The 55135-nt window shown below is 62.8% G+C and carries 59 protein-coding genes and 1 pseudogene (1 of these 60 cut by a window edge); 24 read left to right on the forward strand and 36 right to left on the reverse strand.

The genetic code is table 11. The features are described from left to right. Positions 1–345: 345 nt before the first annotated feature. Entirely contained in the window at positions 346–528 is a 183-nt protein-coding gene (locus tag EP237_RS13045; protein WP_206052293.1) for a hypothetical protein, read from the reverse strand. Here EP237_RS13045 and EP237_RS23500 point away from each other — a divergent pair. Continuing rightward, positions 505–651 (forward strand): annotated as a pseudogene (locus EP237_RS23500) (methyltetrahydrofolate cobalamin methyltransferase); the annotation flags it as partial. The gene EP237_RS13045 and the pseudogene EP237_RS23500 sit on opposite strands and share 24 nt — an antisense overlap. 286 nt (positions 652–937) lie before the next feature. Here EP237_RS23500 and EP237_RS13055 read toward each other — a convergent pair. Genes EP237_RS13055 through EP237_RS13095 form a run of 9 tightly spaced genes read right to left on the reverse strand, consistent with a single transcriptional unit; the run spans position 938 to position 7970 of the window. Further along, entirely contained in the window at positions 938–2143 is a 1206-nt protein-coding gene (locus EP237_RS13055) for an NnrS family protein (protein ID WP_127561347.1), read from the reverse strand. Beyond that, positions 2140–3333 (reverse strand): NnrS family protein, encoded by a 1194-nt coding sequence (locus EP237_RS13060; protein WP_127561348.1) that lies wholly within the window; start codon positions 3331–3333, stop codon positions 2140–2142. The genes EP237_RS13055 and EP237_RS13060 overlap by 4 nt, the downstream gene beginning before the upstream one ends. 17 nt (positions 3334–3350) lie before the next feature. Beyond that, positions 3351–4262, reverse strand: coding sequence for a ubiquinone anaerobic biosynthesis protein UbiV (gene ubiV / locus EP237_RS13065; protein WP_240661625.1), 912 nt, complete (start codon positions 4260–4262; stop codon positions 3351–3353). A 5-nt stretch (positions 4263–4267) separates the two neighbouring features. Then, positions 4268–5266, reverse strand: a complete 999-nt coding sequence (gene ubiU / locus EP237_RS13070) for a ubiquinone anaerobic biosynthesis protein UbiU (RefSeq protein ID WP_127561350.1) — start codon at positions 5264–5266, stop codon at positions 4268–4270. Next, positions 5263–5790: a ubiquinone anaerobic biosynthesis accessory factor UbiT gene (gene ubiT, locus EP237_RS13075; protein WP_127561351.1), complete on the reverse strand. Its 528-nt coding sequence runs from the start codon at positions 5788–5790 to the stop codon at positions 5263–5265. Before ubiT ends, ubiU begins: the two co-directional genes overlap by 4 nt. Next, positions 5787–6473, reverse strand: coding sequence for a 5-formyltetrahydrofolate cyclo-ligase (locus EP237_RS13080; RefSeq protein WP_240661626.1), 687 nt, complete (start codon positions 6471–6473; stop codon positions 5787–5789). Before EP237_RS13080 ends, ubiT begins: the two co-directional genes overlap by 4 nt. After that, positions 6470–6946, reverse strand: a complete 477-nt coding sequence (locus EP237_RS13085) for a hemerythrin domain-containing protein (RefSeq protein ID WP_127561352.1) — start codon at positions 6944–6946, stop codon at positions 6470–6472. Before EP237_RS13085 ends, EP237_RS13080 begins: the two co-directional genes overlap by 4 nt. Then, a complete protein-coding gene (locus tag EP237_RS13090; protein ID WP_127561353.1) occupies positions 6947–7480 on the reverse strand; it encodes a DUF2478 domain-containing protein in 534 nt (177 codons plus the stop codon). It lies immediately after the preceding gene. Positions 7481–7487: 7 nt separating this feature from the next. After that, a complete protein-coding gene (locus EP237_RS13095) occupies positions 7488–7970 on the reverse strand; it encodes a hemerythrin domain-containing protein (RefSeq protein ID WP_240661627.1) in 483 nt (160 codons plus the stop codon). Between the two features lie 119 nt (positions 7971–8089). On the opposite strand from EP237_RS13095, the gene EP237_RS13100 reads away from it, so the two are divergent. Further along, entirely contained in the window at positions 8090–8503 is a 414-nt protein-coding gene (locus tag EP237_RS13100) for an Rrf2 family transcriptional regulator (RefSeq protein ID WP_127561355.1), read from the forward strand. Between the two features lie 10 nt (positions 8504–8513). Here EP237_RS13100 and EP237_RS23505 read toward each other — a convergent pair whose 3' ends face one another. From EP237_RS23505 to EP237_RS13115, 3 genes are read right to left on the reverse strand one after another with little or no spacing between them, the layout of a single operon-like run. Then, entirely contained in the window at positions 8514–8732 is a 219-nt protein-coding gene (locus EP237_RS23505) for a GDCCVxC domain-containing (seleno)protein (protein WP_127561356.1), read from the reverse strand. A 5-nt stretch (positions 8733–8737) separates the two neighbouring features. Further along, on the reverse strand, positions 8738–9043 hold the full coding sequence (locus EP237_RS13110) for a cation transporter (RefSeq protein WP_127561357.1): 306 nt from the start codon (positions 9041–9043) through the stop codon (positions 8738–8740). Positions 9044–9061: 18 nt separating this feature from the next. Then, a complete protein-coding gene (locus tag EP237_RS13115; protein WP_127561358.1) occupies positions 9062–9451 on the reverse strand; it encodes a mercuric transporter MerT family protein in 390 nt (129 codons plus the stop codon). Positions 9452–9527: 76 nt separating this feature from the next. On the opposite strand from EP237_RS13115, the gene EP237_RS13120 reads away from it, so the two are divergent. Then, positions 9528–9950 carry a MerR family transcriptional regulator gene (locus EP237_RS13120; protein ID WP_127561359.1) on the forward strand — a complete coding sequence of 141 codons (423 nt, stop codon included), beginning with the start codon at positions 9528–9530 and terminating at the stop codon, positions 9948–9950. On the opposite strand, the gene EP237_RS13125 is transcribed toward EP237_RS13120, so the two are convergent. After that, the gene (locus tag EP237_RS13125; protein WP_127561360.1) at positions 9923–10318 is read right to left on the reverse strand and encodes a hypothetical protein; all 396 of its coding nucleotides are present in this window, start codon (positions 10316–10318) and stop codon (positions 9923–9925) included. The two genes, EP237_RS13120 and EP237_RS13125, sit on opposite strands and share 28 nt — an antisense overlap. After that, a complete protein-coding gene (locus tag EP237_RS13130) occupies positions 10311–10925 on the reverse strand; it encodes a TetR/AcrR family transcriptional regulator (protein WP_127561361.1) in 615 nt (204 codons plus the stop codon). Before EP237_RS13130 ends, EP237_RS13125 begins: the two co-directional genes overlap by 8 nt. A 91-nt stretch (positions 10926–11016) precedes the next feature. Here EP237_RS13130 and EP237_RS13135 point away from each other — a divergent pair, with 91 nt between their 5' ends. Continuing rightward, positions 11017–12315: an efflux RND transporter periplasmic adaptor subunit gene (locus tag EP237_RS13135; protein WP_127561362.1), complete on the forward strand. Its 1299-nt coding sequence runs from the start codon at positions 11017–11019 to the stop codon at positions 12313–12315. Next, positions 12312–15392 (forward strand): efflux RND transporter permease subunit, encoded by a 3081-nt coding sequence (locus EP237_RS13140; RefSeq protein WP_127561363.1) that lies wholly within the window; start codon positions 12312–12314, stop codon positions 15390–15392. Before EP237_RS13135 ends, EP237_RS13140 begins: the two co-directional genes overlap by 4 nt. Positions 15393–15666: 274 nt before the next feature. Here the strand turns inward: EP237_RS13140 and EP237_RS13145 are convergent, their stop codons facing one another. Next, entirely contained in the window at positions 15667–16818 is a 1152-nt protein-coding gene (locus EP237_RS13145) for a Fic family protein (RefSeq protein ID WP_164744704.1), read from the reverse strand. A 368-nt stretch (positions 16819–17186) separates the two neighbouring features. On the opposite strand from EP237_RS13145, the gene EP237_RS13150 reads away from it, so the two are divergent. The 3 genes from EP237_RS13150 to EP237_RS13160 all read left to right on the forward strand — a co-directional run bounded on the left by EP237_RS13150 (position 17187) and on the right by EP237_RS13160 (position 20053). Continuing rightward, the gene (locus EP237_RS13150) at positions 17187–17783 is read left to right on the forward strand and encodes a hypothetical protein (RefSeq protein ID WP_416937168.1); all 597 of its coding nucleotides are present in this window, start codon (positions 17187–17189) and stop codon (positions 17781–17783) included. 236 nt (positions 17784–18019) lie between these two features. Beyond that, complete coding sequence (locus tag EP237_RS13155; protein ID WP_127561365.1) at positions 18020–18862, forward strand: hypothetical protein; 843 nt, start codon at positions 18020–18022, stop codon at positions 18860–18862. 549 nt (positions 18863–19411) lie between these two features. Further along, positions 19412–20053, forward strand: coding sequence for a hypothetical protein (locus tag EP237_RS13160; RefSeq protein WP_127561366.1), 642 nt, complete (start codon positions 19412–19414; stop codon positions 20051–20053). Positions 20054–20147: 94 nt separating this feature from the next. Here the strand turns inward: EP237_RS13160 and EP237_RS13165 are convergent, their stop codons facing one another. The 17 genes from EP237_RS13165 to EP237_RS13240 form a co-directional block, all read right to left on the reverse strand. Then, complete coding sequence (locus EP237_RS13165) at positions 20148–21476, reverse strand: APC family permease (protein ID WP_127561367.1); 1329 nt, start codon at positions 21474–21476, stop codon at positions 20148–20150. Next, entirely contained in the window at positions 21460–23529 is a 2070-nt protein-coding gene (locus EP237_RS13170; protein ID WP_164744705.1) for an AarF/UbiB family protein, read from the reverse strand. The genes EP237_RS13165 and EP237_RS13170 overlap by 17 nt, the downstream gene beginning before the upstream one ends. After that, the gene (locus EP237_RS23135) at positions 23526–24623 is read right to left on the reverse strand and encodes a KR domain-containing protein (protein WP_164744706.1); all 1098 of its coding nucleotides are present in this window, start codon (positions 24621–24623) and stop codon (positions 23526–23528) included. Before EP237_RS23135 ends, EP237_RS13170 begins: the two co-directional genes overlap by 4 nt. Next, entirely contained in the window at positions 24623–25120 is a 498-nt protein-coding gene (locus EP237_RS13175) for a c-type cytochrome (RefSeq protein WP_240661629.1), read from the reverse strand. Before EP237_RS13175 ends, EP237_RS23135 begins: the two co-directional genes overlap by 1 nt. 11 nt (positions 25121–25131) lie before the next feature. Then, on the reverse strand, positions 25132–25788 hold the full coding sequence (locus EP237_RS13180) for a methyltransferase family protein (RefSeq protein WP_127561369.1): 657 nt from the start codon (positions 25786–25788) through the stop codon (positions 25132–25134). After that, on the reverse strand, positions 25785–26048 hold the full coding sequence (locus EP237_RS13185; protein ID WP_127561370.1) for a DUF2933 domain-containing protein: 264 nt from the start codon (positions 26046–26048) through the stop codon (positions 25785–25787). The genes EP237_RS13180 and EP237_RS13185 overlap by 4 nt, the downstream gene beginning before the upstream one ends. A gap of 15 nt (positions 26049–26063) precedes the next feature. Continuing rightward, the gene (locus tag EP237_RS13190) at positions 26064–28373 is read right to left on the reverse strand and encodes a copper-transporting P-type ATPase (protein WP_420812522.1); all 2310 of its coding nucleotides are present in this window, start codon (positions 28371–28373) and stop codon (positions 26064–26066) included. A 50-nt stretch (positions 28374–28423) separates the two neighbouring features. Further along, positions 28424–29371, reverse strand: a complete 948-nt coding sequence (locus tag EP237_RS13195; protein WP_127561371.1) for a ribose-phosphate diphosphokinase — start codon at positions 29369–29371, stop codon at positions 28424–28426. Further along, on the reverse strand, positions 29368–30876 hold the full coding sequence (locus EP237_RS13200) for a thymidine phosphorylase family protein (protein ID WP_127561372.1): 1509 nt from the start codon (positions 30874–30876) through the stop codon (positions 29368–29370). The genes EP237_RS13195 and EP237_RS13200 overlap by 4 nt, the downstream gene beginning before the upstream one ends. Continuing rightward, positions 30873–32255 carry an MBL fold metallo-hydrolase gene (locus EP237_RS13205; protein ID WP_127561373.1) on the reverse strand — a complete coding sequence of 461 codons (1383 nt, stop codon included), beginning with the start codon at positions 32253–32255 and terminating at the stop codon, positions 30873–30875. The genes EP237_RS13200 and EP237_RS13205 overlap by 4 nt, the downstream gene beginning before the upstream one ends. Beyond that, entirely contained in the window at positions 32252–32620 is a 369-nt protein-coding gene (locus EP237_RS13210; protein WP_127561374.1) for a DUF5676 family membrane protein, read from the reverse strand. Before EP237_RS13210 ends, EP237_RS13205 begins: the two co-directional genes overlap by 4 nt. A 210-nt stretch (positions 32621–32830) precedes the next feature. Beyond that, positions 32831–33451, reverse strand: a complete 621-nt coding sequence (locus tag EP237_RS13215) for an RNA polymerase sigma factor (RefSeq protein WP_127561375.1) — start codon at positions 33449–33451, stop codon at positions 32831–32833. 32 nt (positions 33452–33483) lie between these two features. Beyond that, positions 33484–34407 carry a prolipoprotein diacylglyceryl transferase gene (gene lgt / locus EP237_RS13220; RefSeq protein ID WP_127561376.1) on the reverse strand — a complete coding sequence of 308 codons (924 nt, stop codon included), beginning with the start codon at positions 34405–34407 and terminating at the stop codon, positions 33484–33486. Between the two features lie 123 nt (positions 34408–34530). Continuing rightward, positions 34531–35217 carry a TVP38/TMEM64 family protein gene (locus tag EP237_RS13225; RefSeq protein ID WP_420812521.1) on the reverse strand — a complete coding sequence of 229 codons (687 nt, stop codon included), beginning with the start codon at positions 35215–35217 and terminating at the stop codon, positions 34531–34533. Positions 35218–35245: 28 nt separating this feature from the next. Beyond that, positions 35246–35632, reverse strand: coding sequence for a DUF302 domain-containing protein (locus EP237_RS13230; RefSeq protein WP_127561378.1), 387 nt, complete (start codon positions 35630–35632; stop codon positions 35246–35248). A 170-nt stretch (positions 35633–35802) separates the two neighbouring features. Further along, positions 35803–36393: an EF-hand domain-containing protein gene (locus EP237_RS13235; RefSeq protein ID WP_127561379.1), complete on the reverse strand. Its 591-nt coding sequence runs from the start codon at positions 36391–36393 to the stop codon at positions 35803–35805. 500 nt (positions 36394–36893) lie between these two features. After that, a complete protein-coding gene (locus EP237_RS13240) occupies positions 36894–37100 on the reverse strand; it encodes a heavy-metal-associated domain-containing protein (RefSeq protein ID WP_127561380.1) in 207 nt (68 codons plus the stop codon). Between the two features lie 132 nt (positions 37101–37232). Here EP237_RS13240 and EP237_RS13245 point away from each other — a divergent pair, with 132 nt between their 5' ends. The 8 genes from EP237_RS13245 to ccmI all read left to right on the forward strand — a co-directional run bounded on the left by EP237_RS13245 (position 37233) and on the right by ccmI (position 46899). Next, positions 37233–39752, forward strand: a complete 2520-nt coding sequence (locus EP237_RS13245; RefSeq protein ID WP_127561381.1) for a heavy metal translocating P-type ATPase — start codon at positions 37233–37235, stop codon at positions 39750–39752. 13 nt (positions 39753–39765) lie between these two features. After that, complete coding sequence (gene cueR / locus EP237_RS13250) at positions 39766–40185, forward strand: Cu(I)-responsive transcriptional regulator (RefSeq protein WP_127561382.1); 420 nt, start codon at positions 39766–39768, stop codon at positions 40183–40185. A gap of 343 nt (positions 40186–40528) precedes the next feature. Then, positions 40529–41254 (forward strand): response regulator, encoded by a 726-nt coding sequence (locus EP237_RS13255; RefSeq protein WP_127561383.1) that lies wholly within the window; start codon positions 40529–40531, stop codon positions 41252–41254. Next, complete coding sequence (locus EP237_RS13260) at positions 41251–42699, forward strand: ATP-binding protein (protein WP_206052294.1); 1449 nt, start codon at positions 41251–41253, stop codon at positions 42697–42699. The genes EP237_RS13255 and EP237_RS13260 overlap by 4 nt, the downstream gene beginning before the upstream one ends. A 7-nt stretch (positions 42700–42706) precedes the next feature. Then, positions 42707–44710 (forward strand): heme lyase CcmF/NrfE family subunit, encoded by a 2004-nt coding sequence (locus EP237_RS13265; RefSeq protein ID WP_127561477.1) that lies wholly within the window; start codon positions 42707–42709, stop codon positions 44708–44710. 4 nt (positions 44711–44714) lie between these two features. Then, positions 44715–45272, forward strand: coding sequence for a DsbE family thiol:disulfide interchange protein (locus tag EP237_RS13270; protein WP_127561384.1), 558 nt, complete (start codon positions 44715–44717; stop codon positions 45270–45272). After that, positions 45269–45754 carry a cytochrome c-type biogenesis protein gene (locus EP237_RS13275; protein WP_127561385.1) on the forward strand — a complete coding sequence of 162 codons (486 nt, stop codon included), beginning with the start codon at positions 45269–45271 and terminating at the stop codon, positions 45752–45754. The genes EP237_RS13270 and EP237_RS13275 overlap by 4 nt, the downstream gene beginning before the upstream one ends. After that, positions 45751–46899 carry a c-type cytochrome biogenesis protein CcmI gene (gene ccmI / locus EP237_RS13280; RefSeq protein ID WP_127561386.1) on the forward strand — a complete coding sequence of 383 codons (1149 nt, stop codon included), beginning with the start codon at positions 45751–45753 and terminating at the stop codon, positions 46897–46899. The genes EP237_RS13275 and ccmI overlap by 4 nt, the downstream gene beginning before the upstream one ends. A gap of 21 nt (positions 46900–46920) precedes the next feature. Here the strand turns inward: ccmI and EP237_RS13285 are convergent, their stop codons facing one another. From EP237_RS13285 to EP237_RS23510, 3 genes are read right to left on the reverse strand one after another with little or no spacing between them, the layout of a single operon-like run. Then, positions 46921–49035, reverse strand: coding sequence for a protein-disulfide reductase DsbD family protein (locus EP237_RS13285; protein WP_206052295.1), 2115 nt, complete (start codon positions 49033–49035; stop codon positions 46921–46923). A gap of 29 nt (positions 49036–49064) precedes the next feature. After that, a complete protein-coding gene (locus tag EP237_RS13290) occupies positions 49065–49286 on the reverse strand; it encodes a hypothetical protein (RefSeq protein ID WP_127561387.1) in 222 nt (73 codons plus the stop codon). Between the two features lie 2 nt (positions 49287–49288). After that, a complete protein-coding gene (locus EP237_RS23510) occupies positions 49289–49672 on the reverse strand; it encodes a DUF2933 domain-containing protein (protein ID WP_240661631.1) in 384 nt (127 codons plus the stop codon). 93 nt (positions 49673–49765) lie between these two features. On the opposite strand from EP237_RS23510, the gene EP237_RS13300 reads away from it, so the two are divergent. The 8 genes from EP237_RS13300 to EP237_RS13335 all read left to right on the forward strand — a co-directional run. Then, a complete protein-coding gene (locus tag EP237_RS13300) occupies positions 49766–50359 on the forward strand; it encodes a L,D-transpeptidase (RefSeq protein WP_127561388.1) in 594 nt (197 codons plus the stop codon). A 38-nt stretch (positions 50360–50397) separates the two neighbouring features. Beyond that, on the forward strand, positions 50398–50856 hold the full coding sequence (locus tag EP237_RS13305) for a c-type cytochrome (RefSeq protein ID WP_127561389.1): 459 nt from the start codon (positions 50398–50400) through the stop codon (positions 50854–50856). Then, a complete protein-coding gene (locus tag EP237_RS13310; protein WP_127561390.1) occupies positions 50856–51233 on the forward strand; it encodes a hypothetical protein in 378 nt (125 codons plus the stop codon). Before EP237_RS13305 ends, EP237_RS13310 begins: the two co-directional genes overlap by 1 nt. A gap of 30 nt (positions 51234–51263) precedes the next feature. Beyond that, positions 51264–51863: a c-type cytochrome gene (locus EP237_RS13315; protein ID WP_127561391.1), complete on the forward strand. Its 600-nt coding sequence runs from the start codon at positions 51264–51266 to the stop codon at positions 51861–51863. A 3-nt stretch (positions 51864–51866) separates the two neighbouring features. Further along, positions 51867–52772, forward strand: coding sequence for a c-type cytochrome (locus tag EP237_RS13320; protein ID WP_127561392.1), 906 nt, complete (start codon positions 51867–51869; stop codon positions 52770–52772). A 67-nt stretch (positions 52773–52839) separates the two neighbouring features. Continuing rightward, on the forward strand, positions 52840–54231 hold the full coding sequence (locus EP237_RS13325) for a multicopper oxidase family protein (RefSeq protein WP_476703633.1): 1392 nt from the start codon (positions 52840–52842) through the stop codon (positions 54229–54231). Continuing rightward, positions 54228–54719: a c-type cytochrome gene (locus EP237_RS13330; RefSeq protein ID WP_127561394.1), complete on the forward strand. Its 492-nt coding sequence runs from the start codon at positions 54228–54230 to the stop codon at positions 54717–54719. Before EP237_RS13325 ends, EP237_RS13330 begins: the two co-directional genes overlap by 4 nt. A 1-nt stretch (position 54720) precedes the next feature. After that, positions 54721–55135, forward strand: partial view of a DsbA family protein gene (locus EP237_RS13335; RefSeq protein ID WP_127561395.1) — the 5' portion only. It continues 323 nt past the right edge of the window; only the first 415 of its 738 coding nucleotides appear in the window; its start codon is at positions 54721–54723; its stop codon lies beyond the right edge, outside the window.

Genomic DNA, 55135 nt, shown 5'->3' on the forward strand with positions numbered 1-55135 from the left:
CTCACTCGATTTGTGCAACAAGGCCCCGAGACGCTAGAATTAGGAGGACAAACCGGAATATTGCAGCAAATTGGCATGGGATGGTGACAACGGCACGAACCGTCGCTTCTTGACCCTGGTGTGTGGATCGGCACAGCAAAGCTGATGCCTTGGAGCCAATGAGGGAGAAGCACGCGGAAATCCATCGGGGCTCGCGGCGACAATGTATTGGGCCGCTCAAAGAAGCCGGATATACGTCAGCAATCGTGATCCTGAACCAAGCCTGCCAAGACTGTTGCAATAAGGCGGGGTCCATATACATCCACACAAGACATTATACGGATTTATTGTCCGCATAAGCGGACACTAAAGCGTCAAAGCTTTCTCCAGATCGTCGTGCTCGAAAGCACTTTCCAGATAGTCGATTTCGCGTGCCGGAGCGCCGACCTGATGCGCAACCTCACGCCATGTGGCTGTCGCTCTTGCCACTTCAGCGACGATCTCCCGGGTGTGTTTGGTGCAGAGGCCGAGTTTGGCATCCCGGCTCATGACATCGTGCTCGATCCTCCGATTATTCCGGTGGGTGCCATGGCGACAGCGGGTCAACAGGTCTCTACCCCGGTTCTCATACTGCGTGACGAACTGTGCGTGAACACCGTCTGCGGCGCAACAAAGAACGACACCCCCTTCCCCGAAGCCACCCAAATGGTCTGTTCTATGGCTGTGTGTGAAAGGCGACGTCGGCGGAGACCGGCATGAGTCAGAAGGGCTTCAGCCGTGGGTGCGCAACTTAGGCGGAAAGGTGCGCGTCATTCTCGGGACCACCGAGCGCATCCCTTCTTTGAATAGGAAAACACCATAGCACTATTGTCAGGAAGGACAGAAGGCAGCCAAATCTGCGCTGCATGAAGACAGCGTCCCAACGTCAGTCAAACCGCCTGCCCCCATCTCAATCCCCTCAGATCCGTTTTGCCGGCGGCAGGGTCAGAAGCGCCCTGCCATAGGCCAGGGCGAACCCGCCGAAGGCCGCAATCCAGGCCGTGCCGGCAACGGCATGCAGGTGCATGGACATATCGGGCCAGACCCCCGCAGCCGTCCGCGCCAGCACAGCAAGCACAAGCGCGGCGTAGATCGCGACCGTCGCTTTGCCCGCGCTTAACGGCTGCCCCGTGTGCCCCAGGGACGCGCGGGTCATGACCGCCAGCGTCATCAGCCCGATGGCTCCCCCCATCCACAGGTGCTGCGCCGCGGCCATGCCAAGGGTTCCTGGCATCAGCAGTTCCGCGCCAAGCGCCAGCGCCCCAAGGGGCAGAAAGGCATAGCCTGCGTGCAGTACCGTCACCAGCGGCTCTGACAAGGTGCGGTGCCCCGCCCATCTTGCGAGGCGCCACAGATGCATCCCGCCTGCCAGCAGCAGCACGGCCCCAGTGGTGCGGGCGAGGGGAAGCGCCACCCAGAGGAGGAGCGCCACAATCAGTATCATCAAAGCCAGCTTGTCGAAGCGCTGCATCGGCGCAGCCGGAAGCCTGCCCGGCCCGCGTTTGACTAGCCAGTTCCGCGTGAAGGACGGGACGATCCGCCCGCCGATCACCGCGATCATCATAAGCCCGGCCCCAAGACCAAGGCGCAGGCCGAAGCCCTGAGCGGCATAAAGGCCCTGCGCGGCTTCCCAGTGGAAAATCCCGTTGCCAAGGGAGAAGACGGCCAGAATCCCCAGAACGATCAGGTTGCGCCAGTTCTGTCCGGCCACGATCTCTCGCAGGATTGCCGCAGCCAGCGTGACGGGGAAGGCCAGGTCGATCAGCGCCACGGCGATGGGCCCCAGTCCAGCCGGAAGCAGCATCGCGACACGCCCGGCCAGCCACAGGGCCGCCAATGCGCCAAGCGGCCAGCCGACAATGGGCAGGCGGCCGGTCCAGTTCGGCACGGCGGTCAGCAGGAACCCCGCAATTACCGCGCCGAGATAGCCGAAGAGGAATTCATGCGCGTGCCAGCTGACCGGATCGAAGGCCGTGGGCGGGGCGATATGGCCCATCAGCATCGGGATCCAGAGCAGCATGGAAAAGGCCGCCCACAGGGCCGCGCCAAGAAAGAACGGGCGGAATCCGTAGGTCAGGATGGAGGGACCGGCCCAGGCCCGCATCTGTTCTGTCGTGGTGGTCATGATGCCTCGCTTCGTTCTGCTGTCATTGGATAATCCCCGGAATCGGCGCGGCGGAGGTCGGGCCGTTTCGGCCCGCTGAACACCGGCCTCGGTGCAGGGCGGAACAGCGCCGCGCCGTGCCGCGCCAGGAAAATGGCCCAGGCTAGGCACCAGAGGGCAGGCGCGGCTGCGTCCCAGTGCGACCCGGCTGGCGTCACGACACGCCAAGCGGCGGCTGCCCACAAGAGCCCAAAGCCAGCCGCGTCGGCAGGCGATGTCCGCAACCGGTCGCCGCGCCGCGCGACCGCACGCGCGGCCACCGCGTAGATCGAACAGGCGATGGCACCAGCCGCAAGCCCGTGCAGGGCGGCGCTTTCCAATAGCAGCGATCCAGGCACCTTGCCAATCGCCAACAGCGCCAGCCCGATGGGCAACCAGGCATATCCCGTGTGCAGCATGAGCAGCAGACCGTCTGTCAGGATCTCCCAGGACAGCCAAAGGCATACCCGCACCGTCTCGAAGGCGGCGGCCAGCAACAGGCAGGCGGCAAGCCAGTCAGGCGCAGCCCGCAGGGTTTCGAGACCAAGCGCGGCGAGGATCGTGACCGATCCCAGCAGGCCGAAAACCCCGGCGATCCGAAAGCGCCGTTTCTGCGCTTCGCTGACAGTCAGGGCGTTCAAGGTAAAGGCCGCAACCATTCGCCCACCCACGACTGACAGAAGGGCTGCGAAGCCAAGAATGGGGACGTGTGGCGGGCTTGCGCCGGTCAGAACCGCAACCTGAGATCCGGTCATTGCCAGCGAGAACAGCGCCAGGGGTGCTGCTCGCATGGTCCGGGAACGCAGCACCGAACGGGCAAGGATCAGCGTCAGGAAGGCCATGAACGACACGCTTGCCGGAGCGGCAAGGCGCAGGTCCGGCCCGAGCGCGCCCGCCGCAGACAGCCGGGCGAGAACCCACAGGACGACGAGGGCGGCAAGCCCGGCAGAGGACAGGCGCGCCCTGCCCGGCCAGCTTGTCATCGCGGTCAGCGCATAGCCTGCAAACAAGGCGGCGGCGACGCCGAAGGCCATTTCATGCGCGTGCCACGCCGAAAGCCCGCCCAGAGGCGAGCGTGCCAGATCGAAACCCGTCTCCGGGGCGACCGCGACGACCGCGACAATCGCCCAGGATCCGCCAGCCAGGAACATCGCGCGGTGCGGGGCCGTCATCGCCGTTCCTTTCAGCGCTACACCGCCGTCGCCGCGGCGATCCGGCGATAGCCCGCGGCACCGTGATAGAACCCGTTGCTCAGGCCCACCTGTCCAACCAGTCCAGCAAGGCGCGCATCGGCGTCATCGGCAGAGGCCTTGCCGTCCAACCTATCGCGGAACACCCGTGCAACGGCGACCATGTCCGCCGCCTGCGGCATCAGCCGCAGATGGGTGACACCATCGGCCACCAGCCGTGCGGTTTCCGGCAGCAGGTCGACATAGCTTTCCGACTGGGTCTGGATGCCGTTGACCCGCAGGATCGGCCGGTCGTCGCGGGTGCGAAGCGGCATCCCGTCGGGATCCGCTTCACAGACGAACTGGCAATTGTCCTTCGTGCGGCCATGGGCGCGGGCGTGGTAGCAGCGCGCCGACACGGCAAGCGAGGCCCGCCCGAACACCTGCACCTCGACGCCGAGCCCCAGGTCGCGGGCCGCCCGCGCGGCCACGGCAATCGCGGGGGCGGGCATTTCGGCGGGCAGGCAGATATGGGTCGCGCTCTGCCCGGCCATCCAGGCGATGGTGGCCTCGTTATAGGCATTCATGAACGGCCCGATCCGATGCGGTCGCTGGCCGCGTGCGAACAGCCCGGCTGCGTTGTTGATCTCGATCTCGGGCGTTTCCATCGCGGCGAGGTCTTCCGTCGCCTTCCGCTCACGCTTGAGCATCACTTCCGCCAGCGAAGACAGGATCACCTTCTTGCCCGCACGCTCCAGGCGGTCGATGATCTCGGGCAGATCCGCCTCCTGGAAGGGCGCTCGCTTGGAGCAGATCACCTCGCCCAGGTAGACCTCGTCCACGGGCGCCTCGTCGGCGATGCGCGCATAGAAGTCGCGCCGCCGTTCGGCGGACCAGTGATAGGCTATGGGCCCGAGCGTCAGTCTGGTCATGTCCATCACCGCCATTTCTTGGTTTCGAACGCGCCCTGCGTCTGTTTCTGCCCCTCGGTCAGGGCGATCAGATCGGCGATATTCGCCTGGCGCCCTGCGCGAATGTCATCCACCGCCGCCCGAAAGGCGCGCACCACGCCGCGCACGTAGCTTTTCGACCGTTGCCGGCCTTCGATCTTGAACGCATGTACGCCCGCCTCGATCAGTTCGGGCAGCAGACGCGAGAGGTTGAGGCTGACCGGTTCCTCGAAGGCATAATAGCCCTCGGGCCGATGCGGCGCCGTGTAGCGGCCCTTGCAGATCGTCGGATAGCCCGCCTTTTCCTCGGGGCTGAAGCGGTCGATGGTAAAGCCCGCCAGTTGCGAGGACATCGAGCCATCGGCATGGCGGGCATATTCGACGTCGGAGGCGGGGGAACAGACCCCGTCCATGTTGGTGGATTGCCCGGTGAGGTAATTGGTCAGGCTGCACCGGCCCTCGACCATCAGGCCATGGTTGCCGAAGATGAAGGTCTCGATCTCGCAGGGGATTTCCGTGCGGATCTGGCGGATCTCGGGGATCGTCAGGATGCGCGGCAGTACCACGCGTTTGACCCCGAAATTCTCGCAATAATAGCGGATGGCCTCGGGGGAGGAAGCGGCAGCCTGCACCGAAAGATGCAGCCGGATGCCGGGGTGGCTACGCGCGATGTAGTCGGCCACGCCCATATCCGCGACGATGAAGGCATCGACCCCGATCCGCGCGCCGGTATCCGCCGCCTGCCGCCACAGATCGACCTTGCCCGCAGGCGGATAGGTGTTGAGCGCCAGCAGCACCTTGGTGCCCTTCGCATGGGCAAAGGCCACCGCATCGCGCAGTTCGTCTGGGGTGAAGTTCAGCCCCGGAAAGTTGCGCGCATTGGTGGCATCCTGAAAGCCGCAATAGACGGCATCGGCCCCCGCATCCACGGCGGTACGCAGCGCCGCTGGCGTGCCTGCAGGGCAGATCAGTTCGGCAAGGCTCATGCGATCTCCTGTCCGGTCGTGGTGCTGGAATAGGCCCGTCGCAACCGGGCAAGGATCGCCCGGCCGGGCGGGCCGAACATCGCTGCCGTTTCCTCGGCCAGCGAGCCGTCCATGTCGTCGAGCGCGTTTCTAAGCCGGACCACGGCCTCGGTATCGCCGCTAACGTCAAGGTCGCGTGAGAAGAAGGCGGCGTCGCCATCTTCCTCGGCATCGACCAGTTCCAGCAGCAGCAGGAACCGCCCCCGGATCGTGGCACCTGCGTGCGGGGCGGCATCGCGCGGCACGGCACGCAAGATCAGCGCCGCAGGGTCAGGGCGCAAATGCAGCGTGAAGGGCAGTTCCACCGGGTCAATGAGGAAATCGGTGGTCTGATGCGGCCCGAGCCGCGCGAAAAGCGAGGGGTGACGCGCCGCCGTCCGGCGCACGATGCGTGACAGCACCGGCTGAAGCGCGAGGCAGGCCAGACGCGCGACCGCGCCTTCCCCGGGTCGCATCCGGGCGGGTGTTACTGTGCTCAGGCTCATGAGATGTCCTTTCGCTCGACCGACAGGCCCGTCTCGGTCACGACCAGGTCAAGGGGGATGTCATGGGGCTGCGGATAGATCGTCGGCAGTCGCGCGGCCCCAAGCGCGATACCGATGGTGAGCGGACGGGGCGACAGCGCCGCCAGCGTCCGGTCGAAATAGCCGCCGCCCCAGCCAAGCCTGAATCCCCCGCGATCCCACCCAAGGCATGGCGCAAGCGCAATATCGGGTGTCAGCGTCTCCGCCTCCGGCGGCGGAACGGGGATCGACCAGTGGCCGCGTTCCAGCCGCGTGCCCGGTGTCCAGCGGCGAAAGACCAGCGGTGCGGCACGGGTTTCGACCGCGGGCAGGGCAATGCGGACACCCTGATCGTGCAGGTCATGCAGAAGCGGGCGCAGATCCGGTTCACACCGGACCGGCCAATAACCGGCGAGCACGGTCCCCCGCAAAGCCCCGCGCAATGCGAGGACAGTTGCAAGATGACCGCAGATGGAACTGCTCGCCTGCGCCCGTTCTGTCTGGCCGAGCCTCTCCCTGAAACTCGCCAGCCGCCGCCGCTCGGCCCCGCGCCAACGCGCCACGTCGCGCGCCTGAGCCGGGTCGACGCCAAGCGGATCGAAATAGGTCGGATCGACATCGCCCGCCATGCAGGGCGGCGAGGCATATCGGCCCTCCTTGCTCATGCGCGGTTCTCGATGCGGGGAAAAAGCACTTCGTTTTCCAGATGTATATGCTCGTCAAGATCCTCGGCCAGCTTGCCGAGCCCCTTGTAAAGCTTCCGCCAGCTGTCACAGGCATAATCCGGCAGACGGAACCCGTGCGTGATCGCAGCGATGCGGTTCAGGGCTGCCTCCTGGCCGTCATGCGCGGCCCGCAGGTGGGAAACAGCCGCGACCGCATGCGCCGCCCCGCCTGTTCGCAGGGCAGGAAACACGATCTCCTCTTCCTCGCGCATATGCGCGTCCAGCTCCGCGATCATCATTTCCAATGCCTGAGTCAGCCCGTGCGGCGTGTTGGGGTCGGTCGCGTGGAGGGCCTCTACCTGTCCGGCAAGCCAGATCAGGTCCGGCAGTTCGCGGCGATGCACCTCGTGATAACGGGTCTGGATATGGTCGATCAGCGCCCCGGTTGGGGCATTTGCAGAGGGTTCGTGCATTCACGCGTCCCCTCTCAGGGTCGTATCATTGGCGACCACGGAGCGGCACCAGGCAAGGATCGCGTCCTCCTTGGGTTGCAGGATTGTCTCCGTGCCCTCGGCGAACCGCTCGAAGGCTGCGCGATGCGTGTCGGACAAGCCGGTCAGCACCGGCACATCCCGCCCGAGCGCCTCTGCGATCACGGCACGAAACCCGCGCCCCTCCGCCTCGCTGAGACCGAATTTGTTGAGGATGACCAGATCCGCCTGATCCGCCCGCACCCGTGCAACCACCATCCCGACGGCTTCTTCAAACGCCCCCGCGTCCATGCGACAAGCGCCGGAGCCAGAGCCAAGATCCTGCGTGATCCGCATCAGCGGCCCGTCGGGCAGCAGCAGGAGATCGCTGTTGCATTGGCCTGATCCGGCGTCGGCAGCGGTCGGACGCAGCGTCCCAAGCAGCCGGATCCCGTCCTGTGTCAGCCGGTCGGCCACGGCAGCCAGAAGTCGGTCCGTCGCCCCTTTGCCCTGACCGGTGATGCCTGCAAGCCGCATGACCGCCTCACACGGGTTCAAAGCGCGGGAACAGCTCGTCTTTCTCCAGCGCGATATGGGTGGCCAGATCGTCAAGAAGCTGCGCGGTGCCTTGGCAAAGCGATCGCCAGGAACCGCAGGCATGGTCTGGTGCCGTCAGGTCATTGGTCAGCGACCGGATCAGGGCGATGTTTCCGGCGTGGTCATCATGGTCGGCCCGCATCACCGCGATGGGATGCGCGATGCCGGGACCGCCCCCTGCGCGCATGGCCGGAAACAGGATCATTTCCTCCTTGGCCATGTGACTCTCCAGCTCCTGCGCCAGTGTTGCGAGAGCGCCGGCCAACCCGACTGGCGCATCGGGATCGTCCGCGTGGACCCGTTCGACCCGGTCCGCAAGCGGTACAAGCGCCGCGAGCTGCCCCCGGTGCGTGTCGTGATAGCGCGTCAGGATGTGGTCGATCAGGGCGCCGGTCTCTTGCGGGGCCTGGGCTTCGCTGTGGTCTTTCATCGCGGGGTCTTTCGCAGGATGGCCGCCCGGTCCTTGTGCGGGGTGAAACGAATTGGTATCAAGAATGCGCATATCACCTGACGAATGCGCATCTCAATTACCAAATCAGGACCGCGACCTTGCGCCTCACCTCTTTCACCGATTATGGCCTGCGCGTGTTGATGCGGATGGCGGGAGAGCCCGAGCGCCCCTTCACGACCGCTGAGCTTGCCGAGGAATTCCGCATCTCTCGAAACCATCTGGCCAAGGTGATTTCTGCCCTCGCCAGTGCCGACTACATTGAAACAAGGCGAGGCGGCGGCGGCGGCGCAACACTGGCCCGACAACCGGAGGAGATCCGTCTGGGGCAGGTGGTGGCCCATCTCGAAACTGGCCAGCCACTGGTGGAATGTTTCTCTCCGGGCGGCGCGGTCTGCACCCTGACACCGCAGTGTCGCCTGAAAGCGAAACTCGCCCATGCCGAAGCCGCCTTTCTGGCCGATCTCGACAGCAGCACATTGGCCGATTGCGTCTATCGCCCGAACAGCGCCTGACTGCCGCAAATCACCTATCGCAACAGTCGCGGGCGTCCTGTACCGGCGGGCAGGTGACATCCCCATAAGAGCAGAACACGCAGCAGTCGCCATCTAAAGGGCGCAGTCTAGTCCCGCAGGACGTGCATGTGTGGAAGAAAAGACAAGCATCCTCGGGCATGTCTTCGGTTGACCGGTGGCCGCATCGGGGGCAGGTCAAGGTTGATTGCAGAACAGGCCCGCTTGCCATGATCGCTACCCCGCGATGTCCGCCGGGTAGCCCGCATTGGCCGAGGCCGCCGCGATGGCCCCTGCGCTGGTCGCGGCGGCGTCGAAGACCACCGTGGCTGTGCGCGCCTCGAAGTCGATTTCAACCGCACGCACGCCTTCGACTCCCTCCATCGCGCGCCTGACGGTGATCGGACACAGCGCGCAGGTCATGTTGTCCACGGTGAAGGTCACGGTCTGCTCGACGGCGACGGTCTGCGCGGCGCCAGGAATGGCGGTCAACGGGACGATAGCCGTCAGGCCAAGCAGGGCAAGTGCAAGAATCTTCTTCATCAGGGTGTCCTTTCGGGGTCAGTAGAGAAGCGGGGTCCACCAAACGATGGTGAGCGCGGCGACGACGAGGATCAGGGAGGCCCAGAGTGCAGTCTTGGTGATCCATGCAGTTTCGGGCCGTGCACAGTAGGAATCGGGCGCACACGCCACAGGTTTTCGGAAGTATACCTGCCAGAATCCGGACCCGATGAAGCCGAGCGCGATCACGGCGAAGATCGGTTTGTAAGGTTCCAGCGCGGTCAGGTTGCCGATCCACGCCCCCGAGACGCCGAGGGTCAACAGCACCAGCGGCCCAATGCAGCAGGCCGAGGCGAGAAAGGCACCGAGCACCCCACCTGCCGCCAGCCACCCTTTTCGGGCCGGTCGATCCCCGCCAGCACTGTCCATTCTATCGTCTGTCACCGCCATGTCGCGCACCTCTCGCTTATGATTGACGATGAGCGTAGCGTCTGTAGTAACTACAGGCTCAAGAGGAAACCTGCCCATGACCGATCACGAGCACGAGAGCGGCGTCACACGCGGAATGCTGGCCCGGGTGACTGGCTGTAACATCGAAACCATCCGCTACTACGAGAAGACCGGCCTGCTGCCCAACCCGCCCCGCACTGACGCCGGCTACCGCATCTATTTCCCCGCGCACTTCACGCGCCTTCGCTTCATCCTGCGCGCCCGCGAACTGGGGTTTTCGATGGAGGACATTCGCGGGCTGATCGGGCTCGACGACGGCACTGCGCCGACTTGCGCCGAGGTCAAGCGGCGGACAGAGCGCCACCTCACCGATATACGCGCGAGGATCGCGGATCTCCGGCGGATAGAGAGGGTTCTGGGTAAAACTGCCGAAAAATGTACCGGCGCTGCGGTGCCAGACTGCCCGGTGCTTCAGTCGCTTTCCGATCGGGCCGTTTGACCACGGACCTGACGCGCCACCAGCGCGATGATCCCCCAGACCGCGCAGCGCAACGCCATGGCAAAGACCGTGCGCATTTCGTAGGCGCCGCCCCTGGCCACATGCAGACCAAAGCCGCCGAACACCAGCAGCGTCGCCGCACAGATCGCAAGCGACAGGGGGAAGGCCCATGGCCGTGCCTGCCAAAGCCCAAGACCCGCGACGACATAGGCGATGCCGGCAAGCGTGTTGAACCACAGCACGACGGGAACAACGGCCCCCATGTCGAGCAGGCCAAGAAGGGTCGTGGAACCGGAAAACACGGTCAGGACGCCGAAAACGACGGCAATGCCGCCAGCAATCCGTGGAACTCTGCGTGGCCTAGTCATGCGGTGTATCCCTTGTCAGGCGCATCAGCGCCATCTGCACGTCAAACAGGCGCAATCCTTCCTGCACGAGCGAAAAGCGCCGTGCGCCGAGGGTCCAGCGGATCGCCACCCCCTGCACCAGGGACGTCAGCATAATGGCCGCGTCCGCCGCACCGATGTCGCTTCGCATTCCGCACGCGGCCTGGCTGTCGCGGATCGCCTCAACAAGTCGGGCCTGAAACGCGCCCAATGTCCCCTGAACCACCTCGCGCAGCGCCGGGTTGTCGACTTGCAACTCGCGCGAGAACAGGATCGAGGGCAGGGCGGGCAAGCTTTCAATGACCCCCAATTGCGCCCGGATCAGCGCCTTCAGGCGCGCGTCCGGATCGCTGGCCCCCGCCTCTGCAAGCGCCCAATTCTTTTGCAGCCGGTCCAGTACTTCCTCGGCAACGGCCTGCCAAAGCGCGCCCTTGGTGGGGAAGTGGCGGAAGATCGCGGGCTGGCTGATGCCCACGGCGCGCGCGACATCCGTGGTGCTCAGCCGGTCCGGTCCGATCTCATCGGCCAGGCGCAGCGTCTGGGCCACGATCTGTGCCTTCCGCTCTTCCGCGCTTCGACGTCCCGCCATCCGGCACCCCTTGTGAGTTATAGATCACTAACTTATACTGCCGGCAATCGCAATCCGGAATCGCGACCGCCCGTCAGAAAGGATCCACGCCATGCGACTGGCCCCGCTTCTCGCTCTGCCGCCCATTGCGCTCGGGATCGCGGCGGCGGTGTGGATGATCACATCCGCCCCCGGCCCCGCGCAGGTCGAGGGCGCAGCACCCGCCCTGCCTGTCCGCGTCATGACGGTCGCGGCGGAAGACATCCGTCCCACCGTCACCGCCTGGGGCAATCTGCGCGCGGCCGAGACCTGGATCGCCGTGGCCGAAGTGCAAGGCGAGGTGATCTGGCGTCACCCCGACCTGGAACCGGGTCGTCTGATCCCGGCAGGGACTGAGGTTCTGCGCATCGACCCTGCCGATTACGAACTGGCGCTGGCTCAGGCCGAGGCCGATCTGGCAGCTTTTGCCGCTGAAAGCGCGCAGCTGACTGCCGAGGTCGCCAACACGACCCGCATCCTGGAACTGGAACGCGAGCGGCTGGTGCTGGCCGAGGTCGATCTAGCGCGTGTCCGCGCGCTGACCGAGCAGGGCACCCTGCCGCAATCCCGCGCGGACGAGGCTGAACGCGCCACGCTTCTGGCCCGCCGCACGGTGGCGGAACTGGAAAACTCCCTGGCGCTGATCCCGGCCCGCGAGGCCAGGATCGCGGCCCAGATCGCGCGCAGCGAGGCCGCAATTGCGCGCGCCGAGCGGTCGCTTGAGAACACCACGCTGACGACGCCGTTCGACCTGCGCGTGACCGAGGTCAGCGCCGAGCGCTTTCAGACCGTTGCGCCAGGACAGGTGGTGATCCGGGCCGATGGAATCGCGGCGGCCGAGGTCGTGGCGCATCTGGCGATTGACAGCTTCCGCAGCCTTTTGGGCGACGCGCCCGATAGCATCACCCTGGCCGACATGATGCATGACGGCCCTGCCGGGTGGATCGAGGTGACGCTCAGCCCGCTGTCGGACCCGGCGCAGGTCTGGCCCGCCCGCGTCATGCGGATCGAGGGCGCGCTTGATGCCCGCGCGCGGACCGTGCCGGTCGTGGTCATGGTCGATGACCCCTACGAGGGCGCGGACCCGCCCCGACGCCTGCCGCTGGTCCCCAATATGCAGGTCGGTCTGACCTTTCAGGGCGCACCCCTGACGGGCGTCATCGCCATCCCAGAGGCCGCCCTGCATGGCGGACAGCTGCGCGTGGTCGGCACGGACGATCTGCTGGAATTGCGCCCGGTCGTCATGGCCTTCGCTCAAGGGGGGCGCGTTGTCATCGCGGAAGGTCTGTCCCCCGGTGACCGCGTGGTGATCGACGACATCGCCCCGGCCATTCCCGGCATGGCCCTGACCCCGGTCGAGGCCCCGGAATGATCCGCTGGTTCACCGGGCACCCGACGGCGGCGAACCTGCTGTTGCTGCTGTTCCTTGCCGCCGGGCTCTTTGCCGCCCCTGGGCTGTTGCGCGAAACCTTCCCCGATTTCCGTGCGGTGGAGGCCGAGATCACCGTGCCCTATCGCGGGGCCGCCGCCGAGGATGTGGAAACAGCGATCTGCGCGCCGCTGTGGGACGGGGTGCAGGGCGTCGAGGGGCTGGAAACCTTCACCTGCACCGCGCAACCAGGCCGGGCGCGTGCCGTGGCGACCATGGCGCCGGGCAATGACGCGCTGCGCTTCGTCAATTCGCTGCGCACCGAAGTGTCGGCGATTGACGCCTTTCCGGACCGCGCCGATCCGGCCATCGTGCGCGAATTGCACCGTTCCGACCCGGTCACATCCGTTGCCATTTCGGGCGACCTGCCCCTGGGAGAGCTCGATCTCTATGCCGATGACCTGTCCGACCGCCTGGCCGCCCTGCCGGGCGTCACCAGAGTGACCCGCAGCGGGCTTGGCACCCGGACGCTGTCCATCACCGCGACGCGGGCCGTGCTCGACAGTCACGGCCTGACCCCGACCGCGCTGGCTGCCGCAATTTCTGCCCAGAATATCGACCTGCCTGCCGGAACGCTGGAAGGCCCCGGCGCGGACCTGACGCTGCGCTTTACCGCCGAGCGTGACACCGCCACCGCCCTCGCTGCGATCCCCGTGCTTGTCCTGCCAAACGGCGCGACCCTGACGCTCGGCGATGTGGCGATGATCGAGGAACGGTTCGAGCCGCCCCAGGATCGCGCCTTTGTCGATGGCAGGCCCGCTATCGTGATCGACGTGGCCAAGGCGCTCGATGCCGACGCGCTGCGCGTGCTCGACGGGGTCGTGGCGCTGGTGGCCGAGGAAACCGCCCGCCTGCCGGACACGATCAGGATCGAGGTTGTTCAGGACGTGACATCCATCATCCGCGACCGGCTGTTGATGCTTGTGCAGAACGGCATGATCGGCCTGGTGCTGGTGGTGGCGGTCATGAGCCTGTTCTTCCGCCCCGGCTTTGCGATCTGGGCCGCAATGGGCCTGCCCGTGGCCTTTGCCGGTGCGTTCGTGTGGATGGCGCTGACCGGGCTCAGCCTGAACATGATGACGCTGGTGGCGCTTTTAATGGCAATCGGGATCGTGATGGACGATTCCATCGTGATCGCGGATTCCATCGCGGTACACGCCGCCAAAGGAACGACCATCGATACCGTGGCCGCGGGCGTCGCGGCGGTTGCACCGGGCGTGACTTCGTCCTTCCTGACGACGCTGGCGGTCTTCCTGCCCCTGGCGTTCCTGGCGGGCGAGTTGGGGGCGGTGCTGGAAGTGCTGCCGGTCGTGTTGCTGGCGGCGCTCGCGGCCTCGCTGGTCGAGGCCTTCCTGATCCTGCCGCACCATCTGAAGGGCGGGATGACGCAGAGCGCGCCCTCGCGCTTTCGCCGCCGTTTTGACGCCGGGTTCGATCTGTTGCGCGAAAAGGGCGTGGGGCGCCTTGCCGATGCCGTGATCCGCTGGCGCTGGTTGGTCGCGGGGCTGGCCATCGGGGCCCTGATCCTGACCGCTGGCGCATTGGGTGGTGGCGTGGTCGAGCGCGAGGCGATGCCCGAGATTGACGGCGACGTTCTGGAAGCGCGGCTGATGCTGCCCGCTGGCACACCCCTGTCGCGCACGATCGAGGCGGTTGACCAGGTCGAGGCGGCGCTTGACCGCGTGACCGCGCGTTTGAGCCCCGCTCAGCCCGAGGCGCAGCCCCTTGTGATCCGCCGCATCACCCGCCTGGGCCGCAACCTGTCGGCGGGCGAGACCGGCGCGCATGTCGCCACCGTTGCGGTCGACCTGTTGGGGGCCGAAACCCGCACCAGCACCCTTGACGAGATCGTCAGCCTCTGGCGCGAGGAAATCGGAGTGTTGCCCGGCGTCAGCTCTCTGATCCTGACCGAACCGGGGATCGGCCCGCAGGGCACTGCCGTGGAACTGCGGCTGAGCCATCCCGACCTTGCGACGCTGGAGGCGGCGGGGCGTGCCACGCTGGCCGAACTGGATTCCTATGCCGGCGTTCGCAACGCGATGCTCGACCTGCGCCCTGGCGCGCCCGAACTGCGGCTGAGCCTGTCGCCGGGGGCCGAAGCACTCGGGCTGACAGCAGGAGAGGTGGCAGGGCAGTTGCGGGCGGCTTTCCTGGGGACACAGCTTGCCGAGATCCGGCGCGGCGATCTGGCCTTTGATCTGGAGGTGCGGCTTGCAGACAATGATCGTGCCACCCGCGCCGACCTAAACGCCTTCGAGATTGCGCTGCCGGAGGGCGGCACGGTGCCGCTTGCCACGATTGCCACGATCACCGAAGCGCGCGGTTGGGGCAGCATCACCCGGCGGAACGGATTGCGCACCGTGACCGTCTCGGCCGATGTCGATGGACGTGTCGGCAATGCCGATGCGATCACCGCGCAGCTGGCCGAGGGCTTCCTGACCGATCTGGTTGCCGACACCCCGCGCCTTGGGGTCGAGATCGGCGGTCAGGCCGCGAATTCGGCGGAAACCGTCGGCTCGATCCTGCGGGGCTTTCTGATCGGGCTGGTCGGTGTCTATGTCGTGCTCAGCTTTCAGTTCCGCAACTATGTCGAGCCGCTGATCGTGATGATCACTATACCGCTGGCCTTTCTGGGCGTGATCTGGGGCCATGTGCTGATGGGCTACAACATCTCGATGCCCTCGCTGGTAGGTGCGGTGTCGCTGGCCGGGATCGTGGTGAACAACGCGATCCTTCTGGTCGGTGTGATCAATGCGCGCCGGGCGGATGGGCTGTCCGCCGCAAACGCCGCCGGAGAGGCCGTGCGCGCCCGGTTCCGGCCGATCTTCGTGTCGGTTTCGACCACCATCATGGGCATGGCGCCGATGTTGCTTGAAACGTCGACCCAGGCGCAAACGCTGAAACCGCTGGTGATTTCGGTCGTCTTCGGGCTGCTGGCCGCGACGGTGCTGATCCTGCTGGTGCTGCCCGCATTCTATGCGGTGCTGGAGGATATGCGTCCGCGTGATCGGTCAGCATGATGCGGTCTATGCCGGTAAGTTCTTCGTATCCCATCGTCGGAATGCCAGGCTCATTTCCTTCGTGCATGTAGGCAGAGCAACCGGAGCCAATGAGAAAAGACAGGTTCTTGGAGCCGAAAACCTCTGCCAGATGCCACCTGATAATATCAGCCCGGTCATCAAATCCTGCTTCAGGTGGAAGTTTCGCACTCTCTCCTTTGCTTCCTTATCTGAAACTAATCAATGTTCTACCTCAAATCTCTTGTTGATCGCTACATTGCCGCACTTCATCCTCTCATTCACCCCGTTCGGGAAACAGCCCCGGCATCCACCGACCTGCATATTTGGCAGGGAACGCTAGTTTGAGCGGCGCGCGGGTCGATGTTGAGGACAGGGCACCCGTTTCAAGTAGCGCAGACGTCACCCGCCGCGCAGTGCGATCGCTCGTGCCAAGGATGGCTTCGACCTCCCTGCGCTCGATCTGCCCCTGATAGAGCATGGCTTTCAGTACAGTATCGGATTTTGGAGGCAGCGCTCCGGCGCGGATTTCCTCTTCAGCCCAAATAAGGATGCGGTCACGCAGCCGATCAGGTCGCATGAGGCTTTCCATGAACTCCACCTGGTCGATACTGGTGCGCAGGAAGAAGCCTGCGAAGGAGGCAAGTGCGGCTTCGCTGAGCGTACCGCGACCGTCGCGATCTCCACGTCGGGGACCGTCGCAGGCAGCAAGGTGCTCTTTGTAGGAGACCTCTTGTCGTGCAAGCCCGCGCGCCACAGACCAGAGGCCGCGCGTGTCGAGCGTTCTTTGCAGCATGGCGTAAGACATGAGGCGGGCAACACGCCCGTTCCCGTCGAGGAACGGGTGCACCCAGAGAAGCCGGTGATGGGCGCAAGCCGCAGCAAGGATGGGTTCGATCCTGCCAGGCAGGCTGTAAGCCTTGTGCATGCGTTCGAGAAAACGTGGCACTGCGCCAGGGCTGATGGCAATGTGTCGCCCGACTTCAACATAGCGCGTCCGAAGCTCGCCAGGCACAACCGGAATTTTTTCGCCCGTCTTTGGGTTCTCGACAAAGAGAAGCTCAGGCGGCAGCAGCTCGCAGAAGCGGCGATGCAGCTCGATAATCGACGCGGGCGCGGTTGGTTGCTCCGCCATACCGTCTCCGTCGATCCATTTCTGGACTGCAACATGCGCCTTGGCTTCGAGCTGAAGGTTTCGCCTCGATGGATCAGCGCTGTAGTCGCCGTGCATCGCGCGTTCGATGTCGATGGGATGGGTGTCGTGCCCTTCGATGAGGTTACTGTAGTAGCAGTTCATCGCCCGCACGAGATCTGCCAACGCTTCCGAGACGGAAGAAGGCAACCCGCTCCGAAACGCCGCAGACTTTTCTGCCAGCTCGAGCGCGAGATCGTTTAGACTTGCGCGCGCGGGAGCACCTTCAGAAACCATGAGAGGCTCGAAAAGTCCTACCGTTTCTCCATCATCCGGGGTCGTCACTTGTCCTGCTTTCTGGCCGCTATTTTGGCCATGAATCAACTCTTCTAAAACTACACACTATCATGAGGTTGCCGACCCATAAAGTGGCGTAGTGACCGAGATCTTGGCCGGTTAATTGGCCGCAACTCTTCCGCAGTCCGCTGCCAGGTTCGAGAATATGATGAGCGACGAAGGCAAGACTTGCACGCAATCATCGATCAAATCTCCTTGCTATCATTAATGTTGTTTCGTATCGCTGCACCATTATAGATGGAGTCGGCATCATGAAGCACGTGATCCACAGCGTGGCAACAGCCACGGTACTAAGCATATCCGGACTAATGGCCTCGTCAGGTCCGGCTCAGGCCTATCAGGTGGACTGTGCAATCCTCCTCTGCCTTGCGGGCGGCTGGCCTGCCTCCGCGCCCTGCGCGCATGCCAGAGCGGTCTTCATTCGGCGGATCACGCCATGGCCGATCGAGCCGCCCTTACAAATCTGGCGGTGTCCGATGGGTGTGTCGTTCAACGGTCCCAGTCCGATGTCGCCTATGGAACGCCTTTATGACATCACGTTCAGCGATCCGCCCGAACCGCAGGAATCGACTCCGATCCCCCTTGTCCGCGTCCAAGCGGATGAGCAAGCCGACATCGACATCTCGGGCGACGCCTTTGATTTCGTGCGCAGCATTCGCGTCTATCACATCCAGTACCGCCAGCACGAAAACCGAGATGGCGACTGCAATCGCAGCGACTCCACGCGGTTGGGGTCCTACGGCGTGCAGGGCGATTACCGATGGACAAGGTCCAACGTGGGCCAAGTGCCGGCCGCATCCGGCCTGAGCATCCCGAATGGATGCGGCAGCTACTTCTACCGTTCCGTCTTCGTCGACTGGCGCGATCACGCCGGGAACTATGGCTCTGAAGAGGTTCGCTACTGACAAAACCAGCCCGCGGTTTCGCCGCGCGCTTCCTCACAACCCCGCACGGGAAGCTGTGCAAAACCCCCGAAAAGAAGACGACGCCAGACCGTGAAGCCTGACGCCGTGCAAGAGAACTCCGTGAACAAGAGCTTCCTAGCGCACGGCTAAAACACCTGCAACCAGCAAAGTTGTTTTGCTGGCAATAATGTTGTTGTTTCGCGACATGGCGTCGGATCTCCAAGGAGACCTCGACCATGGAACCTACGACCGGCCTGATCCTGCGACGGATCACGCAGACAAATCTCTCTGTTGCAGCGCACAAGCTTGCCACCCTCATCCTCGATGCCCTCGCCTGGAAGGATGGCTACAACGGGTTGTCGCGCGGAACGGCAGCCTTCACCCTCTCGGCCCTTGCAGAGAAGATGGGTGTCTCACGACAGTATCTTACGGTTCTTCTGAGCGAACTTGAGACGTCAGAGTTGCAGCTCGAGCGGGCGAAGCCGAATGGCAAGTTCGCGCCCTGGATCTTTCGGTTTTCAGCCTTCGACGAGGAGAGTGAAACCCATGATCTCGTGTCAGGTGAAGGCGACACATCACTATCTAGAGATAATAATAACAAAACTATCTTCTCAGGACTGATCGAAATCACCGCGAGTTCGAACGTTTTTCAGACCAGTTGGGCGGAGCTCATCAAAGCAGCGAAGGCCACGCTGCCCTGCTGGAACGTCGACACCCAGATCATCTGGGATCGCTTCCTCGCCTTCAATCGGTCCCGAGGCAACGGTAGGGTGCCGGCCGGCTTCCTGCTTGGCTTCATGCGCCGATGGCGAAAATCGCCGGGAACCCCGTCTCGTTCCGATGTGAAACCATCGCAGAAACGGATAACGGACCCGAAAGAGCGCGAATTGCTGAGACAGATGCAAGCTGCGCCCACTGCGAACCGCCAGTTCCACGCGTCCGACCTGTGTCGTTTGATTGGGCACGTTGCCTACGAAGCGCGGGTCCTCGATGTGATCCGCAAGTTTGGGTGCCAGAGGTTTTCAGCGACGTTGGCTGTGCACGGACGAGCGGTGTTGGCAGGGGAAATTTCCAGATGATCCGCGGGCGGCAGTGCGCGTTAGGATCAAGGAAACCTCAATGCGCTTGCGGAACCCGCATGTAGGCAAATTCGGGCCTGAGCTATAAAATGTGGTTGGGACTGCGTGAACAGCTTGCGGGCGGTTCCTGGGGGGCTTTCTGAGTTGGTTCTGAAAGGCTGGTTCAAGTATCCAACTGTTCCGTCATTTCTAACTCGAGCCGTGCAGTTTCCTGACTCAGTCGCCATCGTCTAAGCGCCCTTATATCGCAAACGCCATGTGCAAAGCTCGCCACAAATGGACCGCTCAACCTGCCTGACAAATACAGTCTCTAGTGGGATGATGTTTACGCGCTGCCACACAAGCGCTCATTCCAGCTTATTGCGGCGGCAAGTCTCTGCATGATCATCAAATCGGGTAAACACCCTGAAAGCACGCCCGACATGCGCTGTGCGCAAGAGGGGCCACCGGGTTCGGAAATGCTCCGATCCTCCAAAACGGGAAAAACTTCTCTCTTCGCTCAGCACGTGCCATCGACGTTTGACCGTTGAGCGTGGAAGATTGGCAATTATGCAAAAATACTTCGCCATTGAGATGTCCGCCGTCCATTTCGTGCGAAACACATTCATCTTCAGCCTGCTCGCCATGGTGCCTCCGCTACTGGCCTTCGTTGCGTTGACACCGGGATTTAGTGCCATGTTGGTTGGCGGTGGACCTCCGCTCGACAGGTTCATGCGGCAGGTCATTACCAACGGTCTGCCGGTTGTCTTTGCCGTAAACTACGTGAGTTTCTTCCTGTATGCGTGGATCGTCTCGAAGCCGGACCAGCGCTACGGGATCAAGCTTGTGCTCCTCGTGGATATGCCGGTCCGCGTTGTCGGCTTCATCGCATTGCATGCCGTGATCTATGTTGTGTCGGCCGACTGGTTCGATTCCTTTGGAGGAAGCCGCGCGACCGCGCTTCGGGTCGTGGCGCCGACTTTGGCGCGTTCGGTCCTTTTCGAGAACATCTCCGGCGTCTATCTCTATGCCACGCTGGTGAGCGCTCTCCCGCTTTATGTCACCGCGCTCGAGAGTTCAGACAGACTTGGCGGGTTGGCGCGGAGAGTTGCCGGCCGATCGGGATATGTACTTGTCGCGGTGGTGATGTTCGGGTTTTCCGTCCTGGCGTTGACCGCATTGGCCGCCTTGATTCGCGCGCTCCAGGCATGAATTGGAGCCCTGTCGTGACCTTGCAGGCTGTCGTTGCCGGGACGTTGTCCTTTCCGGTCCGGCCTCTGCCGGTCTGCTGTCGCGCCGGCAAATATCAGTGGTCATGCGTGGCCTGCCGGGGTGCCAGCCACCGCGACAGGTAGATCCGTTCGAATATGAAGACAGCGGCGATGCCGCCAATGGCATAGAGCACGATGAGCGGATCGCTCTGAAGTTTCATCGCCGTGAAAGCCACCAGCACCACGGCATCGAACGCCAGTGCCGCAAGCAGCACCAAGCCAGAGGCACCGATCTCCTTTCGCCGGTAGCGGAACACGCCCCAGTGCACGGCCATGTCCATGACCAGGTAGAAAAAGGCACCGAGCGAAGCGATCCGACCAAGGTCGAAGAACACTGCCAGCAGGGACGCGATGACAACGGTGTAGACCAGCGTATGCCGCTGGATCGGGCCGGACATTCCGAAATGCCGATGCGGAATCATCTTCATTTCCGTCAACATCGCCAGCATCCGCGACACGGCGAACACGCTGGCGAGCACGCCGGAGGCCGTTGCCACCGCCGCCAGGATCACGGTCAGAAAGAAGCCGGTTTGCCCCAGGGCGGGTTCAGCGGCCTCGGCGAGCGAATAATCCCGTGCGGCGACGATCTCGTCGATGGTCAGGCTCGAGCCGACACCGAAGGCAACAAGCAGATAGACTGCCACGCAGATCCCGATGGAAAGCACGATGGCCCGACCCACATTGCGGTGCGGTTCGGTGATTTCGGATCCGCTGTTGGTAATGGTGGTGAAGCCCTTGAAAGCCAGGATCGCGAACGCCACGGATGCAATGAAGCTGATCACGCCGTAGTCCTGCACGGTCTCGGACGCGGCCGCGAACTGAAAGCCGCTGGACCAGATCGCGGCGATTCCGAACAATCCGATGCCGCCGATCTTGATCGCCGCCATGATCAGCGAGAAAACCCCGACCGACCGGTTGCCGGCGATGTTCACGAGGAAAGCGAAGACGATGACGCCCACGGCGAGGATCGGCACCAGCGGCCCGACCTCGATGTCAAAGGCACGCAGGACGTAGGTTGCGAACGTCCGTGCCACGAGGCTTTCGGCAATCACCATGCTCAAAGCCATCAGCAGGGCGGCTCCTGCCGCAACCGCGCCGGGGCCATAGCATTTTTGCAGGATCATCGCGATCCCGCCCGAGGATGGCCATTTGTTCGACATCCGGATGTAGCTGTAGGCGCTGAAGCCGGTCACCATTGCGCCCGCGATGAAGGCCAGCGGAAAGAGCGGTCCGGCAAGTTGAGCGATCTGCCCAGTCAGCGCAAAGATGCCCGCGCCTATCATCACGCCCGTTCCCATCGCGACAGCACCGCCCAGGGTGATCGAGCCTTCGCGGAAGGTGTCGCTTCTATCCTTGTCCTGCATCCTCAGCTGCCTCTCCGGTTTCGTTTTTGTCCAACAGTGGCAAGGTATGCCACCTGAAATCACAATGATCGTGGCCCCCGGCAATGGTCTTTGGACGCACCAATTGCCCACCCCATTTTCCGGCCACCGGGAAATCGAGTGCGCACCATGTTGCTGTGCACAGCGACGAGGCCTCATGGGCCGCGAAGAACTCGGCCACCGGGCATTTCGTGCAGTCGAAGGCGACGACGTTGCCACCCGCCTCGATGTCGCGCCAGCCATAGGCCGGTGGTCCAAAGGGGAAACGGCGAAACAGGCCCGTTGCGATGCGCATTCGCTTGGTAGGATCGGTGGTGATGGCGCGGGCGATCTCGAACGGCGGATCGGCCATCCGATCGTAGATGTCCCATCCGATCGCATGGATGATCTCATGGCTCTGCGCCTCTGACCGCCCTCGCGCGACCAGCGTTCGGTGCAGCGCAAGCGTCAGGGCGGCAAGATGCGTTGTCAGGATAGCGCCAGCGTTCGGCTCCAGCGGAAGGTCGCGTTCAAGCCCTTCATAGCCCGCCCAGCTGTCCGAGAGGATCGAGTCGGTCTCCTTTCCCAGATGCCGCAGGGCGACGTGACTAAAAAGCTTCGTCAGCGCGGCACGGCCAATTCCCTCGCCGGATGGGATGACAGCCTCAAGGATTCCACTCCCCATTTTGCGGCTTGCGGAATCGTCCCAGGTCTCGTCAATCGCCTCGGCGGGCGGCAGGGCGCCTGTAAGCAGTAGCTCGGGAAGCACCTGCGCAAGGCGCCCCAAGGGGTCACTGGATGCCAGACGCGCGGCGACCTCGCGCGCGATGAACGGGCGCGACAAATCGTCGAACCGTGCGTCGGGCGCCAGCACGAACAGCAGCGCCTCCGCAGTGGTCAGCGCCTTGGCATGGAGCATGAGGGAGGCAGGGAATACGAAACCGGCGCGGTAGCCTGCGCGCATCATTGCAAGATAGGTTCGCGCAAGACTGGCCTCGCGCGACGGGGCCGCGTAGAATTTTGCCGCAAGCCCCTCGAATTTTTGCCGGAACAGCGCGTGATCGGCGCCAGGAAGGGCTTCGGTCTGCGCGCTGAAATGGTGATAGGCGCGCCGGGTCTGCCGCTGTGCCACGGCCATCCAGTACAGCACGAAGCGGTCGCGCTGCGCTGCGTTCAGCTCACCATACATGCCGAAATCGAGCAGTGTCACCGTGCCGTCGGCATGAAAGACGATATTGCCGGGATGCAGGTCTGCGTGAAACAGCCCGTCCGACACGAACATTTTCAGCAGCATCGACACAAGCGCCTCGACCAGTGCGGACCGGGTTTGTTCGGGAAGGGCGGCCGAGACCTCGGACAGGCGCAGGCCATCGACCCAATCCATGGTCAGCACGCGGGCTGTCACATGGTCGGGATAGGGTCTTGGAATTCGGATGCGGTCCTGCCCGGCGAGGTTCCCGCGAAACCGGTCCATGACAGCCGCCTCGGCGCGAAAATCGAGTTCGGCCAGCGAGTAGCGCCGAAACTCCGAGAGGAACGCCGACAAATTCGTGCGCCGAAGACGGCGCGGCAGCACCAGTCGCGCGATCCTCAGCCCAAGGTCGAGCGCGTCGAGATCGCGGTGGAACAGCGGCTCCAGCCCTGATCGCTGCACCTTGACCGCGACCGCCGTGCCATCCGCCAGGCTTGCCTTGTGTACCTGGGCCAGGGACGCGGCGGCGGCGGGTTCGGCCTCGAAGCTGGCAAAGGCGGTTTCAAGCGGCGTTGCCAGCTCATCCTCGACGATGCGCCGCACCGTGGCGAAATCCACATGGGGCGCACGCTCCTGCAATTCCGCAAGCCGCGCGACATAGCTTTCGGGCAGAATATCGGGGCGGGTGCTGAGGATCTGGCCAAGCTTGACGAAAACCGGCCCCAGTGCGAGCAGGTTTTGCGCGAACCGATCCGGTGCACCAGTGTCGCCGCTGGCCGGATCATATCGCCGGAGCGTCCAGACATCTTTCGCCAGGCCGACAGCAATCCGGGCCAACCGCAAGACGTTCCTGGTGCGGTTCACGGTTTTCCTCCAATTCGCCCGGTCGACCAGGTCTCGACTGCCATGCCCGGCAGGAGGAGGCGGAGATCGTTCAGCGCCCCGGCAAATGTCAGGTGATCGACGATGGACGACAGGCCGGGCATCGGCCTGTCCGCCGCCGACAATGCGCGGATCGTGGCGAGGATCATCGCCGCCGTCACTTCGGCCTGATCGCCGGCAGAAACATGACGCGAGGCAACGACGCTGCCGTCCGGATCCCGCACCTCGACAACGATCCGGGTGCGCGCCTGACCCAGTTCCGGCAGCCGCCTCAAGGCCCGCGTCACGCCGCGTTTGCGCCGCGACAGCACCGGACCGAGACCGAGCCGTAAGAGCAGTCCAACAGCGCGCGTCACGAAAGGCGGATCGATCGCCAGGAAGGTACGGACAAGGGCAGGGGGGCCGCTGCCCGAACCATCCGCGAAACCATCCACTGCAAGGCCGATCCCAAGCGCTGGACGCGCCCGACAGCCCCGCCCGAAAGCAAACGAGCGACGGAGGGCTCCGGGCGCAACAAAGGCGTTTCCGGAACCGGACAGCCGATATGGGAAGCTGAGGGAACCGATCGACCATTCCGTCGCGGCTTGTCCATAGTGGCGCCCCATGCCGAGTTCCAATCCGATGTCGACCTTTTCAGCCTCTGTATCGCGCAGGAGTTCGGCTGCCATCAAGGTGCTGAGGCCGGGCGCGGCCCCGACGCAGAGGATTGCGGTGCCCGTACCTCCAGCGACCAGAACCTCCCGTCGCAGCGCCTTCAGGTAATCCGGTGACGCCGAGGTCTCGAGGAAACTCCCGCCGTTGCGGACAACTTCGGCCGCGACCGATGGGGGCGTAGCTTCGGTCAGGTTTACCACCGTCGCGCCAGGCGGCAGCTTTCCAGCGGCGTCCTTCCCGGCGATATCAAGCCGCAGCGCCTCAACACGATCACCTGACACAACACCGCTGCGCGAAATCAGCAGTATGCGGGCTGCCGTATGGTCGACCAGCAACCGGACCAGTCGCCCGCCGACATCGCCCGTGCCACCGATCAGCACGACGGTTCCTTGCACCGGCGGCGGGTCGGGGCGTCTTGCCATCATTCTATCCCGTTGGCGCGTTGCAATTCGCGGATGTAGCTGACGATCAATACAACCATTTCTTCCGTGACCCCTTCCACAGCAGGCATATCGCCGAAATTCCAATGATGCGACTGCACGCCTGCCATCGCTGCCCGCAGGAACGCCCCATCCGTGTGATGACCAGGTTCGTAAATAGGATGGATCAGCGGCGGACCGTTGCCGGTCCCGCCAGCTCCGTTTTCACCATGACACGATGCGCAGTTTTGCTCGAACGCGATCTGGCCAAAATATGAAGGCGCGCTCAGGGTCTCCGGCACGATGATGGTATCTGGATCGGGTGCGGGCGCTCCGGCGGCGTCGCCATGCATTTGGGTGTTGACTCTTGGTCGGTCGGCTTCCTCCTCATCGGACTGGGCCAATGGGCCAGTTGCCAATCCGAATGCGAACAGGGAGGCAATCGCCATCGCCTTTCGGGTCATTGTCGCGGGGTTTCCGTTCTTCTTGGTTCTTGTCATACCTCTGTCCGTTACCTTTTTGAGCTTACCAGGCGCGACCGCAGGTGCGGAATGAATGCGGGAACAGTTTCGGCGTAGCGATCCCAGGCTTCCCCGAAGCGCGACTTGCTGTCGGCCTCCTCGGCGCGGGCGAGACGTGCATACATCCAGACCAGCACCGGGAACATTGCAAGCGTCAGCAGCGTTGGCCATTGCACGAGAAAGCCCGCCATGATCACCACGAAGCCCATATATTGTGGGTGTCGAATGTGTGAATAAGGGCCTGTCGTGGCCAGCCGCCCTTGCCTTTGCGCCGACCACAGATGGTGCCAAGCCACAGAGATCAGCCAGAAACCGCCTCCGATTAGGGCGAAACTCAGGATATGGAAGGGGCCGAAATGAGGGTTCGATTGCCAGCCGAACATCATTTCAGGTAGATGTCCGCTGTCATGCGCAAACCAGTCGATATCTGGCCAGGTTGACTGAAGCCAGCCGGACAGAAAGAAGATGGTCAGGGGAAACCCGTACATTTCGGTGAATAGGGCCACGATGAAGGCGCTGAATGCCCCGAAACTCCGCCAGTCCCTTGACGTCTGTGGCTTGAAGAAGCTGAAGGCAAACATGATGAAGACGGCGGAGTTGATGAAAACCAGAAGCCAAAGGCCATAGGCGGTTCCGGGATCGGTCATGTCCTATTTCCTCCTCCGCCATGTCCGCCGTGGCCCCCATGCATGAAGAAGTGCATGCCCACGCAGAGCAGTAGCGGCAGCCAAATGAGCCAATTGCTACCAAGGATGTGGACGCGGTGCTCGTAGCCCAACAGAAGACCGCCGACGACCAGTGCAACGATCAGGTAGATGCCTGCACGCGACCGCCAAAAGGACGGCGTATGGGAAGGTGATTCCGACGGGTCGCAATTGGCGTTGGCCGGATCAGAGTGATTGTTCATGTTGGTCTTCCATTTCTAGACCTTTGCGCCGCGAAGGCGCAGTGAATTGAGCACCACTGAGATCGATGAGGCGCTCATTGCAAAGGCAGCAAACATCGGACTGATGAGGATGCCGAAGAAGGGAAACAGAACGCCCGCCGCGACCGGCACGCCGGAGGCATTGTAGATCAGCGCAAAGAACAGGTTCTGGCGGATGTTGCGCATTGTGGCCCGCGCTAGCCGACGCGCCCGCACGATCCCGTCGAGGTTGCCCTTGACCAGCGTGATGCCCGCACTTTCGATGGCCACATCGGCGCCGGTGCCCATGGCGATGCCGACATCGGCCTGCGCCAGCGCGGGCGCATCGTTCACGCCATCGCCGGCCATGGCGACCTTGTGGCCCTCGGCCTGCAATTCCTTGATGATCCGCGCCTTGTCCTCGGGCAGCACATCGGCCCGTATCTCATCGATGCCGAGCCGCGCGCCGATCGCCTTGGCGGTGCGCTCGTTGTCACCGGTCGCCATGATGACGCGGAACCCCAGTTCGTGCAGGTCCTTGATCGCGGCGGGGGTGGTTTCCTTCACCGGGTCGGCGACCGCGACAAGACCGGCGATCTCGCCATCCAGCACCACGAACATCACTGTCTCGCCCTCGTCGCGGCGGTCATTGGCCTTGGCGGTCAACTCGCCCGCCTCCAGCCCCAGTTCGCGGATCATCGCCAGGTTGCCGAGCGCGACCGCCTGGCCGTCCACGACACCCTTGACACCCTTGCCGGTAACCGCCTCGAAATCGTCGGCATTGGCCATTTTTACGTCACGCTCCTCCGCGCCGCGCACGATCGCTTCGGCCAGAGGGTGCTCCGATCCGCGTTCCAGCGACGCGGCAAGACGCAGAACCTCGGCCTCGTCGTGACCGGGCTCGGGGAGGACGGCGACAAGCTGTGGCTTGCCCATCGTCAGCGTCCCCGTCTTGTCGACAATAAGGGTATCGACCTTCTCAAACCGCTCCAGCGCCTCGGCGTTCTTGATCAGAACCCCGGCCTGCGCGCCTCGCCCAGTCGCCGTCATGATCGACATCGGTGTCGCAAGGCCGAGCGCACAGGGACAGGCGATGATCAGAACCGCCACCGCCGAAATCAGGGCGTAGGACAGCGCCGGTGTTGGCCCCCAAATCGCCCACGCAATGAAGGACAGGACCGCGATACCGATCACGGCCGGAACGAAAAAACCCGCCACCTTGTCGGCATATTTCTGGATCGGGGCCCGCGAGCGTTGCGCGTTCGAAACCATCTCGACGATCTGCGACAGCATCGTGTCGGACCCGACTCGCGTCGCCTCCATCACCAGGCTGCCGGTGCCGTTGATCGTGGCACCGGTCAGCGGGTCGCCCTCGGTCTTCTCGACCGGCACGGGTTCACCCGAGATCATGCTTTCGTCGACCGAGGACCGGCCATCCAGAACCACGCCATCGACCGGCACCTTGTCGCCGGGCCGCACGCGCAGACGGTCGCCGACTTGCACATCCTCCAGCGGGATCTCTTCTTCGGAGCCATCGTCCCGGATCACCCGCGCGGTCTTGGCCGCCATGTCCAGCAGCGCGCGGATTGCCTTGCCGGTTCCTTCACGGGCGCGCAGTTCCATCACCTGGCCGAGCAGCACCAGCGTCACGATCACCGCCGCCGCCTCGAAATAGACGCCGACATGCCCTTCGGCGTCGCGAAACCCGTCGGGGAATATGCCGGGTGAGAGAACAGCGACGACGCTGAATAGCCAGGCCGCCATCACGCCCATGCCGATCAGGGAGAACATGTTGAGGTTCATCGTCTTGAACGAATTCCAGCCCCGAACCAGAAACGGCCAGCCGCACCAAAGGACAACTGGGGTTCCGAGAACCAGCTCGATCCAGAGGGTTGCCCGCTCACCGAATATCTCGCGCACTCCGGGAAAGCCGAGATAGGGACCCATGGTGAGGATCAGAAGCGGGATGGTCAGGACCGAGCCAACCCAGAAGCGCTGCGTGAAATCTACCAGTTCGGGGTTCGGGCCGTCCTCCACCGGGATGCCGGACTCAAGCTCCAGCCCCATACCGCAGATCGGGCAGGAGCCATGTTCGACCTGGCGAACCTGCGGATGCATCGGACAGGTATAGACGGCCCCGTCATATTCGGCGGGGACCGTATCATACCTGCCGTCTGCCGGGGCTGCGCTTGACTGGTGGTCGTGCCCGTGGTGCTCATGCCCGTGATGATCGTGCCCTGCATGGGCACCGGCCTCCGATTCCGGCACAAGGTGCATCCCGCATTTCGGGCAATCGCCCGGACCGTTCTGCCGCACCTCGGGGTGCATCGGGCAAACATAGATGTCGGTTTCGGGCGCGGATTGATGAGTGTGATCGGTCATTGGGAATTCCTATCGGAGCAAGTCGGTGTCAACCTAGTCCTTCCACTTGCTGGAAGGTCAAGACTCGACACAAATGACCGAAGTGACTTGGCAAGCACAGCGGCGGTTCCGATCGCATTGGAGGGGTGTGGTATGGTGTCGGTGGTAACGATCCGTGCGGCCCCGGCCGACATGATGACGTCATGGGCCCCTTCCGCAAAGACCGCGTGGATCGCCAGACAGACCGGCGAACCGGTTCCGGCTGCAAGCAATTGTTCGACAGCGCGCGCCATCGTCCTGCCGGAAGACGCGATGTCATCCAGTATCACCGGAGTGCCCTCAAGCAGAGCGGCGCTCTCCGGCACGCTGATATCGACCTCGTGATCACCGGTCCTGATCTTTCGCAAGACTTCGTATGGCCGTGCGGCAAGCCGGGCCACTTCAGCAACCCATTGCTGACTTTCGCTGTCAGGTCCCAAGAGTATGGCATCGGGCAGATTTGTACGGATCCACTTGGCGAGAAGCGGGGCGGACGCGACACGCTCGGCCGGGATTGAGAAGATATCCTCCAACCGCGCAATGCGGTGCAGATGGGGATCGACCGTCACCAGCCAGTCAAAACTCTCGGCGAGAAATCCGGCGAACAGCTTCGCGCTGACGGCCTGTCCATCGCGAAAGCGCCGGTCTTGTCGCATGTATCCCAGATAGGGCGCGATCAGGCCGACATTCCGGGCCCCCAGCTCTCGGGCCGTCTGTGCGGCGAACCGCAGCGGCAGGGCCAGGCGGTCAGGATCACGAAGCGTCGCCAGTATCGCGACATCGGCATCTCTCATGTCGTCCGGCAAGGTCATCAGGCTTTCACCGTCGGGGAAGCGATGCCAGTCGAGCGGACAGAGATCTGCATCCAATGCAGGCGCGAGCGATCGCGCGAGAGTTTTCATTTCCGGGAACGGAACAAGGATCATGCCGTATCCTCCGACAGTTTGAGCGCGCGGACATGGGCTTCGGCATATGCGCGCGCATAGGCCAGTTCGCCGGTCGTCTCGGCGTGGATTTCATAAAGCGGCTGACTTTTCTCCACTCGTTCCCCGACCCGCACCAGAAGACGCACACCCGCCCGTTGCTGGCGCGGTGCGCCGGCAAGCTTTGCGATGCGAGCAATCAAACGGTTGTCGATGGCGGTTATATATCCTGCCGCCGAGGCCAGCATCTCAGTGCGGCGCGGCGCTTCACCAGGTTCGCGGAATCCACCCTGTGCGGCGCAGATCGCCAGGAATTTCGCTTCTGCCGCGCCACTGTCGAGCATTTTCTCTGCCCGCGCCCTGCCTGTCTTGCCAGATGCACCCGGTGCTAGGTCGAGCAGCCGACCCGCAAGGTCCAGGGCTCGTTCGTGCAAATCCGTCGGCGCAGCCGGAGCACGCCGGAGCACCGCCAGAACATCCGCCGCTTCAAGCGCAGGGCCAATGCCGCGCCCGACCGGGGCCGTGCCATCGCTTTCGTGAAGCGCGACGCGCAGCCCGATAGCCTGACCGACCGCGCTCAGGCGGGATCCCAGGGCCGCCGCGGCCTGCGCCGAGCGCACCTTGGCCGTTGGCCCGACCGGCACATCGATCAACACGTCGGTTGCACCGACAGCCGCCTTCTTTGACAGGACGCTGGCGACCAATTGTCCGACGCTGTCGAAATCCAACGGCCGCTCGATGCGGATGAAGTGATCGTCAGCGGGGCTGAGGTTCAGTCCGCCGCCCCAGACCACGCAACCGCCTTCCGCTTCGACCACCTTGCGCAGCGCAGCAGCGTCCAAAGCTACCGGGGCCATGACCTCCATCGTGTCTGCGGTCCCGGCGGGGGAGGTGATCGCCCGGCTCGACGTCTTGGGGATAAGATGCCCGGCTGCGGCAACAATCGCGACGACGATCGGGGTTGTCCGGTTACCCGGCAGCCCGCCGACACAATGCTTGTCCAAGACGGTCTGGCCACTCCAGTCAAGCGTTTCGCCCGCAGCCTGCATTTCGCGGGTCAGGGCCACCGTCTCGCCATCGTCAAGACGGTCTCCGGCGCTGGCAGTGATGAAGGCGGCGAGGTCGAGATCCGAGAGACGGTTGTCGAGCGTATCGCGAATGATCGCGGCAAAATCCTTTCGCCGCAAACGCTCCCCATAGACCTTGGCCCGGATTATTGACGACGAAACAGGCGGCTCGGGATGCGAAAAACCTGCCCGGTCGCCAGCTTGCGCCTTGAGCGCCTGCCAGGCTGAAACCGACAGCGCAGCCTCCTCTACGGCCAGCCATGCACCGCGCGCGACCACGTTCAGCGTGGCAATGATCCAGCGGTCGCGCAGGTCGACGCGAATTCGGGTCTCGGCGGCGAACCCTTCCGAGCGGCAGATGTGGCAGTCTTCGTGCATGTAGATGATCGGTTGGCGGTAGGTGTCTATCCCGGAGGGGACGAGTGCGAGTGTATCGGTCATCGCGGATGGTCCAGATACACGGTTTCCAGATGCTCAGGCGCGCGGGCCGGTCGTCCGAGTTCATGGTCGATGCGGAAGCGCAGGGCATCGGATGCCGAAGGCTCGCCATGTGTCACGTAAGTCATGCGCGGTGCCGGACCGGCCGACATCCAGCGCAGGATCTCTTCGGCGTCGGCATGGCCAGAAAACGACTGAAGCTGCACGACCTCGGCCTCGATGGGGTATTCGTGGCCAAACATCCGTAGACGACGCGCACCATCGGCCAAAGCGGCACCACGCGTGCCACCGGCCTGAAAGCCCGACAGGAGGATCGCATTGCGGCGATCCCCTCCGAAACTGACCAGATGATGCAGGATGCGCCCGCCGGTCAGCATGCCGCTTGCCGAGATGATGATCATCGGCCCCTGGCGGGTGTTCAGGTTCTTGGACTGCTCGACGGTGTTCACCCGCTTGGCCACCTCGAACATCGCCAAGCACTCTTCCCAGCTGACATGATGTTCGTCATGGTGCCGGTGGTAGATCTCGGTGGCGTCGACCGACATGGGGCTGTTGAGAAAGACCGGAACATAGGGAATCTCGCCGCGTCCAATCAGCCGCGAAATGTGCAACATCAACCCCTGGGCACGGCCGACAGCGAAAGACGGGATCAAGACCGTTCCCCCCCGTGCGAAGACCCGTTTCAAGATCGGTGCCAGTTCCGCCTCTGCGTCGATGTCGGGATGGGCGCGGTTGCCATAGGTGGATTCGCAGACAAGAACATCGGCACCGGCAAAGGGCTCGGGCGGACGCATCAGCGGGTCCGGATCATGTCCCAGATCGCCGCTGAAATGGATGACGTTTCCGCCGAACTCGATCCGGATTTGTGCTGCGCCCAGAAGGTGCCCTGCCGGAATGAAGGTCGCGGTGATACCGTCGCCCAGATCGACCCTTTGCCCGAAGTCCACGGTATCGAACCGATCAAGCGCCGCCTCGGCGTCCTTCAGCGTGTAAAGCGGATTCGGGTTCTTGTGCTTGGAGAACCCCCGGCGCGCGGCAAAGCGCGCCTCCTCTTCCTGGATGTGGCCGCTGTCCGGCAGGATCAGACCGCATAGCTCGGCCGTGGCACTGGTGCAGATGACGCGGCCACTATAACCGGCCCGGATCAGTGCGGGAAGATAGCCGGAATGGTCCAGATGCGCATGCGTCAGCAACACCGTGTCGATGGTGGAGGGTCGCGCCGGGAAGGGTTTCCGGTTTCGCGCGCGCAGCTGCTTGAAGCCCTGGAACAGGCCGCAATCGACCAGAATGCGCCGCCGGCCGATCTCCAGAAGGTAGCGCGATCCGGTGACAGTTCCGGCGGCACCGAGAAACCGCAGCGAGGGACGGTTGAAGCGTGTCATGCCACCCTCCCGCGATTGGCAATGGCGTTGAACAGGCCTCCGAAGATCAGGGCAACATACCAGCCGTAGAGGAAGGTTTCGACAAGGCCGATCACGAACCCTGCGGGCGTCAGCCAGACGAAGCCTGGCAGCAGACCTGCCCAGGCTTCATACATTGAATAGCCGGGAAATATCAGGTCGAACGCTACACAGATCAGAAAGGTCACGGCCAGGAACAGGCTCAGTGCCCAACCAAGGGCCATCAGCGGGATGCGCACCGCCCCCCCTTCGGGTCCGGGCTTTCCCATCACGCAGTCACCACAGGTGAAGCGAAGGGCCACGAACAGGATCGCCGCGAGGACGGCAAAATAGATGATTGCGATCATGTCAATTCTCCTTGTTGTGCGCGGTGGCGTTGTGAAGCCTCCTGATCTTGTGCCCCGAAGCTCGGTCATTGGTCGCGGTCGGAACGCCCTGACTGGACCTTAAGCTCGGCCTGTCTGTGTTTCTCATGCGTCGTGGCCGCCCCCAATGCTTCAGATTCCAAACTGTAGACGCCGAGCTCTCGGGATCATTACAAGAAAAGGCCTCCCGGCTCACATCACGGCGGCGTCCTCCCTGCAATTCGAATGCTGCCCGGGAGTCTCGCATCGGGCAGGCGGGCAATAGCAGTCATCGCGATCCGTTTCGCAACAGGTTCCGCAATGGCTTAGCAAACTGTTCTTCAGGGCGATGCGTGCGCGATGCAGCCTCACTGCCAAAGTACCGCGCCTCAGTCCCATGTCAGCGGCGACAGAGGCACGGTCGTCCTCTCGCAGGTCAATCCGCTGGATCAGATCGGCATCGGCCGGCCGCAATTCGGAGAGCAGGCCCTCGGAACAACGGCATGGGCGCGATAGCTGACCGGTCGCATCCTCCGCCCAATCCTCAGGCTCGGCCGCCATTGCCTCCGCAACATGCCGTCGCCGCGCGGCCTTGCGATAGTGATCGTTCAGTGCCGAACGTAAAATGGCATAGAGCCAGGCGTCCATCCGTTCGACATTACGCAGCTGATCCTTGTGGGCCAGAACCCGAATGCAGAAGTCCTGAAACACATCTTCGGCCTCAACCCTGTTGCCGAGGCGTTTGACAAGAAAGCCAAGGAACGCATCACGCCCCTCAATCAACGCGGTCTCGGTCGATGGTCTGCAATCGCCCCCTTTCATATCGTTGCACATTCCAATTTCCTCCCTTCCGTGACGACGATCAGTCAGCCGACAAAGCTGGCGTCCTGCTTGGTCGCAGTTCGTGATTGCCTGAACGCGTGCAGTATCAAGGCCAGCCCGATCAGGATCATGGGTGCGGACAGCACCTGCCCCATCGTCAGACCCCAATCGCCGAAATGGATCGCGTGACCGACCGGATTTCCGGGGACTACGAATTGCGCATCCGGCTGGCGGAACAGCTCTACGAAACTTCTGGCAGCGCCGTATCCGACCAGGAATGTCCCGGTCAGCGCTCCCGGCATCCTCAACCAACCGCGCCGCCAAGCGAGGTAGGTCAGAACGGTGCCAAGAAGCAGGCCTTCAAGCAGCGCCTCGTAAATCTGCGAGGGATGGCGGGCGCAAATGGAAACGACGCCGAGGCAGTTCTGCGCGGCGTCCCCCGGAAAGATCACGGCCCAGGGAACGTCGGTGGGCCGGCCCCAGAGCTCATTGTTGATGAAGTTCGCGAGCCGCCCCAGAAACAGCCCCGGCGGGGTCGCCAGCGCAAGCAGGTCGGCCACGCTGAGCATCGATGCCTTGTGGCGAAGGCTGAAGACCAGCCCCGCGGTGGCAACGCCAAGGAAACCGCCATGGAAGGACATGCCGCCCTGCCAGATCTTCAGTATCTCCAGCGGATTGGCCAGGTAGTATTCCGGCTGGTAGAACAGCACGAACCCGAGCCGCCCCCCGAGGATGACGCCCAGAACGATCCAGGTCAGAAGATCCTCGATCTGGCGGCGGTCCAGCGGCGCACCGGCCCCGGACCACAGTGCCGGACGGCTGACCGCCATGACGCAGAGACGCCAACCGATCAACAGGCCGACGATATAGGCAAGCGCGTACCAGCGAAGCGCAAAGGTGAAGCTGCCGATCTCGATCGAGAACAGCGCGTGGCTTATGTCCGGAAATGGTATGGCGGCGGTCAGCATGGCCGGGTTCCCTCAAACAACGGATTGGCTTGAAAGCCGTCAGCGATCGCCGGATGGCGCGTTCTACTTGTCGATCTGACGGCGCTCGAAAGATCGGGCGGGGGCCGCACCGGGGCGCGGCGATCAGTCATGGCGCACCCGATGTCTTCGCAAGTCCCGCACGGCCACGACAACAAGGGGCGTCAGCGTCAGAACCCCCAACCCTATGGCGGCACAGGTGGCGCGGGATGAACTCCCGCTGACCGCTTCGTTGCCGAAATGGGCAAGAACGAAGCTCGCGGGGATGATTCCGGCGAGTGTCGCGACTGCAAACCGCAAAAAGTGCAGCCTGCTCAGCCCCGCCGCGTAGCTGACGAAGTCGAAGGAAATGAACGGCAGCAACCGGCTGACGAAGACCGTGAGTGTCAAGGCGTTCTGCGATCCCAGCCAGCCCGCGTCTACCTTTTCACCGAGCCAGTGAACGAGAGCGTCGCGGCCAAGAAATCGCGCCAGTGCGAATGCGGCAAGTGCGCCCAGTTCGGCTCCGGCTGCGATGTAGACGGTTCCCAATGTATGTCCGTAGGCCGCCCCCGCCGCCAATGCGATCGGTGCGCTCGGGATTGGTGTGGCGACGATCGCGACCGTCATCAGGGCGATGACAAGCATCGGACCCCATAGCCCTGCGGCCTCCACCCATCCGGATATCCGGATGCCGTCGATACGCTCGATCACACCCGCAAACGGCCCGATGAACAGGATCGCAAGAGCCACGACCAGAAGCGCCGCTATGGCTGCCTTGGTGATCCTGCGGGAGATCGACCAATTTGCCAATCGCGGCCTCTTGCCGGACACAGTGCGATCATGCGTCATCGACCGCTTTGCGAAGCAAGTCTCGAACCTCGCCCGCGACCTCGTGGAGCTGCTGGTTGTCGATGGCCAGCATTGATGCGACTGGGTCAATGGCACTGATCTCGGTGCCGCCATCCACCTGGCGAAGGATCACGTTGCAGGGCAGCATCGCGCCCACGCGCGGCTCGATCCCGATGGCCTTGTTTGCCATACCAGGATTACAGGCCCCGAGGATGCGGTAGGGTGCCATTTCGACGTCGATCTTCTTTTTCATCGTTGCCTTGACGTCGATTTCAGTCAGGACGCCGAAGCCCATGTCGGCAAGGGCCGCGCGAATGCGCATTTCCGCGTCGTCGATGTCGGTGCCATTCAGAATGCGATCATAGGTATATGCCATTCCCAATCTCCTTTCGTTCACTTGGACAGATATTTGACGAATGCGAGAATCCCCAACACCAGGAAGACGATGAGGAGCAGCATCCAGATTCCGCCCATGCCGAAACCCATCATGAAAGCCTCCATAAAACCGAAAGGATGCGGTGCCGACGCTGCGCCGGCACCGATCGCTCAGTTGTCATTCATCATATTGCCGTCGCTCATGTCCGCGCCCATCTCGGGCTGTGCGGCCATCATACGATTGCGCATCATTTGCGCGCGTTCCATCATGACGGCCGGTGCCGCCATTTCTTCCGACGTGACCGATCCATCACCATCGGCGTCCAGATGTTGGAACCGGTCCACCATCATCTCGCGGATCATGGCGCTGTGAAGGGTTTCGAACTCCGCGATCGAGAGCGCGCCGTCGCCGTCGCTGTCGTATTCGGCCAGTTGCGCCTGCAACCGGGCGTGCATTTCCTCGGCCGTCACAGTGCCGTCGCCATCTGAGTCGAACGTCTGCATCATGGAGCCACCCATCGGGCCCATTCCGCCCATCATGCCGCCGCCCATCATGCCGCCATGCATTTGCCGCATCATGTCCGTCATGCCGTCCATGCCACCCATCATCCCCATCATGCCGGGACCACTGTTCTGCATCGGGCCCGACACCTGCGTGACATCTGCCTGGCCGCCGTGACCATGATTGGCATCCGCGAGGGCTGCTCCACCAACGGCGGCTGTTGTCACCGCGATTGCTGCAAGGAGAGTAGTGCGTTTCATTTGGAAAACCTCATATCCGCTGTTGCGATAAGACCTATATGGCACGTGATTTTATTGATGGAATGCCAAGCACTCGGCGCCTTGTATCAGCAGGTCGCAAATGGAGAGACCGTTACATAACGAGACAAAACTCTGATGAGGATGCCCGCGCGATCGTCACTTCCATGGTTGCGCGCGATCCGTCCGTCGCCTGTCATCCTCGGCGAGCACACGTGCCCACGGAAGGAATTGCGAGGGGGCAGGGCGGACATCAACTGCAAGTCTTGATCCGGCGCTGATGCGATGCGCTCGGCAAAGGAAAATCGCGATGCGGCGACACCGTCATCTTGTCGACGTTGCGTTTCCTACGCAAACCGGTGAAGCTCCAAGTGGGGCAGGAGGAGTTCAGGACTACACCCAGTCTTCCCGCACCACAATGTGCCCGTCAGGTCTAGGGTCATGGACCATGCAGACCTGTTCCTCCGAACAGCTGACACAGGATACTTCAGCCCCGGAAAGATTCAGGTTTCTGAAAGAGAGGACACATTAAACCCCGCGCTGCGGATTGCTTCGGACACAGCCGGTTCGCTCAGATTGCTCTCCACAGACACGGATTTTGTTGCATGCACGCACACAACAGTTGCAGACGGGTCTATCGCTTTGATGGCCTTTTCGATGGCAGCGGTGCAATGCCCGCAGCTCATGTCTGGGACAGTGAAATTGCTCATTGGTCTCTCCTTGATTGTGACGCTCAGGATGGGTGCTTCCCGCGAAGGAAGGTCAAGAAAAATTTCTGAAGCTGTTGACCTTCCAGTAAGGGGAGGCCCTAGGTGTCATCCGGGATGAATAAGGAATAAGCGATGCAAAGCTCTCAAAGCCTGCGAATCTCGGTCCAGAATATGTCGTGCGCGTCTTGCGTTGGCAGGGTCCAACGAGCGCTCTCAGCCCTGCCCGGCGTTACCGAGGTGAATGTGAACCTCGCGACCGAAACGGCGCAGGCGCAGGTCGATTCCAGATCCCGGATCGGCGAAGTGGTCGAGGCGTTGAGCCAGGCGAGCTATCCCGCCAGAACCCAATCGGTGCGGCTGAACATTTCCTCCATGTCCTGTGCCTCCTGCGTGGGTCGTGTGCAGAAAGCCCTTTCATCGGTGCCCGGAGTCCTGGACGTCAATGTCAATCTCGCGTCAGAAACGGCAACCGTCGATTTTGCCGATGGATCGCTTGATATGGCCGATCTGCTGAAGGCGGCCGAAGAGGCCGGCTACCCGGCGGAGGCAACTGGCGACACGTCTTCCGAGGATCGCGGCACCCGCAAGCAGGACGAAGCCCGAGCATTCGCCCGCAAGACGGCCTTTGCGGCGGCCCTTGCGCTGCCGGTTTTCCTGCTGGAAATGGGCGCGCATCTGGTGCCGGGCATGCATGAGCTGATCGGTCGCACGATCGGCCACCAGACCAGCTGGATGATCCAGTTCGTCCTGACGACCGTCGTTCTGGTCTGGCCCGGTCGGCACTTCTACACCAAAGGCTTCGCCGCGTTGCTGAAAAGCGCGCCTGACATGAACAGCCTCGTGGCTGTCGGCACCGGCGCGGCCTATCTCTATTCGCTCACCGCATTGTTCGCGCCGTCGCTTCTGCCCGAAGCGTCCCGTGCGGTCTACTTTGAGGCGGCGGCCGTCATCGTCGTATTGATCCTTTTGGGACGCTGGATGGAAGCACGCGCCAAGGGCCGTACCGGTGCCGCAATCCAGAATCTGCTGGGTCTCCAGCCAAGCAGCGCGCGGATCCTGGTGGACGGAGAGCCGACGGACGTCCCCATCGACCAGATCGGTGTCGGCGATATTCTGGTCGTCCGGCCCGGCGAACGCGTCGCGGTGGATGGGGAACTGACCCAAGGCAGCGCCCGCGTCGATGAAAGCATGATCACCGGTGAACCGGTGCCGGTCGAGAAAGCAGAGGGCGACCCGGTGACCGGAGGCACCGTCAACGGAGCCAGCAGCTTTCAGTTTCGTGCCCTTCGCGTAGGGACGGATACAACGCTCGCCCAGATCATCCGAATGGTGGAAGAGGCACAAGGTGCCAAGCTGCCGATCCAGGGAATTGTGGATCGCATCACGCTCTGGTTCGTTCCGGCGGTCATGGTGTTGGCCCTGGTGACGGTGCTGACCTGGCTCTTGCTGGGGCCCTCGCCGGCGCTGTCCCATGCGCTTGTGGCGGGCGTGTCGGTTCTGATCATTGCCTGTCCCTGCGCCATGGGTCTGGCGACGCCGACCTCGATCATGGTGGGCACCGGACGCGCGGCGGAGATGGGTGTTCTGTTTCGCAAGGGTGACGCGCTGCAGGAACTCACATCCGTCGATGTCGTCGCCCTGGACAAGACCGGCACTCTGACCGAAGGGCGCCCGGAATTGACAGACCTTGTGCTGGCCGAAGGGTTTACCCGCTCAAAGATGCTCGCGCTCGTCGCGGCGGTCGAGGCACAATCCGAACATCCCATTGCCGATGCCGTCGTGCGGGCGGCCAAGACCGAGGGTGCGGCACGTCATGACGCCAAGGCTTTCGAGTCGATCACGGGCTTCGGTGTACGGGCCAAGGTTGCCGGGCACGATGTGTTGGTCGGCGCGGATCGTCTGATGGCCCGTGAAAGTCTGGACATCACATCCCTAGCAGATGCGGAACGTCGTATCGCGGAACAGGGGCGGACAGCGCTCTTTGCTGCGGTGGATGGAAAGGTCGCGGCAGTTATCGGCGTGGCAGATCCGGTGAAGCCCGCCAGCACCGCCGCCATTCGCGCCCTGCACGATCTCGGGCTGAAGGTGGCCATGATCACCGGCGACAAGGCGGAAACGGCAAATGCCATCGCGCGGGAAATCGGCATCGACCATGTGTTCGCCGGTGTCCTGCCCGACGGCAAGGTTGCGGCGCTGGACACGTTGAAGGGCAACAACCAGCGGATTGCGTTCGTCGGCGATGGCATCAACGACGCGCCGGCGCTGGCCCATGCCGATGTCGGCATCGCCATCGGCACGGGAACCGACGTGGCCATCGAATCGGCCGATGTCGTGCTGATGTCGGGCGATCTGCGGGGTGTGGTGAATGCGTTCGAGGTGTCCGCGCGCTCTATGCGGAACATCCGGCAGAACCTGTTCTGGGCGTTCGGATACAATGTCGCCTTGATCCCGGTGGCCGCAGGCGTGTTGTATCCGACCTTCGGCCTGCTGCTGTCGCCTGTGCTTGCGGCGGGCGCAATGGCGTTCAGCTCGGTCTTCGTTCTGACGAATGCGCTGCGGCTCCGCTGGGTTCGCCCTGCAATGAGCGAAGCCGAGACGCTGGTCATCAACCAAGCCGGTTCGCGGATCTCTACCCCAGTCGCCGCAGAATGAGGAGGACAACAACATGAACATCGGAGACGTCGCCGAAAAGTCCGGCCTGCCGCCCAAGACGATCCGCTATTATGAAGAGATTGGCCTTGTAAAGCCTTTGCGGAGCGCGAACGGCTATCGTACTTTCTTGGACAGCGACGTACACAAGCTCGCGTTTCTGGGCCGTGCCCGCGCGCTCGGATTTACCATAGAAGACTGCCGCAATCTGATGGCACTCTACGATGATGACCAGCGCGCCAGTTCTGAGGTCAAGGAGATCGCCGAGCAGCATCTCGAGCGTATCGACAACAAGATTGCAGAACTTGCGCAAATGCGAGCGACCCTCTCACATCTGGTTAACGCTTGTGCCGGAGACCACCGTCCGGATTGCCCGATCCTGGCGGATCTCGCCGCGACATGCCCTGATGGGGACTTGATTGATACGACGGCATAGCTGGGACCGCAGACTCCGCCCAGGCGGATTTGCGGGAAGATACGCTTTCTGGATCGAGCCGATCCGGCCTTGCCCGGACGCAACCGAGAAAGTGCAAGTTCGAGAAAGAGGGCTGACTTCAGCAGCGAGAGAAAATGGGAAAGCTGCGGCTTGTGCAGCAAACCATTTCGCATCTTCTCCCTTTTGACTGCATGAGCTTGCTGATCAGCGGGTGATTGATGGTCGCTGCCTCAGCGTGTTCCTTTGTTGGATATGTATCGGGTCGTCATGCTTTCCGCCTTTGATACATATCGTGACAATTCTGAGGCGGAAACACCACTTTCTTTGGCATAGGACTTATTCAATGAAGTCAGAAAGCCCACATATCCTCGTCGTGGACGATCATCGCGAAATCCGTGATGCAGTGACACGTTTCCTGCAAAAAAGCGGCTTGCGGGCGACATCGGCAACAGGCGCTGCGGATATGGACCAGAAGCTTGCTGTCGGCAGTTTTGACTTGATCGTATTGGATGTCATGATGCCGGGCGAGGACGGGCTGTCGGTATGTCGCAGGCTTTCGGCCTCGGGGTCCTGCCCGATCATCATGCTGACGGCGCTTGGTGATGATACGGACCGGATCATCGGGCTTGAGATTGGTGCGGATGACTACCTGCCCAAGCCGTTCAACCCGCGTGAACTTCTGGCCCGGATTAAGGCTGTGCTCAGGCGCAGCGAGCGCTTGCAATCACTCGCTGGACGCCTGGCTGGAAAAACCGTTCTGTTCGCCCAATGGAGCCTTGACGTTGATCGGCGCGCGCTGCTGTCGGAAACCGGGATTCAAGAAAGCCTGTCCAATTCGGAATTCCGCCTATTGATCACGTTCCTGGAACGGCCCCGGCTGATCCTCAGCCGCGAGCAGCTGCTGGATCTTACCGCTGGACGCTCAGCAGGTCCTTTCGACCGAACGATCGACAATCAGGTCAGCCGGCTGCGCCGCAAGATAGAGGCCGACCCGATGCGTCCGAGGATTATCACGACGGTCCGTAACGGCGGCTACAGCCTGGCAACCGACGTGGAGATTGCGTCGTGATCCGCAGTTTCTTCTTAAGTTTGCGAGGACAATTGATCCTGCTTCTTCTCGGCGTTCTGTTGGCGGCCCAGATCGTGAGCCTGTTCTACTTTGTCGATGAACGCAGCCTTGCGGTGCGCGCAGCATTAGGTTTCGAAGCGGCCGGTCGTTCCGCGAGCGTCGCGCGTCTGCTGGAAGAGGCCCCGGACGAACTGCATGCGTCCATCCTGCGTGCTGCGAATTCACCACTTGTTCGCTTTGATGTGACTGAAACTCCGCGAATCCTGGGCGCCAATCACAGTGATGGCGGACCAGTCGAGGACAGGATCAGAAGGCTGCTTGGTGATCAGTTCACCCGTGAGATCAGGGTCGATGTGCATGAAGTTGAGGGGACAATCTTGCCCTTGCCACATCTCTCGCCCGATATGGCTGAGATGCACGTTGCAATGATGCGGGGCGATCTGTCGGCCATAGAGATGAGCGTTTCAATTGCGCTGTCCGGTGGCGATTGGCTGAATGTTGAAACCCGCTTCGAACGGCCACCGCTTCAATGGGCATGGGGCTCGACCGTTACCTTCGTTGTGACCGCCTCGGTTCTTCTGGCGGCTGGATTCTGGTTCTTGATGGCGCGGATCACAGGCCCGCTGCGGCGTCTTTCCGTGGCCAGCGAACGTCTGGGCCGCGGCGAGGAAATGGAACCGATAGAACCAACCGGCCCGACAGAAGTGCGCGATTTGACGGCGGCCTTCGGCATCATGCAGCAACGTCTGACCCGGTTTGTCGAGGATCGCACGCGTATGTTGGCCGCAATTGGCCACGATTTGCGCTCGCCTCTGACGGCGCTGCGGGTCAGGACGGAAATGGTGGATGATTCCGAAACCCGTGATGCGCTGACCTCCAGCATCGAAGAGATGCAGGGAATGCTGGATGCGACCTTGTCCTATGCCCGCGGCGTCAGTGCCTCCGAACCGTCAGAGCGCGTCCTGGTCGGACAGATTCTCAGCGATATCAACCAGACACTCACCACACCCGCATCGCTGGCGCCGGGGCCCGATGTCGCGGTGTCGGTGCGCCCGTTCGCATTTCGGCGCGCGGTACGCAACCTCATCGAAAATGCTCAGAGATATGGTGCTAATGCGCGGGTCAGCTATGGCGTTCAGGGCGATGTTCTGGCGATCTGGATTGCCGATCATGGCCCGGGCATCCCCGAGAACCTGCTGGAAGATGTGTTCGCCCCCTTCCATCGGCTGGAACAGTCGCGGTCGCTGGACACCGGCGGCCATGGTCTGGGCCTGTCCATCGCGCGGGGCATCTTGCGGGCGCATGGCGGCGATGTCGTGTTGTCCAATGCGCCGGAGGGAGGGCTGATCGCCACTGTCACCCTGCCGATCGATACGGCGCACTCCGCGAATGGGCCTGAAAACGCTCCGGGTGAATTTCGCCCGCATCCCCAAGTCGAACATTGAGGAAGACATGATCCCTGAACTCGGACAATTCGCGCTGACGCTCGCTTTCGGCTTCGCGCTGGTTCAAAGCGTCCTGCCGATGCTCGGGGCGTCCCGAGGCAATCTGCTCTGGATGCGTTCAGCGCGGGCGACATCGCTCGCACAGATGGCCTTCACCCTCGTTGCTTTCGCGGCGCTGATGCGGTCTTTCGTGGTCAGCGATTTCACCGTGTTGAACGTGGTCGAGAACTCTCATTCGCTCAAGCCGCTGCTGTTCAAGATCGCGGGCACCTGGGGCAGCCACGAAGGCTCCTTGCTTCTGTGGGTGCTGATCCTGACCGTGTTCGGGGCCGCCGTGTCGTTCTTCGGCACCAACATTTCCGAAGGGCTGCGCGCCCGGACACTTTCGGTGCAGGCCTGGATCAGCGTCGGGTTCTTCAGCTTCATGCTCTTCACGTCGAACCCGTTCGAGCGGGTCTTTCCACCGCCGCCCGATGGCCACGATCTCAATCCGCTGCTTCAGGATGTCGGCCTCGCCATGCATCCGCCTCTTCTCTATATCGGCTATGTAGGGTTCTCGATCGTGTTCTCCTTCGCTGTCGCCGCGCTGATCGAAGGGCGGGTCGATGCGGCCTGGGCGAGGTGGGTGCGGCCTTGGACCCTTGCGGCCTGGATCAGCCTGACCGGCGGGATCGCGCTCGGGTCATGGTGGGCTTATTACGAGCTTGGCTGGGGCGGCTGGTGGTTCTGGGACCCGGTCGAGAATGTCAGCTTTATGCCGTGGCTTCTGGGCACCGCGTTGCTGCATTCCGCCATCGTGACCGAGAAACGCGACGCGTTCAAAAGCTGGACGATCCTGCTTGCCATCCTGACCTTCTCCATGTCGCTTCTGGGCACCTTCATCGTGCGTTCGGGGCTGCTCACGTCGGTCCACGCCTTCGCCGTCGACCCCGAACGCGGGCTCTATATCCTGTGGCTTCTGGGGCTCAGCATCGGGGGTTCCCTGCTGCTTTTCGCGTGGCGCGCCCCGGCGCTTGAATCCGGCGGCCTGTTCCGTCCGATCAGCCGCGAAGCCGGATTGCTTGTGAACAACCTTTTGCTCGCTTCGGCGACTGGCACCGTCCTCTTCGGCACCCTATATCCGTTGTTTGTCGAAGCCCTCAGCGGAGTACGTCTTTCCGTCGGACCACCGTTCTTCAACTCGACCTTCATCCCGATGATGCTGCCCCTGGTCTTTGCCATGGCGATCGGCCCATTTCTTTCGTGGAAACGCGCCGATCTTGCGGGTGTCCTGCAACGGTTGAAATTCGCGGCCGTGCTGTCGGGTCTGACCGCGCTGGTTGTCTGGTACCTGACCGAGGGCGGGCCGGTTCTGGCCTATCTGTCCCTCGCTCTTACACTCTGGCTATTCCTTGCCTCAGTGATGGAATGGACGGGACGGATCCGGTTCGGCGAGGTCCCCATCAAGGAGGCGCTGCGCCGCGTGAAGAATCTGCCGCGTGCGGCCCATGGGATGACGATGGCCCATCTCGGTCTTTCCGTCGCGATTGTGGGTTTTGTCGGCTCGACGGCCTGGAAATCTGAAGAGATCGCTTTCGTCACATCGGGAACGGAAATCTCGATTGCCGGCTTCGATGTGGTTTTTGAAGGCGTCGAACGGATCACCGGGCCGAACTATGTCGCCAACCGTGGGACACTCATCGTCGAACGCAACGGCGACTACGTGACGACACTTTATCCCGAACGCAGACAGTATCCGGTCGCGCAATACAGCACAACGGAATCGTCAATCCGCTCCACATTGGCAGGCGACCTCTATGCCTCGCTAGCGGAACCGGCCAGTACAGAGGCAGAGGAGCAGGGGGCCTGGACGCTGCGCATTCTCTATGAACCACTTGTGAATTTCATCTGGATCGGCTCGGCGATGCTGGTTCTTGGCGGCGGCCTGTCGCTGTCGGACAGGCGCCTGCGTATCGGCGCGCCACGACGTTCGGCGCGCCGACCTGCGGCCGCTGAAACCCCTGCGGAGTAAGCCCATGAAGCGCCTTCTTTACGCCAGCCCGGTCATTATCGCTCTGGTCTTTGGTGCGTTTTTCCTCTGGGGCCTGAACCCCGAACGCGATCCGAATTCCATCCCGTCCGTGCTGATCTCCCGTCCGGCCCCGGTCTTCAGCCTACAAGAAGTTGCCGGAACCGGGGTGCCTGGCTTCTCGAACGCTGATCTGGAGGGAAATGATGCTCCGGTGATTGTCAACATCTTTGCCTCGTGGTGCGTCCCGTGTCGGGCCGAACACGCGGTCCTGACCCGCCTCGTCTCGGAGGAAGGGGTGCAACTGTTTGGCATCAACTACCAGGATGAGCCGGAGGATGCCCTGCGATGGCTGAACGAGCTTGGCAATCCCTACGCACGCATCGGCTCCGATATCGACGGGCGCGTTGGCCTCGACTGGGGTCTGACCGGGGTGCCGGAAACCTTCATCGTTGGCCCGGATGGGACGGTTCTCTACAAACATATTGGCCCGATCCTCGGCGATGCGGCAATTCGTGACTTCACGACCGCCCTCGCCCAGGCCCGGCAGGCTGGCATGACATGATCACCCGACTTCTCTTTGCCCTCGCAGTGGTGCTGACCTCTGTGACCATCGCCCTGGCGGTCGAGCCGGACGAGATTCTGGAAGACCCGGCGCTGGAGGCCCGCGCGCGTGAGGTGTCGCAGCAACTTCGTTGCGTCGTCTGCCAGAACCAGGACATCGACAGCTCCAACGCCGGCATCGCGCGCGATATGCGGGTGCTGGTTCGTGAGCGCATTGTTGCCGGTGACAGCAACGCCGAAGTTCTGGAAGCCATGGTCGCACGCTACGGCAATTACGTTCTGCTGCGCCCGCCCTTCAACACACAGACCTATGCCCTGTGGCTTGCGCCGCTGGTCATGATGCTTCTGTCCGCATCCATCGGCATCGCCGTCATCCGGCAGGCACGGCGAAAACATGAGCAACCCGAAGGGCTGACCGCCGAAGAGGAGGACGCCCTCAGGTCGGTCATCGACACCCCGCCCACGATGGAGACCCGCCAATGACGCTTTTCCTGATCTTCGCGGCCATGGCGGCCGTTGCGATCCTGTTCGTGCTGCTGACGCTGCGCCAGGGTGGTGAGAACGGAGGCGATCGCGACGCAGGCGCGGTTGCCGTTCTGCGCGACCAACTGGCGGAGATCGAGCGGGACGAAGCGCGCGGGCTGATCAACAGTGCCGAAGCCCGCGACGCCGGGATCGAGGTCAAGCGGCGTCTGCTGAGCTATTCGGGCGCGCAGACCCACACTGCCGCGTCCCCTCTGCGCGGTGCCTGGGTTCTGGTTCCTGTCCTCGCGGTCGTCCTGACCAGCGGCGTCGGGCTCTACGTCGTCCTGGGTCAACCCGACGTGCCAAGCGCGCCCTTCGCCGAGCGTGGGGCGGAACAGGCGGCAGCAAGTGAACTAGCAGGCCTTGCCGCCGAACTGCGCGACCGCCTGGAGGCCGAACCTGATGGTGGTTCGCATGAGGGCTGGATATTGCTTGGCCAGACCTTCATGCGGATGGACGATTATTCCGCCGCGGTCGACGCGTTTATCGTTGCCTCCGAGCGTCCCGAAGCCTCCTCGGCCACGTTCTCGCAGCTGGCCGAGGCGATGATTGCCAATGAGGACGGGATTGTGACACCACCCGCCGGGGCAGCGATTGACCGGGCGGTTGAAATGGATCCGCTCAATCCGGCAGCGGTCTACTACCAGGCCATCGCACTTGAACAATCCGGCAGCAGCGCAATGGCCTATGATGCCCTGGCGAACCGGATTGCGGTCGAGACCGAGATCGCCCCATGGATGGAGATCTTTATCGCCCGCCTGAACCGGATCGGAGAGCGCATTGGGCGGGCGCCGGTCGGCCCGATGATGCTGATGGCCGGAACCGACACGCCCGGCCCAAGTGCGGCTGACATGGAGGCCGCGGCGGAATTGAGCGCCGAGGACCGCGCCGCGATGGTGCAATCCATGGTCGCGCGCCTTGCCGCCCGGCTGGAGGAGGAGTCGGACGACCTGGAGGGCTGGTTGCGGCTGGCCAATGCGTACCGGGTTCTGGGCGAGCTCGATGCCGCGCGCGACGCTCTTGCCCGCGCCGAGCCGCTGCTTCCTGAAACCGGTCCTGCGCGGCAAAGCTTCGAGGAGCTTTCAGGCGATCTTGCAGACTGACCTGACCGCCAGCGGCGGGGCTCAGTCAGCGGCGGCCACCGCGCTGGTCGCCGCTTCGCGCAGTGCCTCCATGACCACCTCGGCATTCAGGAGCTCCGGCAGCACGATCCCTTCCGGGGCACCGGGGCCATAAACCGCGTTGAACGGAATCCCGTAGCGGTCGAAGGCGGCAAGATAGCGCGAGATATCCTCATCGGGTCGCGTCCAGTCGGCGCGCATGGCGATCACACCTTCCGCTGCCAGGGCTTCCGCCACCGGGTCGCGGTCAAGGACCAGAACCTTGTTGGCCTGGCAGGTCAGGCACCAATCTGCGGTCACATCGACGAACACGGTTTCTCCGCGCGAGACATGGCGGGCAATCGCGGCCCGGTCGAAGTTGATCCATTCGGTGCCCGCCTCCCGGACCGCCCCGTCCTGATCCGCGAACTGGCCCGCCGCGTAGATCGGGGCCACAGCCAACACTGCGACGCCGGCCCATCTTGCAACCGGCGGCACGCGCTTCACGGTCAGCAGACCGATCAGGGCGATTACCAGCCCGACGGTCACCGACACCGAAACCGGTCCGGCCACGCCCGACAGGACCCAGACCAGCCAGGCCGCGGTCAGGAGCAGCAAGAGACCCAGAACCACCTTCAGCACGATCATCCACCGCCCCGGCTTCGGCGCTATCAGCGCCAGGCGTGGATAGGCGGCGACCGCGAAATAGGGCGTGGCAAGGCCAAGCCCGAGCCCGGTGAACACGACGCCGATATCGACGATACCGCCGGTCAAGGCAAAGGCGATGGCGGTGCCCAGGAAGGGCGCGGAACACGGCGTGGCCAGCATGGCGGCAAAGGCCCCGGTGGCGAAATCCCCGCCATAACCGCGCCGCGCGCCGCTGCCGGCCAGGCGGGTCTGCATCCGCGACGGCAAGGAAATTTCGAACAGCCCCAGCATGTTCGCGGCAAAGATGGACAGGATGACGACCATCAGGGCCAGGAATCCGGGGTTCTGGAACTGCAATCCCCACCCCACCGTGACGCCGACCTGACGCAAGCCGAACGTCGCAGCGGCCAGCACCCACATGAACGCCATCACCCCGACGGCCGAGGCCAGAAACCTCGCGCGGATTTCCCCGCTGGTCTTGTCCCTGCCGGTGATCACCGATGCCAACTTGATCGACAGCACCGGAAGAACGCAGGGCATCACATTCAGGATGAGCCCGCCCAGAAAGGCGATCAGCCCGATCCAGACCAAGGCGGATATCGGCCTTCGCTCAACCTGGAGTGCAAACGGGGCCGGTGGGGAAGCGTCCAGAGCGCGCGCCTCGACTGTGCGTGCCAGGTCGCCATCGGTAAGCGTGATCACGGGCGCTGGCGCGTCCGGGTCCAGCGACAAGATCGGAAACTGCGCCCACAGCGCACGCCCGTTATCCGCAAGCCGGATATCGGGTTCGCCGAACGCCGTGAAACTGCCTATTTCGGGAAACACGTCCGGTGCCTCGAAGGAATGGCTTCCTTGTGCCGTGACGGTCAGCGTCCGGTCGTCCTCGTTCACGAAGGCGGCAACGTCCGAGATCGCGTCGGTCGGGCCAACGAGCGGCACCCTTGCGGCAAAGGTCGCGATCCGCGCCGCCGAGGCCCGGTCGATCGCGTCCTGCGTTCCGGCCCCCCCTGCGGGCAGATCGACCGCGAAGGTGAAGCTCGACGGCACGCAGACGTCCGAACAGACTAGGATACTGGCCTCGACCCGCAGGCTGACGGCCTCTCCCGGTCGCTCCAGATGGATGCGGACGGGCAGGACGAGCTCTCCCGAATAGCCGAAATTCTGAATGCCGAAGGCGGTAAAACGCTCCGGTGCAGGCCACAGGATCTCGACCTCGGCCACATTGTCCGATCCGGTGAAATCCAGCTCGGGCGGCAAGCCCACTTCACCCGGGCTGCGCCAATAGGTCTTCCAGCCCTGCGACAACGACAGGTCGAGACCGGCAGAGACCGAGCTTGCACCCGGCGCGATCCGGTTCTCCGCCGTTACCAGCCTGATCTCGACGGCGGGGCTGCTCACGACATCGGACGTCGCCGACATGGCGGGCAGCGACAGTGAAAAGAGCAGAGCGACCAGCGCGATTACCCACCGGAAGGAGGACATTCTGCCCATCGGATTCCCTTTCTTGATCCTATCCGCGGCTAGCGAACGACAAAGCCCGTGCGGTTGCCGTCGCATTCTACCCGGTAGACGCCTTCACCCAGGTTTTCAACGGCTCGGCAGTTGGCCCCGACACCCGGTGCGGCCAATCCGACATCGTCCATCGTCAGCGCCGGATCATTGCATTGCTGGAACGCGACGCCGCAGCCGCCCAGTCCAAGCAGAAGGCCGAACAAAACGATCTTGCGCCAATGAGGCCGCATGCTCAACGGGTTTGTGCAACGGTTCCGGGGCGCGCGATGGTCACGGTGTCCTGCTGCGGGTCAGCCTCGGTTTCCGGTGATCCCTCCCCGTGACAGGATCGGCCCATCATGCGGTGCATGACCACATGCATTCCCAGGCACGCTGCAAGCGGTAGAAACAGGCCAATATTGCCCAGAACCGCGTCAACTCCTCCGGTCAGCAAGACAGCCGCGATGGGGGCGACCATAATCAGGCAGCATGCAACCATCCCGAACTTGGCGAACTGATTGCCGACCTGGCTTTGAATTGACGAATTGCGCACCTGACTCACCTTCGTTGCTGTTTTCTGTTGCGTTCCATTGAGTTGGTTCCAGCGCGGGAAGGTCAATGTTACATAGCGATACAATAATCACGAATTTGTAAGCCGCATTTGGATTGACCTTCCCGCACTGGAAGGCTCGAAAAGAAACCTGTTGCGCCTTCAAGAGCAGTGGCAGGTATGAGCAAGAACAAGACACAGACCCTCACGCGACGTCGGTTGCTGACGGCGGCGGCGGTTGGAGTGTCCGCGTTGGCAGCCCCGGCTGTTCTTCGCGCCTCCGGCGACGATCCTGCGTCAGCTGCCGGAACGCGGCGCAACATATCATCATTCGCAGTGCATGACTGGCGCGATCATTTCGACGCCCTGGGGCTTGGGGCCATCCTGTCCGACACCAATAGGCGGACCCTTCAGCACTGGACGGCAGATGGCGAGATGCGGATCTATCCCACATCCGTCCCCGCGACGGATGAATTGACTCGCAGGGGATATACCGAAGTGGTGGAGAAGCGCGAGAACCCCGGTTGGGCTCCCACACCGACGATGCGCGAGCGCAACCCTGAATGGCCAGCCTATGTGCCCGGCGGCGACCCGACCAATCCGCTCGGAACGCGGGCGCTGTATCTCAGTTGGCAATACTACAGAATTCACGGAACCCAGGACACGCGCAAGATCGGGCGCCGATCCTCAAATGGGTGCATCGGTCTGTTCAACGAACAGATTGAAGAGGTTTATGACCGCACCCCGCTCGGAACCCAGGTTCGGTTGATCTGACTTCTTCGCCACCGGATCTACAAGGAAAGTAAATCTAAATGTCAAAAGCAGGTATCGGCGTCACAGCTTTTTTTCTCATCGGTCTTGGATTGGCTGTCGCCAATTTCCTCACGAGGGAAGAGACCACGCCGACGCATTCCATGGAGCCACCGGACCTTTCCGAAGTGGAGGAGGGCGGGCCCATCGTCGAGGTTTCCCTGCCTGCCGCAATGTCCGCCGAGGCGCAGATCGGGCAGCGCGTCTTCGAGGCCGCCTGCGCCGACTGCCACGGTACGAATGCCACAGGACAGAATGGCGTCGCACCACCACTTGTGCATATCACCTATGAACCCAACCACCATTCCGACCAGGCATTCCTGATGGCCGTGCGCAACGGCGTGCGTTCGCATCACTGGAATTTCGGCAACATGCCAAGCATTGACGGATTAACCAATGGCGATGTCCGGTCCATAATCCAATATATCCGTGAGTTGCAGCGCGAGAACGGGATTTCCTGATGCGCCTCTGTTTCGGGATATCCGATCCGATCCGTTTGATTGCCCTGGTTTGCGTCTTGGCGCTCGGCATCGCGGCAAAGGTGTTTCCTGATGCGGGAGATTTTGCCGGAAACCAGACCGGTGCTCCGGTCGAGACGCTGGACACCCGTTCGCACGGCGCTCTTGATCACGCGCAATCGGGGCCGGATCATCCGGAGATCGGGGGGCATTGTCATCCGGGGCTGGACTGTTCTCTGACGGCTGTGATGTCCGACCATGAAAGAGCATCCTTTTGGCGGCAATTGATTCACCTTTCCGTCATCAATCCTGGTCACCACCTGACATCCTTCATCCAGGTCGATGATCCGCCGCCCCCACGAGGGTCGGTCTTAATGTAACCCCGAACATTCAAGACCGAGGAAAAAGATATGAAAAAGACACTTGTGACCCTGACAGCCGGCAGCCTGCTTGCCGCGAGCATTGCAGCTTCGCATGAGGGTGCCACCGGCATCGTGCGCGAACGCATGGATGGCATGGTGGCGATGCGCGATGCGGTGCGCGATCTGACGCCCATGATGCAGGGTCAGGTCGAATATGACCGCGACGCCGTCATCGATACGGCGGCAATAATCGAACGCCATGCGGGCGAGACCATGACAGCGCTGTTTCCCGAAGGCAGCGACGACGACGCCTCCTATGCACGGGCCGAAATCTGGCAGGACTGGGCGACCTTCGAGGCGATGGCAATGCGGCTGGAACTTGTTGCCGGCGCGCTGGCCGAGGCCGCCGATAATCCGCCGGGATCAGCCATGCCCGGACAGATGGACAATTCCACCATGATGGGCGGCAACGCCTCGATGATGGGCGGTGGCTCTTCTACTATGATGGGTGGCGGATCCGCCATGATGGGCGGCAGTGTCGCCCCTGACCCCGCAATGCTGGCGCAGATGCCAGTGGATCGGGTTTTCGCGGTTGCCGCTCAGGCCTGTTCGGCCTGTCACACCCAATTCCGCACCGAGCGAGATTGACGGATGCGGAAGTGGAAACTTGCAGGCCTTCTTTCCGGCGCGGCTGTGGTTACATCCGGTGCCGCCATCCTCTGGCCTATCGGAACTCCGCCCGATCCAATCGAGCTTGCCGGTGATGTCGGTCGCGGGGCCTATCTGGCCCGTGCCAGCGGCTGCATCGCCTGTCACACCAATGTCGCGGCGGGCGGCGCACCGCTTGCGGGCGGCGTGGAACTGGAGACGCCGTTCGGCACCTTCTATTCCCCGAACCTCACCACCGATCCAGTGCAGGGCATCGGAGACTGGACTATCGATGACTTCGCCATGGCTGTTCGACAGGGCATCAGCCCGGAGGGAGAGCCCTATTACCCAACCTTCACCTATCCGTTCTACGCAAATTTCACGGATCAGGATATTGCGGATCTCTGGGCGGCGTTTCAGACAGTTCCGGCGGTCGCCGAGGCGGTACCTGCCCACGATGTCGGGTTTCCCTTCAACATGAGGTGGAGCCTGAAACTTTGGCGAGCTGCCTTCCTCACCGACCCGGAGACGGAGCCAATGGAAGGGCGAAGCGATGTCTGGAACCGGGGCCGGGAACTGGCCCGTGGTGCGGCCCATTGCGGCGCTTGTCATACTGGTCGTAACATCGCCGGTGCGCGGATTGCTTCATCGTTCTTTGCGGGCAATGATGCGTTGCCCGGCGGCGATCATGCGCCGTCGATCCGACTGGAGCACTTGATCGACCAGGGGTGGACGGTGGAGTCACTTATCTATGCGCTCGAGACCGGAATCACGCCGACCGGGGACGTCTTCGGCGGCGGTATGGGGGAGGTCGTGCAGTACGGCACCAGTTTCATGACACCGGAAGACCGGTTGGCGATTGCCACCTATCTCATGGATCCTGAGGATGATGCCTGGGGCCGGGAATGAAGGACTGACTTTCCCGGGCAGCGGATAACTGCCCGGGAAAATCGCGTATTGAAGGATAGAGACAATCATGCAAACCAGACGACACTTCATGGCAAGCTCTGCCGCGGCCACCGCCCTGCTTGGCTTCCTGCCGCGTCAGGCAATGGCGACGGTCTCGTTCGAAACCCTTGAAGCGATGTCCGCGTCGGTCCAGCTGGCCCCCGACGGCTATCCGGCCACCGATATCTGGGGCTATGGCGGCACCGCCCCCGGCCCGATCCTGCGCGTGGCCCAAGGCGGGCGGTTGCAACGGCGCTTCGTCAATAGCTTGCCGCAGGCCAGTAGCATTCACTGGCACGGCATCCGCATCGACAACGCGATGGACGGTGTGCCCGGCCTGACACAGGCGGCGGTCGAGCCCGGAGACGGTTTCGACTACGACTTCACATTACCAGATGCCGGAACCTATTGGTATCATTCTCATAACCGATCAACCGAGCAGGTGGCACGCGGATTGCACGGGGCACTGATCGTGGAGGAGGGCACGCCCCCCGATGTCGATCGGGAAGAGGTGTTCGTGCTCGATGATTGGCTAATCGACCCCGAAACCGGGCAGATTCCAGATGATTTCGAGAGTCCACACGCCCGAAGCCATGCCGGACGCATGGGCAATCTGATCCTGACGAGCGGCATTTTCGACAAGACAATGACAGTGCAGCGCAATGAGCGCCTGCGGCTGCGTCTGATCAACGCTGCCAATGCCCGGATCTTCGTCCTCGGTTTGATCGGGCTCGAGGGCTGGACCATGGCGCTGGACGGGATGCCGTTGCCCGCGCCCGAGCCGCTGGATGAGGTGTTGGTGCTCGGCCCCGGTCAACGCGCCGATCTTATCGTGGATGTGACCGCCGAGGAAGGCGGTACAGCCTATTTGGCCCGTGCAAATGAGGCACGCGGCGCACCGCAAGTTACCTTCCAGGTGCGCGGCCAAGCCAGCCTCGCCCGGCGCGGAGTACCGGACGCTCTGCCGCCGAATCCAGGCCATGTGATCGACCTTTCAGGAGACAGCGTGAACTTGACCCTGAACATGGAGGGTGGTGCCATGGGTGGGCTCCGCGAGGCCATGTTCAACGGCGAGCAGGTTGGATTCCGCGAACTGGCCCAAGCCAATCAGTTCTGGGCCTTCAACGGAATGGTCGGAATGCCTGACAGCCCAATGGCCACGCTGGACAGGGGGCAGATCGTGAGGCTGACCATCTCGAACGACACCGCCTTTCCACACGCCATGCACCTGCACGGGATGCATTTCCGCGAGGTTCTGACAGACAACACCCTTGGTCCGATGCGCGACACGCTGCTGATGGACAGCTCGGAACGCCGCGAGATCGCCTTTGCCGCCGACAATCCGGGCGACTGGCTGTTGCATTGCCATATGCTGTCCCACGCGGCGTCGGGCATGATGACCTGGGTTCGGGTGACATGATGAAACGCATGCAGGCTGCCCTCTCCGTCATCGCAATCGCCAGCGTGGTTGCGCCCTCGACGCCCGCCACGGCACAGACGGCCTCCGAAGTATTACCAACTATGCCAGAAACTGTGGGCCTGTCCCAAGGTGCCGCCCTCTACGCCCAGAACTGCGCTACCTGTCATGGGGCCGAACTGGGGGGGCAGCCGGACTGGCGCACACCCGGCGCGGATGGCATCTTGCCCGCGCCGCCCCATGATGACACCGGGCATACCTGGCACCATTCCGATGCGGTGCTTTACAACTACACGGCCCTTGGCGGCGATGAAGTGATGGCCCGTATGGGGGTCACGTTCGACAGCGGCATGCCGGGTTTTGCCGACAGCCTGACACCACAGGAGATCTGGAATATTCTCGCCTACATTCGATCCACCTGGCCCGACAGGATCCAAGAGATCCAGGCCGTTCGCACAGAGGCGGAGATTTCCGCCCGGGGAGACCGTTGAAATGACCTTGATCAAACGAATTTTCGTCGCTGCATTGCTGCTCGTCCTGCCGCTTGCCGCCACGGCCCAGGAAGCCATGACCGAGGACCGCGTGCGCGAACTGGTGCGCGAGACCATCCTTGCGAACCCCGAGATTCTTGTGGAAGCCATCGCAATCCTCGAAGAGCGTGCAGCGCAGGACCGGGTGACCGCAAGCGCCGACATTATCGCCGCGCAGCGTCAGCTACTGGAACGCGATTCAAATGCGCCGGTGCTGGCCAATCAGGATGGCGATGTGACCATCGTGGAGTTTTTCGACTACAATTGCCCCTATTGCCGCCGTGCCGTTCCGGCCGTCGAAGGCCTGATCGAAGCCGATCCCGGTATCCGCCTGGTTTATCGTGAGTGGCCGATCCTCGGTGAAGGCTCGGTCTTTG

The organism is Nioella ostreopsis (genome assembly GCF_004000255.1).
Lineage (GTDB): Bacteria > Pseudomonadota > Alphaproteobacteria > Rhodobacterales > Rhodobacteraceae > Nioella > Nioella ostreopsis.

Excerpts from the sequence above, each read along its gene's own strand:
- cueR (WP_127561382.1), top strand. The coding sequence starts at position 39,766 with ATGAACATCGGAGACGTCGCCGAAAAGTCCGGCCTGCCGCCCAAGACG.
- ubiT (WP_127561351.1), bottom strand. The coding sequence starts at position 5,790 with ATGAGCCTGAGCACAGTAACACCCGCCCGGATGCGACCCGGGGAAGGC.
- EP237_RS13310 (WP_127561390.1), top strand. The coding sequence starts at position 50,856 with ATGCGCCTCTGTTTCGGGATATCCGATCCGATCCGTTTGATTGCCCTG.
- EP237_RS13080 (WP_240661626.1), bottom strand. The coding sequence starts at position 6,473 with ATGAGCAAGGAGGGCCGATATGCCTCGCCGCCCTGCATGGCGGGCGAT.
- EP237_RS13055 (WP_127561347.1), bottom strand. The coding sequence starts at position 2,143 with ATGACCACCACGACAGAACAGATGCGGGCCTGGGCCGGTCCCTCCATC.
- EP237_RS13085 (WP_127561352.1), bottom strand. The coding sequence starts at position 6,946 with ATGCACGAACCCTCTGCAAATGCCCCAACCGGGGCGCTGATCGACCAT.
- EP237_RS13195 (WP_127561371.1), bottom strand. The coding sequence starts at position 29,371 with ATGATCCTTGTTCCGTTCCCGGAAATGAAAACTCTCGCGCGATCGCTC.
- EP237_RS13285 (WP_206052295.1), bottom strand. The coding sequence starts at position 49,035 with ATGGGCAGAATGTCCTCCTTCCGGTGGGTAATCGCGCTGGTCGCTCTG.
- EP237_RS13325 (WP_476703633.1), top strand. The coding sequence starts at position 52,840 with ATGCAAACCAGACGACACTTCATGGCAAGCTCTGCCGCGGCCACCGCC.
- EP237_RS13090 (WP_127561353.1), bottom strand. The coding sequence starts at position 7,480 with ATGCGGCTTGCAGGCATCACCGGTCAGGGCAAAGGGGCGACGGACCGA.
- EP237_RS13175 (WP_240661629.1), bottom strand. The coding sequence starts at position 25,120 with ATGACAAGAACCAAGAAGAACGGAAACCCCGCGACAATGACCCGAAAG.
- EP237_RS13190 (WP_420812522.1), bottom strand. The coding sequence starts at position 28,373 with ATGCACCCCGAGGTGCGGCAGAACGGTCCGGGCGATTGCCCGAAATGC.
- EP237_RS13315 (WP_127561391.1), top strand. The coding sequence starts at position 51,264 with ATGAAAAAGACACTTGTGACCCTGACAGCCGGCAGCCTGCTTGCCGCG.
- EP237_RS13330 (WP_127561394.1), top strand. The coding sequence starts at position 54,228 with ATGATGAAACGCATGCAGGCTGCCCTCTCCGTCATCGCAATCGCCAGC.
- EP237_RS13200 (WP_127561372.1), bottom strand. The coding sequence starts at position 30,876 with ATGACCGATACACTCGCACTCGTCCCCTCCGGGATAGACACCTACCGC.
- EP237_RS13140 (WP_127561363.1), top strand. The coding sequence starts at position 12,312 with ATGATCCGCTGGTTCACCGGGCACCCGACGGCGGCGAACCTGCTGTTG.
- EP237_RS13255 (WP_127561383.1), top strand. The coding sequence starts at position 40,529 with ATGAAGTCAGAAAGCCCACATATCCTCGTCGTGGACGATCATCGCGAA.
- EP237_RS13205 (WP_127561373.1), bottom strand. The coding sequence starts at position 32,255 with ATGACACGCTTCAACCGTCCCTCGCTGCGGTTTCTCGGTGCCGCCGGA.
- EP237_RS13265 (WP_127561477.1), top strand. The coding sequence starts at position 42,707 with ATGATCCCTGAACTCGGACAATTCGCGCTGACGCTCGCTTTCGGCTTC.
- EP237_RS13110 (WP_127561357.1), bottom strand. The coding sequence starts at position 9,043 with ATGAAGAAGATTCTTGCACTTGCCCTGCTTGGCCTGACGGCTATCGTC.
- ubiU (WP_127561350.1), bottom strand. The coding sequence starts at position 5,266 with ATGAGCCTTGCCGAACTGATCTGCCCTGCAGGCACGCCAGCGGCGCTG.
- EP237_RS13300 (WP_127561388.1), top strand. The coding sequence starts at position 49,766 with ATGAGCAAGAACAAGACACAGACCCTCACGCGACGTCGGTTGCTGACG.
- EP237_RS13145 (WP_164744704.1), bottom strand. The coding sequence starts at position 16,818 with ATGGTTTCTGAAGGTGCTCCCGCGCGCGCAAGTCTAAACGATCTCGCG.
- EP237_RS13095 (WP_240661627.1), bottom strand. The coding sequence starts at position 7,970 with ATGAAAGACCACAGCGAAGCCCAGGCCCCGCAAGAGACCGGCGCCCTG.
- EP237_RS13155 (WP_127561365.1), top strand. The coding sequence starts at position 18,020 with ATGGAACCTACGACCGGCCTGATCCTGCGACGGATCACGCAGACAAAT.
- EP237_RS13150 (WP_416937168.1), top strand. The coding sequence starts at position 17,187 with ATGGCCTCGTCAGGTCCGGCTCAGGCCTATCAGGTGGACTGTGCAATC.
- EP237_RS13135 (WP_127561362.1), top strand. The coding sequence starts at position 11,017 with ATGCGACTGGCCCCGCTTCTCGCTCTGCCGCCCATTGCGCTCGGGATC.
- EP237_RS13245 (WP_127561381.1), top strand. The coding sequence starts at position 37,233 with ATGCAAAGCTCTCAAAGCCTGCGAATCTCGGTCCAGAATATGTCGTGC.
- EP237_RS13180 (WP_127561369.1), bottom strand. The coding sequence starts at position 25,788 with ATGACCGATCCCGGAACCGCCTATGGCCTTTGGCTTCTGGTTTTCATC.
- EP237_RS13320 (WP_127561392.1), top strand. The coding sequence starts at position 51,867 with ATGCGGAAGTGGAAACTTGCAGGCCTTCTTTCCGGCGCGGCTGTGGTT.
- EP237_RS13210 (WP_127561374.1), bottom strand. The coding sequence starts at position 32,620 with ATGATCGCAATCATCTATTTTGCCGTCCTCGCGGCGATCCTGTTCGTG.
- lgt (WP_127561376.1), bottom strand. The coding sequence starts at position 34,407 with ATGCTGACCGCCGCCATACCATTTCCGGACATAAGCCACGCGCTGTTC.
- EP237_RS13185 (WP_127561370.1), bottom strand. The coding sequence starts at position 26,048 with ATGAACAATCACTCTGATCCGGCCAACGCCAATTGCGACCCGTCGGAA.
- EP237_RS23135 (WP_164744706.1), bottom strand. The coding sequence starts at position 24,623 with ATGGCAAGACGCCCCGACCCGCCGCCGGTGCAAGGAACCGTCGTGCTG.
- EP237_RS13275 (WP_127561385.1), top strand. The coding sequence starts at position 45,269 with ATGATCACCCGACTTCTCTTTGCCCTCGCAGTGGTGCTGACCTCTGTG.
- EP237_RS13160 (WP_127561366.1), top strand. The coding sequence starts at position 19,412 with ATGCAAAAATACTTCGCCATTGAGATGTCCGCCGTCCATTTCGTGCGA.
- EP237_RS13115 (WP_127561358.1), bottom strand. The coding sequence starts at position 9,451 with ATGGCGGTGACAGACGATAGAATGGACAGTGCTGGCGGGGATCGACCG.
- EP237_RS13125 (WP_127561360.1), bottom strand. The coding sequence starts at position 10,318 with ATGACTAGGCCACGCAGAGTTCCACGGATTGCTGGCGGCATTGCCGTC.
- EP237_RS13305 (WP_127561389.1), top strand. The coding sequence starts at position 50,398 with ATGTCAAAAGCAGGTATCGGCGTCACAGCTTTTTTTCTCATCGGTCTT.
- EP237_RS13130 (WP_127561361.1), bottom strand. The coding sequence starts at position 10,925 with ATGGCGGGACGTCGAAGCGCGGAAGAGCGGAAGGCACAGATCGTGGCC.
- EP237_RS13215 (WP_127561375.1), bottom strand. The coding sequence starts at position 33,451 with ATGTGCAACGATATGAAAGGGGGCGATTGCAGACCATCGACCGAGACC.
- EP237_RS13240 (WP_127561380.1), bottom strand. The coding sequence starts at position 37,100 with ATGAGCAATTTCACTGTCCCAGACATGAGCTGCGGGCATTGCACCGCT.
- EP237_RS13290 (WP_127561387.1), bottom strand. The coding sequence starts at position 49,286 with ATGCGGCCTCATTGGCGCAAGATCGTTTTGTTCGGCCTTCTGCTTGGA.
- EP237_RS13235 (WP_127561379.1), bottom strand. The coding sequence starts at position 36,393 with ATGAAACGCACTACTCTCCTTGCAGCAATCGCGGTGACAACAGCCGCC.
- EP237_RS13120 (WP_127561359.1), top strand. The coding sequence starts at position 9,528 with ATGACCGATCACGAGCACGAGAGCGGCGTCACACGCGGAATGCTGGCC.
- EP237_RS23505 (WP_127561356.1), bottom strand. The coding sequence starts at position 8,732 with ATGGCAAGCGGGCCTGTTCTGCAATCAACCTTGACCTGCCCCCGATGC.
- EP237_RS13165 (WP_127561367.1), bottom strand. The coding sequence starts at position 21,476 with ATGCAGGACAAGGATAGAAGCGACACCTTCCGCGAAGGCTCGATCACC.
- EP237_RS13045 (WP_206052293.1), bottom strand. The coding sequence starts at position 528 with ATGAGCCGGGATGCCAAACTCGGCCTCTGCACCAAACACACCCGGGAG.
- EP237_RS13230 (WP_127561378.1), bottom strand. The coding sequence starts at position 35,632 with ATGGCATATACCTATGATCGCATTCTGAATGGCACCGACATCGACGAC.
- ubiV (WP_240661625.1), bottom strand. The coding sequence starts at position 4,262 with ATGACCAGACTGACGCTCGGGCCCATAGCCTATCACTGGTCCGCCGAA.
- EP237_RS13270 (WP_127561384.1), top strand. The coding sequence starts at position 44,715 with ATGAAGCGCCTTCTTTACGCCAGCCCGGTCATTATCGCTCTGGTCTTT.
- EP237_RS13060 (WP_127561348.1), bottom strand. The coding sequence starts at position 3,333 with ATGACGGCCCCGCACCGCGCGATGTTCCTGGCTGGCGGATCCTGGGCG.
- ccmI (WP_127561386.1), top strand. The coding sequence starts at position 45,751 with ATGACGCTTTTCCTGATCTTCGCGGCCATGGCGGCCGTTGCGATCCTG.